Source organism: Kribbella sp. NPDC050820, from assembly GCF_040653975.1.
In the GTDB taxonomy this organism is placed as follows: Bacteria; Actinomycetota; Actinomycetes; order Propionibacteriales; family Kribbellaceae; genus Kribbella.
The window spans coordinates 1-57671 of record NZ_JBFAHB010000029.1 but is presented as its reverse complement, the minus strand read 5'-3'; the positions used below and the strand labels follow the sequence as shown (position 1 = coordinate 57671).

The window sequence follows — 57671 nt, the reverse complement described above, 5'->3', positions numbered from 1 at the left end:
GCGCGCTCGACGCCAGGCCCGCACCGACGCGCAGAGACTTGACGTCGATCTCAACCGTGCGTCTCAACGTCAGGTTCATCTGGTAGTCCCAGTCCGGCAGCTTGTCCGGTAGAGGTATCTGTTCCTCACCCAGGACGAGCAGCCACTCGCCCGCGCCCACCGTGTCTCGTGGCGGCAATCTGTACGGCAGTGCCTGTCTGGTCATTGCCCCGTGTCCGGCCGGCTGGTGATCAGTACTTCGGTCATCGTGTCGTGTGCCGGTCGAACCAACACTCGCCAGATCGCTCCGTCTCCGCCTGGCAGTCGCGGTGTGCGCTCAGCCACGAATTCTCCGTCTTCGGACAGCCAACCCAGTACGGCGGGCTGATCTGCGCCGACCGGTGGATCCGTCTCGCGTGCGCCGGTGCCTGCGAGCACCGCCACGTTCGCCGTGACGACGTGGGTGCCATCCGACACGCGGAAGTCCTGGACCACGACGGGCACCCCGTTGTACTGATCGAGACTGGGATCGCCGACGTACTCGATCGCCCCGGCGTGTGTCGGTCGGCCGCCGCCCTTCCTGTGTCGACCTCCTGCTCCTCCGTCTGTACTTCTGTCGCTGGACGACCCGAAGTCGGACGCTCCGCCGAGTCCGTCCGCTCCGCCCATCAACGAGGCGAAGTGGCTACTGGCAGCGCCCAGGGCCAGGGCAGCAGAACCTCCACGAGTGGTTCCACCGAGTTCCAGGAGACCGTCCAGGGTCTCCTGGATGCGACGGAATGTTGTCCGTACGTACGTGTTCTCCGGGTACGGCAGCGAATGCGGGTTCCACCCGTCGTGGGTCGGTGGCTCGGCTCGCGCATAGATGTCGTCCATCGCCTGATCCGCGCGAAAGACACCTGCATACGCGAGGAGTTCGCTCGGCGGCTTCGGGCCGCGGTGATATGTCACGACCAACTCAGCAGGTCGCATCAGACACACGTGATGGACCAGGTTCTCCACGCCGGCCGTCATCCCGGCTGCAGTCGGTGTCAAAGCAGGCGCCACTGTCTTGACCAGGCCCAGCCGCCCCAGGAGCTTCTTCGGACTTCGGCATTCGAGGGACCGCGCCCGCTGCCCCTGCAACTCGCGGTAGGCAGCCACGAAGAGATCCAGCGGCCGAGTCGATTCCGGGTCCGGCACGGGCACGTCTGCGCCGTTGCACCGGACAGCGAATCGCATAGCGGCCCCTCCGTTGGACGACTCAAGCATCTTCGGCCACAGGTGCCACGCGACGGTCTCAGCCAGATACTCTGCCGCCTCCCGGGAATCACGGTCCTCGAGTATCGGATCGATGACCACGACGTCCGTGCCGGTCTCGTCGTCCTGGAAAGGCTCCAAACCGAGCTTCCGGGCGACCGAGACCGCGGCGCTGCCGATGAGAGGCTCGGCGATTCCGCTGCTCACGTCACCCCACCAGTGACGTCCCGTGTATCGCCTCTCAGCGGTGTCCTCCTTCCCGACATAGCTCTTCCAGAGGGCGCATCCGATCAGTCGCGTCTGTAGCCGGCCGCTGCCGTCATCGCATCGGGTGTGGAGCAGCACCGCGCCGGCACTGGACAGCAGGTAGAAGATCCCCTTGCCGAAGCCGTACGTGCCGCCACCGAACTCCTTGTCCCTAGGCTCTCCGATGTTGCGAACGAACGAGACGAAGTCATGGTTGGTGTCATGGAGTGCATCCGCGCGTGTCGGGCCGCCGAGTCCCGTTGTTCCCCGGTCCGAGACCGTCAGCGTCCGGATGTCGGACCTCTGCAGCACCCGACGCAGCGGGAGATGCCGATCGAGCGGTGCATTACGCAGCAAGAGGTCGCGCCATGCCGACAGATTCGCAGCGCTGACTGTCCCGATGGAGAGCTGAAAAGCGACCCCGCCGGGTACGTCGTTCCGTCGCGCGTCCCATGAATTCTGAGCAGCCTCCCTGACGAGGATCGTCAGGAGGTCGAGCTCCGGACGCCCGAGCTGATTCCTGATTCCTTCTGCGGCGCTCGCGCCTTCGGGAGGGAACGTCTGCGACAACCAGGCAGTCGACATCAAGCCCCCTCTCGTAGCAGATCGACGACGAGAGACGCCGCCTCATCGACATCGATGGGGACGGGTGGCTCCGACGAGAGATCGATCGTGTAGTCGACATCAGTGACATTGATCGAGAGACCGGCCGCCTGCAGCTCGCTCGTGACAAGTCGTGGAAACCGATGGTCGACTGCGTAACAGCGTTCTTCGCGGACGAGGAAGCGGGTGTTCTCGTAATGTGCCGCGTCCACGAACCGGTAGCCCGCTGCGGACAGGGACGAACGGACCGCACTTTCGTCCTCGCAGATCTGCAGGATGCGCCTCGCCATGTCATTCAGGTTCTCGCCGCCGACACCAGTGACCTCGAGACGTAGGCAGTAGAGGTGCAATCCCCCGCTCGGACCGTCGAGTTGATCGAGCCCATGAATCCGTGCACGGCGGCCGTCGTTGGCCAGCGATGCCTTGACCTCGACAGCGTGCTGTGCAGAGGCGAAATCGTGTCGATGCCCCAGAGGACCGAGCCACAGCCGCTGCGCTCCTGGATCCCGCTCGAGCAGCCTGGTCAGGAACAGGAGTTCGCCGAACAAGCCCGCTTGCTGCTCGACACCCAGCACGTTGCTTCTCGTCTGGAAGAGTGCCCGCCACCTGTCGAGCTGGCGATAAAGGACCCGCAGAGCATCTGCCGGCTGCGCCTCGACGTTCTTCAGCACGTCTGCACAGAGACCTGTGAAAACGTCGTTCAGATCCAGGCGTGCGCAGCAGAGGTCCGCGAACGTCCTTCGCCCTGCTTCGTCCTCGAGCGGCCGCTTCGTCAGGATCAGCCCTGGCCCGTCAAGACCACCGCGCACCTTACGGTGCGGCTCGATCGGCACCAGAAGATGCCTACTTCCCCTGTGGTCGATTGCCGCGACAACCGAGCCGATCACTGTCGCGACGGGTAGGTCGGCAACTCGAAGAAGTCCTGTGGCGGTGGGGCTGTGATCCTCGAGTGCCTCCCAGTGCTGTGCAACGAGGTCTCGCAGACCGACGCTCACGCCGACTCCTCGGAGTTCAGCGCGGTGAAGTCTTCTTCCTCGATATCGATCCCGGACAGATCCGCGGAGACGTAGTCCCACTCGACGGGACTGTCGACACCCGGCTGCGGAAACACCAGTCCGACTCCGATGACATCCGTTTCGGCATTGAGTGGGGCACGAAGTTTCCGAGCCACGTCGGGTCTCGAGATACGGTCGATGGGATAGAGGACGAGCAGGCCGGTGTGTGGCAATTGCCGGAGGCGCTCGTCCTTGATCTCACGCTCCTGCAGCTTGGCAGTTTCGCCGGACAGATCCACCGCGGCGTCACGACGGCTCATCAGCGTCTTGATATCGGCAACGGCCTCGATGCTGGACGGCTCGAAGTCGGTGTCGTCGTCCGATCCAAGTCGTGCACGAACGATTCGACCGACCGCAACGTCCGGGGCGAAGTCGAAGTTTCCGAGCGCCGAGTCGACCGGATTTCCGACGATCGCGACGTTCCAACTCGCCAGCGACCCGGCCTGGTCCCTCCTCCGCTCTATGTACCGGATCAAGAGACCCGAGTCGCACTCCTGCGACTTCTCGTGGAACTGGTACGCCCGAAGGAAGTCGACGACGTGTTTGCTCGATACATCACGAAAAATGTGCCGGCCTTGCTCGGCCTGATCATCGTGTACAGCGGACGCCTTCGCCTGGGCAATCAGGTTCCGCGCGGCCTTCTGATTCGACGACAGCCAAGCGGAGTCTCGACGGAAGTATCTGGTCTGGACGCGCTGGCCGCCGTAGGCCGACCATGCCCGAACGGCATCTTTCATCTTCGCCGCGGCCGTAACGCGCAAGGCCGGATGGGTTCTCAACCGCACGGCGAAGGTCAGCGGGTCCTTGTCCTCGGTCATGTAGAGATCGATGTCCCGACGCATCTCGGTCTCGACTGTCGACAGGTGTCGGAACCAGTCCTTCAGTTCGTCCGTCATCCAGATCCGCGGGAGATCGGCGTACCCGTCGCGGTACCCGAACCATCGACCCATCTGCAGCAGCGTGTCGTAGGCCGAAACCGCACGAACGAAGTAGCTGACCGACAGCCCTTCGAGGGTCAGCCCTCTCGAGAGCGTGTTACCGCCGACGGCGATCGCCACGACCGGCCCGGATTCGTAGTCCAGGCGGTCCTCACTGCTCGAGTTGTCCATGATGACCTTGCAGTCGTCGATCACGGCCGGCAGCTCGACCAGCAGGTCGTCGAAGCTGATCGCCCGTTCTCCGAAATCAGCGGCGGACACGCGCGAGATCTCCGAGTCCCACAGCGATCTCAGTCGGTTCTGCAGGTCGACCGAATGCAGTTCCCTGCGCAACTCGTGGCGCAGGCCTTCGAGCGGCTCCCTGAAACGGTTGTGCACGACAGTGTTGACGCTGGTGTGGATCAGCATTGTGCTGTGTTTGACACCGGTGCCCCGCACCCGGCGGGCCGCAGTACTCAGCCAGAAGTACTCGACTGCCCTGCGCAGTGTCGGTGTCAGCTCGGGAACGAAGGTCTCGACGTCGACCCGCCGGAGCGGACGCACACACTCGATGTCCGCATCCGGGACAGTGCGAATCATGTCGTACCCGTCGTCGACGTCTTCCGGGTCCTCGCCGTCGAGTGCATACCGACCGAACACGACCTCTGTGCCGAAGTGTCCGACCGGCTTGGGGAGGTTGACGATGAAGTCCCGGGGATAGACGTCGTTCGCGCTCGGATCGATCAGGAGATTGGCGAAGGGCGACGCCGTATAGCCGACATAGGCCGACTTGGGCAGAATGCCGAGGATCTCCAGGATCAACGGATTGATCGTCTTGGTGGCGACGGTCGCCTGATCTGCCTCGTCGTCGATCACCAACGCCGGACAGTCCCCCAGATAGTCCGAGGCCGACCGCAACCAGTCTGCGAACTTCCGCAGAACCGTCGCGTTCTTCTTGATGACACACAGCACATGGGTGCGGTTGCTCCTACCGAAGTAGGACGCCGCGTTGGCAGTCGGGACGAAGTCTTTGTCGAGATCGGTCAGCTGGGCCCACCGAGTCGGATTCGGGGTTATGAGTTGCTGTACCAGTCGCGCCTGGGTCTGCCGTCTCAGACCGTTGTGGATACCTGCGAGCACGATGAACAGCTTGTACCCGCGATCTGCTGCCTTTGCCGTGACCGCCGTGAAGTTTGTCGTCTTGCCAGATTGTACGTAGCCGACGACGAGCCCTCGTGTCGAGAAGGCACGCTCCTTCGGATGGCTCAGCAGAGAGACGACCTTGGTCGACGCCGCATCCAGCGAGTCGATCGCCGGGTCCTTCGACCAGCCGGCCGCGGCGAGTTGGTCCACGATCGCCGGCCAGCACTTGTCACCTGCTCGGGGCCCGGCGTACCAGGTGTAGCGATTGCCCTGGTAGACAGCGCGAGGTTCCTCCATCTCGCGGATCTCGATGACCCGCTGTTCGTGACGTTCGATGATCCGCTGGATCACCTCGTCCTCGAGCCCAAGCACTTCGAGGGACTTGACAGCCTCTTCAGGAGTCTTCGACTCGAGCAGATCCCGGAACACCTCGTACTTCGCGCCGATCTCGTCAGTCACTAGTTCCCCCATGCTTGTGATGCTCCGGCTCTTACATCCAACTGTCCTGCGCGCAGTTCGAGGACACTCGTCCGGAGACCTCGCGGCGTCCGTTGCTCGAGGTCCCCTGCGGCTATATCGCGGCCAATGACCGAACGTTACGTACAGTCACCCGGATCGGTGACCGCCGTCAAGGCTCCGATCACACGAAGGGTCGCGGTCTCCGGGTCCTCGTGCTCCCAGACCCGCACGACGGTCCACCCCGTCCGACGTAGATAGGAATCCGTCTCTCGATCGCGTTCTACGTTCCTTCTCAGCTTCTCGGACCACCAAGCCCCGTTGTTCCGTGGGCTCGTCCCGTGCTCAGGACAGCCGTGCCAGAAGCAACCGTCCACGAAGACCGCCACTCGCTTCGCGGTGAACGTGACATCCGCTCGGCGCCGAGGCATACCGGGCAACGGACTGTTGACCCGGAAGCGGTATCCGAGGCGGTGCAGCCGCCGACGTAACTCGATCTCCGGCTTGGTGTCGCGTCGCGCCTGGCGAGACATCCTCGACGAGGTCTGCGCCGACGTCCTGAGCACGCTACGTGAACCGGAGCGCGTCGCTGGTGCGTCCGAGATCCTTGCATCATCGCGATCGATTCCCATGACACAACCAACCTCTCACGATGTGGGTCAGGTGTCTTCGAATCACCACACTGCGGTACGCCGCCATCGCGGCAGCACCATAGATCCGACGGACCGCCGTCAGGGGCCGCAGAGGCGCAGGCACGGACCTCGGCGTTGCGAATCGTCGGCCAGACCTGAGATCCCTATACTTGCGCGTCATGACCGGGGTTCAGAACGATCTGCCACCGAAGGTGCAGATGGTGGATCTGTTCGCCGGACCGGGTGGGCTCGATGTTGCTGCACGATGGCTGGGTGTCACCGCTGTCGGAGTCGAGTGGGACCCGAACGCCTGCGCCACTCGGCTCGAAGCAGACCTGGCGACTGACGTAGGCGACGTGCGGGACCGGAGACCGCAGCAGTTCCCCGGCGCGACCGTTCTGACGGGCGGACCGCCCTGCCAGACCTACACGGTCGCCGGAAACGGCGACGGTCGCCGCGCGTTGAACCTGGTCGTCAGAGCTGCGAGAGGCATGGCTGCGGGCGATGATGCCGAGAAAGTTCTGACCACTGTGGACGAGCGAACCAGGCTCGTCCTGGAGCCGCTCCGTTGGGTGCTCCAAGCGCATCGGTCGGGAGCGCCGTTCGAAGCTGTGGTCCTCGAGCAGGTTCCGGCCGTCCTGCCGGTCTGGCGCACGGTCCGAGAGGTGCTGAGGAGTATCGGCTACAGCTGTGAATGCGAGATCTTGCGGACGGAAGAGTTCGGCGTTCCGCAGACCCGGCGTCGAGCAATTCTCGTCGCGCGACGGAACGCACGCGCTGCCCTGCCGGCCCCTACGCACCGCCAGTTCCGACAGGGCGTGAGCCGGGACGACGGCGATCCGACTCTGCTGCCGTGGAGGACGATGGGGGAAGCGCTCGACCGGTCCGGGCCGTTCACGGTGATCTCCAACTACGGGACGGGCGGGGACCCCAAGAAACGCGGCCGGCGATCGTCGGATCAGCCCTCGGCGACGGTGACCGGAAAGGTCCGCCGTAACCGGGTCGAGATGGAGAACGGGAAGGGCGACCGGTTCACCTTCGCGGAAGCAGGTGTACTGCAGACATTCCCCAGCGACTACCCGTGGTCCGGCCGAGACATCGCCCAGCAGATCGGGAACGCGATCCCGCCCCGACTGGCGGTTCATGTGCTCGCGTCCGCTCTCGGGCGACGGATCGACGAGAAGTCGCTCGACGACGCGATGACGCGCACATGGGCCGATGCGAAGGCGGAGTCGCCTCTCGTGCGCTCGACGGCCTGCGACGTCGCCGTGGCATCCCTCTTCGACGAGTCGAGCCAGACCACGGGGCTCCGAGTCAGCTGACGACGGGCGCTCGCCCCACACGCTGAACCTCCGCCCGAGGGCGACGGACAGCGCAGGTTTCAGAAGTTCCGGTGATCACACCATGCGGATTCTTCTGTTGGAAGTTTCAGTGCGGCCGAGCAAGGCTAAGAACATGGACTTCACTTATCTTGGGCGTACAGGGCTGAACGTCAGTCGGATCGTGTTGGGGACCATGAACTTTGGGCCTCATACCGAGGTTGCGGATGCGCACGCGATCATGGATGCGGCGCATGAGAAGGGGATCAACTTCTTCGATACCGCCAACGGGTACGGGCGGGCGATCTACCCGGGGCGGACCGAGGAGATCATCGGGGAGTGGTTCGCGAAGGATCCCAAGAACCGTGAGAAGACGGTGCTCGCCACCAAGGTGTACGGCGACATGGGCGCGGACTGGCCGAACACGAGCAAGTTGTCGGCGCTCAACATCCGCAGGGCGCTCGACGCGAGCCTGAAGCGGCTGCAGACGGACTACGTGGATCTCTACCAGTTCCACCACATCGACCGGGCGACTCCGTGGGAGGAGATCTGGCAGGCGATCGAGGTCGCCGTACAGCAGGGGAAGATCCTGTACGCCGGGTCCAGCAACTTCGCGGGGTGGCACATCGCGCAGGCGCAGGCCGCGGCGGAGAAGCGCAACTTCACCGGCCTGGTGAGCGAGCAGTCGCTGTACAACCTGATCGTGCGCGACCTCGAGCGTGAGGTACTGCCGGCGGCTCAGCATTACGGGCTCGGCGTGATCCCGTGGTCGCCGCTGCACGGCGGCCTGCTCGGCGGCGTGATCCGGAAGGAGAACGAGGGCGTACGGCGGCTGGAGGGCCGGGCCAAGGAGACCCTCGAGAAGCTGCGTCCGCAGATCGAGCAGTACGAGGCGTTCGCCGACGAGCTCGGCCACGAGCCGGGCGAGCTCGCGCTGGCGTGGCTCCTCCACCAGCCGGGCGTGACCGGGCCGATCGTCGGGCCGCGGACGATGGAGCAGCTGGAATCCGCCGTACGCGCGGTCGACATCAAGCTCGACGACAAGGCCCTCGCCCGCCTCGACGAAATCTTCCCGGGCTACAAGACCGCCCCCGAGGACTACGCCTGGTAGTGGCTCACGGCCGTCGTACAGGTGACGAGCCGGTACGACGGCCGGCCGCCGGGTCAGGTCGTTCCGGGCCAGGTGCGCAGGGCCGCCCTGGCGAACGTCACGCCCTCCGGTGTGGCGATGTCGGACCTGCGGTGGCTGGGGTCGCCGACGAGAGCGCCGAGGCGACGCAGGACCGCTTTGGTGTCCCAGGCGGCGTCGTTCGCCATCCATCGTGTCATCGGCGTCCCATCCAGGCTCCCCCAACCGATCGCGGTGAGTAGCACTGCAACCGTCGTGTCCGCGTCCTCGGCCGACCCGGCGGCAATGGTGGTCAGGAAGATCAGTCCGGCCTGGGTTTCGCAGGCGTCCTTGGAGGCTGGTGGCATCTTCTCGGCCAGATGCCACCACAAGGCGAGCGGGTCATCGCGGACGGCACGTCCCCGGGGCGTGAGTACGAGCGTCCCGCGGTACTTGCGCAGCAGGCCCATGGCCTGCGCCGTTTCCCGCAGGTCCAGGACCGGCAAGGTCTGGATCTCGCGGTTGCCCTTGCCGATCCACTGATCACTCAACCCGAGTTCTGCCATGGCCGCTTCCACGTGGTGTGGCGGCAGATAGCCGGCACTGGTCAGCTTGATGCCGTCACTTCCGACACGGTCGAGCAGCCAGCTGTACGGCGAGACCATTCGCGCCGCGATATCCGCGTCTATCACCACAGTGGCGTCCAGCTTTGCGTCCTCGATCAGCTGCTCGAAGCGGTATCTCGCGGCGACCGAGCCTAGCAAGACAGCGAGCTCGCCGAGCGGTCCGGGAAGATCTGATTCACCTTGACCGGGCCGGGCCAGCGCGCGGTTGATCTCGTCGCGGTCGAACGGGATCGGCGCGTGGCCAGGCTCGACGACGTCGCCGTACGTCTGCGCATAGTCGACGACCGCCTCGGCATGCTCGGGATGAGCGGGATCGAGAGCAGCCGTGATCAGCTCGTAGCCGTACACCCCGCCGCAGTTTTCGCTCGGGCCAGAACGCCGGCCGTCGGTGCAGACAGCCCGAGGGGCGGAAGCATCCCGTGGGTGCACGGATTCGAGCCTGATGACGTGCATCCAGCCGTCGCCGAAGTCATACAGGTAGAACAGCTTGTCTCCAGGGTTCGCGAGTAGCTCGTCGAGGCGTACGTCGGCTTCGGGTACGCCGGGCTCGCCCTCGTCGGCCTGGAACGGGCAAAGGTAGTGCTCGGCCATGGCGTGGTAGAAATCCTTGCCCGAGGCGAACTCGTGCAAGTGGCTGTCAGTCCAGCCAAAGGCGGTCTGAATGACGTCGTGGAACTCGTTCAAGAAAATGTCTGAGGCGAGTTCCAGCCGGCGCCACAGCGGGGGCTTGGTCCCAGCGAGGTCGACGCGCACCCGGTAGGTGACCACGTCGTCGCGGCGTGGTCGTCGGCGAGACTGCACTGGTGTCTTGGTGAACGGATCGACGCCGGCTGCCGCCAGGACCTGCGGAAGCAGTCCGTGTAGGTCGTTGGAATCCAGGCCGCCGATGAGCTGCTTGAACTGCTCGAGGATCTCAGCCGGCACCTGGGGATCGGGTTTCCGCGCCATGAGAAGACGCTATCGAGCCATGTCTACTTTGCACGAGTCTCAGTCGATCGAGTCGGTGAAGAGGTGGATGATGTCTCGGCGATCGTTGCAGCGCCAGGCGATGGCCAGCTCGGCGGGTGGAAGGTCCGGGACCGGGCGGAACGCCAGGCCGGGGCGTTTGTAGAGGTGGGCGTTGCCTTCGGCTATGAGGGCTACGCCCACTCCTGCGTTGACCAGTTCGAGGACTTCGTCGGCGGCGGTGGCTTCGGCGGCGATTGTTGGTGGGGTGGTGCGGGCGTCCAGGCCTAGCCAGAAGTCGCGCAACGGACCGGCTGCTGCAGGGAGGGCGACGAAGGGCTCGTCCAGCAATTCGGCGAACGGGATGTCGTCGCGGTCGGCCAAGGGGTGCCCTGCGGGGAGGGCGACCCAGCGGGGTTCGCGGACCAGGACGCGGGTGGCGATGTCGTCGAGGCCGAGTGGGAGCCAGAGGAAGGCGACGTCGCTGGTGCCGTCGGCCAGGCCGGCGGTGGGGTCGTCCCAGCCGACGAGCCGCAGCGAGACCGTCCAGCCGGGTGCGCGTTCGCGGAAGCGGGCGACGGCCGGTCGTTGCAGGTCGCGGCCGACGGCTGTCTGCATTCCGACAATCAGTTGCTGAGGATGGCTGAGTGAGCGCGCCTCGGTGTATCCGCGGTCCCAGGTCTCGAGCATCGTGCGTACGACGGGAAGCAGCGCGCTCCCCTGGTCCGTCAGCGCGAGGCCGCGGGGCAGCCTGACGAAAAGGTCGAAGCCGAGGCGGCGTTCGAGTGCTCGCAGCTGCTTGGACAGCGCGGGTTGCGAGACGAACAGCCGGGCAGCCGCGGCTGTCACGGTCAGCTCCTCGGCCGTGGCGACGAAGTACCGGAGTTCCCGCAGGTGGGCGTCCATAACCAATGGTTATACCAACAGGTCTTGGACGGCGCCGCGGACCCGGACCAAAGCTGAAGCCATGACAACACTTCGCACTCTTGGCGAACTTCAGGTGCCGGCGATCGGATTCGGCGCGATGGTGCTCTCCCCCGGCATGTACGGCGAGATCGACGACGACCGCGGGGTCGCGGCGCTGCAGGCGGCGATCGACCACGGCGGGACGTTCATCGACACCAGTGACGCGTACGGCGGCGCCGGCCACAACGAGCGGTTGGTCGGGCGGGCGATCCGCGGCCGGCGTTCGGAGATCACGCTGGCGACCAAGTTCGGTCTCACGCTGGCTGATGGCGCGCAGGCCCATCCGCTCAAGGTCGGCTTCGCGTTCGAGGAACTGCTGGTGAACGCGGAGCCGAAGTACATCCGGACGTACGCCGAGGACAGCCTGCGCAACCTCGGGACCGACGTGATCGACCTGTACTACCTGCACTTCCCCGACCCACAGGTGCCGATCGAGGACTCTGTCGGTGCGATGGCCGAGCTTGTTGCTGACGGCAAGGTTCGGCAGCTCGGGGTGTCGAACGTGACACCGGACGAGCTGCGGCGGGCGTACGCCGTACATCCGATCGCTGCTGTGCAGACCGAGTGGTCGATGTGGCGGCCGGTGGATCCGGAGCTTCTTGAGGTCGCGCGGGAGCTGGGCGTGGGCGTCGTACCTTGGAGTCCGCTGGGGGCTGGGTTCTTGACCGGGACCGTGCAGAAGCTCAGCGCTGATGACTTCCGGAACAACGCGCCGCGGTTCGGTGCCGACAGTCTGCAGGCGAACAATCAGTCGTACGCCGCACTGCAAGCGCTGGCCGTGGATCTTGGCATCACGCGGAGTCAGTTGGCGTTGGCGTGGTTGCTTCACCAGGATCCGGCAGTCGTGCCGATTCCGGGCAGCCGTACGCCGGCGCACATCGTGGAGAACCTGGCCGCGGCCGAGATCACCTTGCATCCGGACACGCTGGCTCGCGTCGACGCCGTACTCGCGCGGATCGAGCCCGTCGGCGCGACCCTGCTCCAGGACGCCCGGCGAGGCCGCTCGTCGTCGGATTGTCGGCAATCCTCTTGTTGACCGCGTGCGGAGGCGGGGCATCGTCAGCCGACGATCCGATTGCCGACAATCCGACAGTCGCCCAGCCGACAATCCCCCAGCCGACAATCCCCCAGTCGACAACCTCAGCCCCAACTCCCGCAGGCCCAACCGCCTCGGGGACAGCCGGGAGGCCGGCAGTGATGCCGGCGGCTCAGGCGTACGTGGATGCGGTTGGGCGGGGTGATCTCGACGGGCTGGTGAATGCGTTCCACCCGGATGGGCGGATCGTCGACGTGTCGCGGACGATCGCCGGGCACGACGCGATTCGTATCTGGGCGCGCAACGAGGTCATCGGCGGCACGCTACGCGTGGTCGAGGTGGTCGAGCAGCGGGCCGACGGGCAGAAGTTGCTGGTGCACTGGGCACCCGAGGGTTCCGAGGGCTGGCGAGCGCACTACGACTTCACGGTGACGGACGGCCGGATCACGGTCGCTAACCTCCAGTACGCGTGACGCCGACCAAGCCGCGACGACTAAGAGGCTCAGCACCGCGAACCTGCAGCACGCGTGAGCACTGACCAAACCGCGACTGATTCAAGCCGCAGCATCGCGATCTACAGGACGCATGAGCGGCCTCAAAGCTGCGACGGCTTACAGCCTCAGGGTCGCCGACCTGCAGCACGCGTGAGCACTGACCAAACCGCGACTGATTCAAGCCGCAGCATCGCGACCTGCAGTACGAGAGCTCCCACTAAGCGGGGACGGCTTGGAGCCCCGCGTCGTGAACCTGCGTTGCGGGTGACTGCCTGCCAGGAGTCGTGCTACGCGTGGACGGCGGTAGTGGGGAGCATGCCGATAAGTGCGTCGGCGGCTAGGGAGGCGGCGGGGCTGGTAGGGACGGCTACTGAGACCTGCCAGTCGGCGGCGCTTCCGGGGACCAGCGGGACGGTGGCGTGGTCGCCGCGCTTGGCGGAGATGCGTTCGGGTACGAGGGCCACGCCGAGGTTGTGAGCGACCAGGGCCAGAAGGGTGTGTACGTCGTTCACCTCGATTGTGACGGGGTGGGCGACGCCGGCGGCGGCGAAGGCGCGATCGGAGATGGAACGGGCGCCCCAGGTCGGGTCGAAGTCGACGAAGGACTCGCCCGCGAGGTCGGTCAGGGAGACCGCGGTCGCCGTGGCGAGCCGGTGGTCGGGGGCGCAGACGAGGACCATCGACTCCTTGGACAGCGGGCGGAGGTCGAGGCCGTCGACCGGGTCTCCGGCGGTAGCGACGAAGGCGAGGTCGAGGCGGCCGGAGGCGAGTTCGTCGAGCATCGGGGTCGAGCCGCCCTGGCGTACCTCGATCTCCACGCCGGGGTAGGCGGAGCGGAACTTGGCGAGCAGCGCGGGTACGTCGACCACGCCCAGGCACTGCTCCAGCCCGACCGTGAGGTGACCGCGGAGCAGCCCCTGCACTGCAGCGACCGCGTCCTTGGCCGCTTCGGCAGCGGCGAGGGCACGGCGGCCCTCGCAGAGCAGGGCGCGACCGGCCTCGGTGAGCTCGACGCTGCGGGTGTTGCGTACGAAGAGCGAGGCGCGCAGCTCACGTTCGAGGGCGCGGATCGAGGCGGACAGGCCGGACTGCGAGATCGACATCGCCTCGGCGGCCCGGGTGAAGTGCTTCTGCTCGGCCACCGCGACGAAGTGCTCCAGATGCCTCAGCTCCATGACTAAGAACTGTAGTCGATCGAAAAACCTCCATTCTCCCCTCCCGCCTCTCGCACCCGGGCGCCCCGAGCGCGCTGCCGCACCCGACCAGCCGGGAGACGCAGGACGACCGGATAGGCGATATGCACCGCGACTCCCCACTCCGGATGGGTGGGGTGGCGACCGGGCGTGAACCGAGCGTGGACCGGGCGTGGCGACCGGGTTGGCGGCGACCGGGTTGGCGGCGACCGCGCGGGACGACCGGGCGCCGGGACGGCGGGGCGGGACGACCGGGCAGGACGGCGGGGTGGTGTGGTCGGTAGGGTGAGTGGCATGGCGGATGAGGAGTTTCGGGTTGAGGTCGAGCTCGGGAGCGATGAGCACGGGCTGTCGTTCTGGGAGCGGTTGCGGGCGCTGGATCTGGACGACGACGCGCGCAAGCGGCTCGGCCGCCAGGTGACCGTCACCCGGGACGGGAACCGGATGCTGCTCTACACGCACACCCTTGAGGACGCACAGGAGGCCGAGCGCACGGTCAAGGACCTCGTCGCCGAGGACAAACTCTCCGCCGAGTACACGATCACCCGGTGGAACGCGGCCGAGCAGGAGTGGGCCGACCCGGAGGTGCCGGTCGGCGAGCACGACGCCGCCAGCGACGCGGCGAAGAACGCCGGCATGGAGGTGCCGGACCCCCGGTACGTCGTCATGCAGGCCTACAAGCCCCAGTTCCTCCGCGACCTGGGCCTGTAGTCCGCCGTACCGCACCCCGCAGCCTCGGGCCGTGGTCCGGCATACCGCACCCCGCGACCTGCGGCTCTGGTCCACCGCACCGCACCCCCGCAACATGCGGCAGTAGCCCCGCGGACCCGCACTCCGCGGCCTGGAGCCATGGTCCGTTGTTCCGCACTCCCTGATCTGGGGCAGCAGTCCGCCGTGGCGCACTCCGCGACCTCCGGCAGTCGTCCGGCGCACCGCACCCCGCGGCCTGGGGCTGTGGTCCGCCGTAGCGCATTGGGTGATCTGGGGTTGTTGGACGGCGTAGCCGCTCTGCGGGGTTTAGGAGCGGTGGGCAACTAGATTGGTGGGGGCTGGCTGAGGTGCCTGGCGGGTGGGAAGGGGCGGGATGGGTACTGGTACAGGGGTGTTGCTTTTGGTGGGTGGTCGGCAACGGTTCGGTGACGGGGTGGGTAACGGCACGGCTGGGGAACCCCTTGGAGCACTAGTCTCGGCGTTTCGTTGCAGGCTCGAGCAGCGCGGTTCTGCGACTCTGACAATGCTGAGGGAGAGGGGAAATCGTGTCTCGTCGACGTGGTCTCGTTGCCGGTTCGGTCGTACTGTCGTTCGTTCTCGTCGGCTGTTCCGACGTGGCTGCGAGCGAGTCCAGTCCTTCGGACACCCCGTCGTCCTCCTCCAGCAGTACGCCGTCCAGCACGCCGAGCGCCACGCCGTCAGCCACTCCGTCGGCCACCCCGACCGCCAAGCCGACGACGGCTACGCCGAAGCCCAAGGTGAAGCAGAAGCCGCAGTACTACGCGCTGCGGGTGGAGCGGCAACTCGACAAGCTCGGGTACCCGGTGGGTGACGTCGACGGTGACATCACCGTCCGGGCGAAGCAGGCGCTGTGCGCGTGGCGCGAGACGCACGGGATGCCGGTGAGCCGCAAGGGCCTCACCTTGGCCGACGCGTACTCGGTGCTCAACGCCGCCCGGAGGCCGGTGCCGACGCGCGAGCCCGGGATCTACGTGAACAAGACGTGCCAGGTCGCGTACCAGATCGTTGGCAAGGCCTACAAGCGGATCGTCTGGGTCTCGACTGGTGCCCTGGGCTACGAAACCCCGAACCGCACCGGCAAGGTCTGGCGCAAGTGGGCCGGCGCGCACGAGAGCAGCCTCTACCCGGAGGCCTACATGTACGACTCGCTCTACTTCCTCCGCGACCGCCCCGGCATCGCCCTTCACGGCTCCCGCGTCAACTCCCTCGTCAGGCCCTACCCCGCCAGCCACAGCTGCGTCCGCGTAACCCGCCTGGAGATCACCCAGATCTTCAAAGAAACCCCCATCGGCACCAAGGTCCAGGTCTACGGGGACTACTGACAAGCCAACAAAGCAGGGGTAGTAGGGACGAGCACCAAGGTCCAGGTGTACGGCGACTACTAGGACAATCGACGGGGCACTGAACCAGCCGAGCGGGGGAAAGCATGCGACAGGTAGCGCTCGCTGTTGCCTGCCTAATTGCTCTGACCGGGTGCGACGGGGACCCACCGCCTCAGAGCGCGCCACCGGCAACTGTTGTGCCGCTGTCCGAAGCACAAGCCCTGAAAGCAGCGCTCACGGTGCGGGACATGCCGAAGGGCTGGGACGGTGGCACGGCAGTAGATCCACGCCCTGGTGATTCGGTACACGCTGGTGACTACGACCCACCGGCTTGCCTGGCCACGCGTCACGCAGTCACCGACCTGGGTAAACCGTCAACGGCCGTCAGGGGTCAGTTCTTCACCGATCCCAGAGGCAAGACCCTCTCCGAGGACGTCTGGTCCTGGCCGAAGGATCAACTGCCGCTGGTGAAGACAGTGACAGACGCCCTGGCTCAGTGCGACAGCTTCAAGATAACCCCGAAGTACCAGACGGATTCGGCAAGCGTCACGGCGAGGCAACTGCCGATGCCTGGCCTGGCCGACGGCGTCGCCATTCGGTTCGACCTGACCTTCGAGAACCAGACTCTCGCGCAGTACCGGGCGTACGTCGTCAGAGACAGCACCGTACTGCACCTCGACGCCGGCGGGATGTCCGACGCCGAGTTCCTCCGCTTCACGGCCAAGGCGGTCGCCAAGCTCGACGCCGTGGTCCGCTAGTCCTGGTGTTTGCCGGCTCGGCCTACGTGGAAGGTGGGCGTGGCCTCGTGGGGGGACTTGGGGAGGGTGGTGAGGAGGTCGGGGAGGTTGAAGGTTTCGAAGAGGGTCAGGTCGAAGAAGGCTATGGCGTGGATGATGCCGGTGGCGGTGAGGGTGAGGACCTGGAGCTGGAAGGCGCGGTGGACGTTGTCGGTGGGGTCGCGCATGTAGACGGCGAAGGCGGGTTGGCCGTTGGCTTTCAGGGGGACGAGGAGCTGGTCGCCGGGGCCTTTGGCGGGGCAGTGGGTGGAGATGAGCCGGCCGATGTTGCGGGCGCCGCGGAACCAGGAGGTGAACGGCGGCATCTCCCAGACCGTGTCGTCGGTGAAGAAGCCGGTGATGGCCGGTACGTCGTACTGCTCGAAGGCCTCGCGGTAGGCCGCCAGCAGGACGGGATCGGGCGGCGGGTGCGGTTGCGGGCTGAGGTGGACCCGGGAGACGGGGCCGAGGAGGTCGGTGATGCGGTTCGGGGACCAGCCTTCGAGCTCGTGCAGCAGTTGGGCGGCGCGTTCCCGGGCGGGCAGCCGCTGGAGGGCGGCGACGTACTCGATGCCGATCGGGCGGCCGTCGGTCAGGTCGTCCGGGATGGGTTCGAGCCACAGCACCTCGGGGAGTTGGTGCAGCTCGCCCTCGGGGTCGTCGCTGGCGGCGACCAGGTCGGTCGGCAACGGGCGCTCGCCGGCCTGGGACAGACACGCGATCGTGGCACCCGCCAGGTCGGAAGACCGCGCGGCGACCGCTTGGGCTTCGGTGATGGAGCCGAGCATGCGGTAGCAGTGCGAGATCAACCCGCGCTGTAGCTGGTCAGCGTGGGGTGTCGTCACCTCGTCGTAGCTGTCCATCGGACCCCGTCGGCCAGTCTCGCCGCTCGGCCTGCTGACTGTCCAGGTACGACGCCAGCGCAAGCGCAACCAGATCCTGATGATGCGGTACGGCGACCTGCGCCCCGATCGGAAGCCCCGACGCCGACCACCCGACGTTCACCGTGGTCGCCGGGTGCGCGGACATGTTGTACGGCACCGTGAACCCGATGTGCTCGAACGGCTTCGACGGATCGCCGGTCGGATACGCCAGTTCCGCCGCGAAGGCCGTGATCGGCGCGACCGGCGACAGGATCACGTCGTACGACCGGAACACCGTGGTCACGGCCGCCGCCATCGCCCCCATCTGGCTGTACCCGTGGAACACGTCGAACCCGGACAGGTCGCCCGCCGTCGACACCCAGGACCGGGTCTCCGGCAGCACCTTGGCCCGCCGGTCCTCGGGCAGCGCGGCGATGTCCGCCGCCGACCGCACCCGCCAGAAGCTGTCCAGCCCGTCGAGCATCTCGCGCGTGATGATCGGGTCGATCAGGTCGACGACGGCCCCGCCCTTCTCCAGTACGGCGGCCGCCGCCGAGACAGCCGCGGTCACGTCGGGGTCGACCGGCAGACCGACGCCGGCGTCGAGGAGCAACGCCACCCGCAGTCCGTCGACGGTGGCCTCGTAGCTGTCCGACGGGATCGGCAGTGAGGTGTGGTCACGTGGGTCGTAGCCGGTCATCACCGACAAGGCCAGCGCCGCGTCGGACGCAGTACGGGTGAGTGGTCCGATCGCGCGGCCGGGGTACGGGTTGCCGACTGCGATCCGGCCGTGGGTCGGTTTCAGCCCGACCAGACCACACCAGCCGGCTGGGAGCCGGACCGAGCCGCCGATGTCGGTGCCGATGTGCAGCGGACCGTATCCGGCTGCCGCAGCCGCAGCAGCCCCCGCACTCGAACCCCCGGCCGTCTTCGACAGGTCCCACGGATTACGCGTCAGGTGATGGAAGGTCGAGACACCGGACGACAGCATCCCGTACTCCGGCATGGTCGTCTTGCTGAAGATCACCGCACCGGCGTCGCGCAACCGGGCCGCGGCAGGCGCGTCCTCGGCGGCAGGCACCAACTCGGTCGCCGCCGTGCCCTGCGGCACCGGGATCCCTCGCGTCGCGATGTTCTCCTTCACCGTCGTCGGCACGCCGTCCAGCGCACCGACCGGATCGCCAGAAAGCCACCGCCGCTCCGACGCAAGAGCCGCCTCGCGGGCGCCGGCCGGATCGAGCGCGTAGAGCGCACAGATCTGTGGCTCGAGCTGCTCGACTCGCCCGAGCACATCCTCGATCACCTCGACGGGTGACAGCGAACGGTCGCGGTACTTCGACAGCAGCTCGGTCGCACTCAGGTCGGCAAGACTCATGCAAGCTCCTAGTTCGGTGGGTCGAAGCGGCCGTCGACCGCGGTCCAGCCGCCGTCGACCGCGAGCACGCTGCCGGTGACGAAACTGGCGGCGTCGGAGGCGAGGTAGACGACGGCGCCGGCGAGCTCGTCCGGGCGGGCCCAGCGGCCGAGCGCGCCCTTCTGCGCGTAGGCGTCGTACCAGGCCGGGTTCGCCTTGATCTGGGCCGTGAGCGGGGTCTCGACGACGCCGGGGGCGACCGCGTTCACGCGGACGCCGTTCGGGCCGAGCTCGGCGGCCGCGGTCCGCAGCATCTGGACCAGCCCGGCCTTGGTGGCCGCGTACACCGACTGGCCGGGCTCCACCGTCGTACCGCGAATCGAGCTGAACCCGATGATGCTGCCGCTCCCCCGCTCGGCCATCTGCTTGCCGAAGGCACGGATCAGCTGGAACGACGCCCGCAGGTTGAGCGACACCACCCGGTCGAACTCCTCGCCGGTGTAGTCGAGGATCCGTTTCCGCACGTTGGTCGCCGCGGTGAACACCAGTACGTCGACCGGCTCGAGCTCACCCGCCGCACGGATGATCGCCGGATCGTCCAGCACGTCCAGCGCGTACGGCGTCAACCCGTCACCAAGCCCCGCCGTCTCCTTGGCTCCCGCGAAGTCCCGATCCGCACAGGTCACGCGGGCGCCGTGCGCGGCCAGCGCCAACGCGCTCTCGCGACCGATGCCGCTGCCGGCGCCGATCACCAGCGCATGCTTGCCGTCGAGCCGGAACAGGTTCGTGTAGTCCATGTCAGGGCCTCGGGCGGATGATCGCCATCCGGGTCGTGGTCAGTTCCTCGATCGCGAACCGCGGTCCTTCCCGGCCGATGCCGGAGTCCTTGACACCGCCGTACGGCATCACGTCGGACCGGAAGCCGGGCACCTCGTTGACCACCACCCCGCCGACGTCGAGCCGGTCGATCGCGGTGAACGCGGTGTCCAGCGAGGACGTGAACACACTCGCGTGCAGTCCATACCGAGACGCGTTCACCGTGGCGAACGCGGTCTCCAGATCCGGCACCGACCGTACGGCGATCACCGGCCCGAAGATCTCCTCGTCCCACGCCAACTGACCATCCGGTACGTCGGTGAGCACAGTCGGACCCAGGTCCGCCGAGGCCGCGGCGGCATAGGCGACCTTGGCACCAGCAGCGACCGACTCGTCGACCCACGTACGAACCCGTGCCGTCGACTTCGGATCGATCAACGCCGACACCCGCGTCGCCGGGTCGCGCGGATCGCCGACCACGACCGACGGCAGTCGCTCGTCCAGCTTCTCCAGCAGCGCGGAGCGCACGCTCTCGACGGCCACCACCCGCTGCACCGAGATGCAGGCCTGCCCGGACGCGTAGTACCCGCCCCGGATGATCGCGTCCGCGGCCGCGTCGAGGTCGGCGTCCTCGGCAACGATCAGCGCCGAGTTCGACCCGAGCTCGAGCAGCACCTTCGTCGGCGCCGCGTCCCGGGCGATCCGGTGCCCGACGGCCGCGGATCCGGTGAACGACACCGCTCCGACCCGGCGATCCGTCGTCAGCGCAACACCGACATCGGCTCCCCCGGTCACCAGCTGTACGGCGGCCTCCGGCCCACCGGCCTCCAGCAGCGCCGACCGCATCAGGTGCACCAGCCACAGCGTCGCGAGCGGAGTCTGCGGCGCCGGCTTCACGATCACCGGGCACCCGGCCGCCAGCGCAGGCGCGATCTTGTGCGACGCCAGCAGCAACGGATAGTTGAACCCGGTGATGCCGATGACCACCCCGATCGGCTTCCGGACCCAGAACCCGACCAGACCGTCCCCGCTCGGCAACAGGTCCAACGGCACGGTCTCGCCGTGCAGCCGCGCGACCTCCTCGGCCGAGGTCTCCAGCGTCAACAGCGTGCGATCGACCTCGACCCGGCAGTCGACAAGCGGCTTCCCGGTCTCCAGCACCAGCAGGTCGACGAACGCGTCACGCTCGGCCGAGATGGCCGCATGCACGCTCTGCAAGGCGTTCCGCCGTACGTACGACGGAAGCCGGCCGACCTCCTCGCGTACGGCGAGGGCGTGGTCGAGCGCCTGCCGCGCCAGGTCCACGTCTCCGACGGGGGCATCCGTCACCGTCGAGCCGTCGTACGGGAAGATCACCGGCTCGGCGGCAGGCGCCTCGACCCAGGTCTGTCCGATCGGCAGGCCGGCTGGATACTTCATCCGGATGCTCCCTTCGCTGCGAGGAGGTCGGTGGTGGTGGCTCCGGCCAGCGCCCGGTGCAGAGTCGGGATCGCCGAGACGAGGCGCTGGGTGTAGGGATGCTGAGGCGCGGCGTAGACGTCGCCGGTGAAGCCGGTCTCGACGATCTGGCCGGCGTTCATCACGGCGACCCGGTCGCAGACGTGCTTGACCACGGACAGGTCGTGGGAGACGAACACCAGGGTCAGGTTCAGCTCGTCGACGAGGTCGGAGATCAGGTTGAGCACCTGCGCGCGGACCGAGACGTCGAGCGCGCTGACCGGCTCGTCCGCGATCAGGATCCGCGGGCGCGGGGCGAGCGCGCGGGCGATCGAGATGCGCTGGCGCTGGCCGCCGGAGAACTGGTGCGGGTACCGGTCGCCGGCGTCGGCCGACAGCCCGACCGCCTCGAGCAGCTCGCGGACCCGCTGCCCGGAGGCCGGATGCCCTTGCACGACAAGGGGTTCGGCGATGATGTCGCGGACCCGCATCCGCGGGTCGAGCGAGCTCATCGGGTCCTGGAAGACGAGTTGCAGGTTCTCACGGAGGAATCGCAGCCGGCGCTCCGGCAGTCGGGTGATGTCAGTGCCCTCGACGACGACGTGGCCGGAGGTGGCCTGGTCGAGGGCCGCGATGATCCGTAGCAGCGTCGACTTGCCGCAGCCGGACTCGCCGACGATGCCGAAGCGCTCGCCCGGCTTGACCTCGAGGTTCACTCCGCGCAGTGCGTGGACGACGGGGGCCGCGTGCAGCAGCGACGTCCGGGGACGCGTGTAGTTGCGCACGACGTCAATCAGCTGGATGGCCGGCTCGACCTCAGACATGCGCGACCTCCGCAGGGTGGTGGCAGGCGAATCCGGTCGACTCGGTGCCGCTCCAGTCCGGAGTGGTCGCGCAGACGTCGGTCGCATGGCGGCAGCGGGTCCGGAACACGCAGCCGGACGGGAACTGGCCGGCCGACGGCACGTTGCCCGGGATCGTGGTCAGCCGCCGATCCGTCGTCTCCAGGTCCGAGGCAGCGAGCAGTCCTTCGGTGTACCGGTGCCGCGGCCGGGTGAACACCTCACCGACCGGGCCGGACTCGACGACGCGGCCGCCGTACATCACCAGGACGCGTTCGCAGACGGTCGCGACGACGGCGAGGTCGTGGGTGATGAACAGGAGAGCCGCCTCACGGGCGACCACGCCCTTGACGATCAGGTCCAGGACGAGCGCCTGCACGGTGACGTCCAGCGCGGTCGTCGGCTCGTCGCAGATCAGCAAGGCGGGATCGTTGGCGAGGGCAAGTGCCAGCACGACTCGCTGCCGTTGGCCGCCGGACAGCTGGTGCGGGTACGCGCGCAGCGTGTCGGTCGGCAGCTGGACACGGTCGAGCAGCTCGGCCGCGGCTTCCCGGGCTGTCCCCCGGCCCGAACGCGTCCGGTGGATGAGCATCCCTTCCGCGATCTGGTCGCCGATCCGCATCGTCGGGTTGAGCGCGGTCATCGGCTCCTGGAAGACCATCGCCAGCTGCCGGCCCCGGACCCGCGACATCCGCCGTTCGTCCGCGCCGATCAGGTCGTGGTCGACTCCGGTCACCCGGACCGACCCGGCGGCGGTCACGTCCTCGGGCAGCAGCCCGAGCACGCTCAACGCGGTCAGCGACTTCCCCGACCCGGACTCGCCGATCAGCCCGACCCGCTCCCCCGGCCCGACGGTCAGGTCAACATCCGAGACCAGCGTCTTGTCCCGCACGGTGACAGTGAGCCCGCGAACACTGAGTACGTCGTTCATCGCCGGTCCTCCAGCTTCGGGTCGAACCGGTCCCGCAGCCCGTCGCCGAGCAGGTTGAAGCCCAGCACGGCGATCGCGATCGCCACGCCCGGGAAGATCGCCAGCCGCGGTGCGGTGAACAGGAACTCCTGGCTCTCCTGCAGCATCCGGCCCCACGACGGCGTCGGCGGCGGCGTCCCGTAGCCGAGGAACGACAGGGCCGCCTCGGCCAGCACCGCGATCGCGAACGACACCGATGCCTGCACAGTGATCAGGCTGGACACGTTCGGCAGCACGTGCCGGGTGGCGATCGGGAACGGCTGCCGTCCGGCCGCGCGGGCCGCCAGCACGTACTCGGTCCGCATCACCTGCAACGCCCCGCTCCGGATCACCCGGGCGAAACTCGGCACCGACGCGATGCCGATCGCGATCATCGCCGTCAGCGTGCTGGACCCGAACACCGCGCCGAACATGATCGCCAGCAGCAGCGCCGGGAACGCGAGCAGCAGGTCGTTGGTGCGCATGATGACCTCGCTCGACCACCGCTTCGACATCGCCGCCAGGATCCCCAGCGGCACACCGATCACCGCCGCCACCCCGACCGCGACCACCCCGACGAACAGAGTGGTCCGCGAGCCGACCATGATCTGGCTGAACACGTCCCGGCCGAACTTGTCGGTCCCGAACCAGTGCTCCCACGACGGCTCGGCCAGCCGGACCGCGGGGTCGACGAGGGTGGCGTCGTACGGCGTCCAGACGAACGACACCAGCGCCATCAGCACGATCAGGCCGACGATCGCGCCGCCGGCGATCAGGCTCGGGTTCAGCCGCCTCATCGCGATCCCACCCGCAGTCTCGGGTCCAGGGCGACGTACAGCAGATCGACCAGGAAGTTCACCACGAGTACGGCGATCACGAGCACCATCACGACGTCCTGCACCACGAGCAGATCGCGGTTCGACACCCCGTCCAGCAGCAGGCTGCCGAGCCCGGGGATGACGAAGACCCGCTCCACCACGACGGCTCCGATCAGCAGCGTCGCGAGCTGAAGACCGAGCACGGTCACCACCGGGACCGCCGCGTTGCGGAGCCCGTGCCGCCACAACGCCGGGAACGGTCGCAGCCCCTTGGCACGGGCGGTCCGCAGATAGTCCTCACGCAGTACGTCGAGCACCGCGCTCCGCACGTACCGAGTCAGCACGGCGCCTTGCACCAGGCCGAGCGACAACGCCGGCAGGATGAGTTGCTGCAGGAACATGCCCGGATCCTGCGCCGGTGGTGTCCAGCCGTTCGCGGGCAGCCAGCCGAGCTTCACGGCGAACACCATGATCAGCATGATTCCGGCCAGGAACGCCGGTACGGCGACGCCCACCTGCGACAGCGCGGACAGCGCCAGCCCGGAGACGTTGCGGTGCCGCGCGGCCATGATCGTGCCGGCGGGCACCGCGACGAGCAGCGCGATGAGCATCCCGGCCAGCACCAGCCACAGCGTCACCTGGAACCGGTCGATGATCTGCGGCCCGATCTCGGCCTTCGACACGTACGACGTCCCGAAGTCCCCGCGGAACAGCCCGCCGATCCAGTCGAAGTACTGGGTCGGCAGCGGCCGGTCCAGGCCGAACTGGCGGCGCAGCTCCGTGACCGCCTCGTCGGTCGCGTTCACACCGAGTGCGACCCGCGCCGGATCCCCGGGCAGCACGGCCATGAACGCGAACACCAGGACCGAGCTGATCGCGAGACTGACCACGAGCACCGCGGTCCGTTCGATCAGGCGCAGGATCATCGGCCGGTCCTCAGCGGGCGAGCTTGGTCAGGTCGAAGTTCTCGGTGATGGCGTTCTGCGGCAGGCCCTTCACGTTCTTGTCCGCGACCATCAGGTTCGGCAGCAGGAAGAGCCAGTCGGCCGCGGCCTGCTCGGAGATCCGCCGGGCCGCCTTCTTCATGTTGTCGACCTGCGCCGCCTCGTCCCCGGCGTCGGCCGCGGCCAGGTACTGCTGCAGCGTCGGGTCGTCGTACCGGGTGTAGTACTTGGCGTTGAAGACAGAGCCCAGGTCCCGCGGCTCGACATGCGCGATGATCGACATGTCGTAGTCGGCGTTCTTCAGCACCGTGGTCAGCCACGCCGCCGGGAACTCCTGCTGGTCGATCGCGACCTTCAGCCCGGCCTGCTCCAGCTGGCTCTTCACCACCTGGCCGCAGGAGATCGCGTACGGAAGCGTGGGCAGCCGCAGCCGCAGCGTCTTACCCGCCGCGCCGGATGCCTGCAGCAGGGACTTCGCCTTGGCCTGGTCGTACGGCGCGACGTTCGTCAGGTCCTCGTACCACGGGTCGGTCGGCGGGACCATGCTGCCGATCAGCTTCCCGCGACCGGCCCAGCAGGTGTCGAGCAAGGCCTTGTGGTCGATCGCCATCCGGATCGCCTGCCGGGTCCGGACGTCCTTGAAGATCGGCTCGGAGTTGTTGAACGACAGCAGCACCTCGCCGTTCGTCGTCCCCTCGATCACCTGGTACTTGTCGTTGCTGGTGAACTGGCTGAGCGCCTCCGGCGCCTGCACGGTGCCGATCACGTTGATCGTCCCGGTCAGCAGCGCGTTGTTCAGCGCCGTCGCGTCCTTGAAGTACTTCAGCGTGATCTGGTTGAAGAACGGCTTCGTGCCCCAGTAGTCGTCGTTGCGCAGCAGCACGATCGAGTCGCCGCGGTTCCACTTGGAGAACTTGAACGCCCCGGTGCCGATCGGCGCGGTCGCCAGCGCGCTCACCCCGGTCTCGGAGAACATCGCGCCGATCCGGGTCGTCATCCGGAACAGCCAGCCGTTGCTCGGCTTCGACAGCGTCACCTGCAACTGCGTCGGCGACAGCGCCTTGGCCTCCTGTACGACGTCCATCGCCGCCGCCAGCGAGGTCGTCCAGGCGGTCTTCACCCGGTTGATGCTGAACACCGCGTCGGCCGCGGTGAACGGCTTGCCGTTGGTGAACTTGGCGTTGTCGACCAGGTCGAACGTGTAGGTCTTGCGGTCCGGCGAGAGCGTCCAGGACTTCGCGAGCTCCGGCACGATCTTGCCGGAGTCGTCCTGCTTGACCAGGCGCTCGTACACGTTGCCGAGCAGCGCCTGCGGGATCGCGGCGCCGTCGGTGGTGGTGAAGTCGAGGCTGGCCGGCTCCGCGACCAGGCCGATCGACAGCGACTGGTCGCCACCCGGCGAGCTGCCGGGCGTCGCGGTGGATCCGGCCGAACAGGCGGTCAGGACCAGGAGAGCTGCGGAGGCGACCAGCGCCACCGCCCGTTTCCGATACGACGACTTCACGCGAACTCCTCCAGGGCTGCCGGCTGTGTGCTCGCCGCATTCTGGCGATCTGTGCGGAGTCCGCTGAACGGGGCCACGCCACTCCGGCGAGTTCGCCGTACAGCTGTGACTGGTCCGACCAGTGGACTAGGTGTCAGTGGTCCACTAGGTTTGTCGCTACGCAGGGGTCTGTCAAGCGATTGGGGTGCTCCGGAATGACCAAGAGTCCGCGATTCGAGCCGGTGCAGCCTGTCCGCGCGTACCAGCGGATCGTCGAGCAGGTCGAGGAGGCGCTGATCCGCGGTGACCTCGCTCCCGGCCAGCGGCTGCCGAGCGAGCGTGAGCTGGTCGCGCAGTTCGAGGTCAGCCGGTCGACGGTGCGCGAGGCGCTGCGGGTGCTGGAGAGCAACGGCGTCGTCCGGTCCCGCCCGGGCGACCCGAACGGGCCGGAGATCCTGCCGTTCTCGCAGGCCGCGCTGCGCAAGCAACTGGTCCGGCTGGCCCGCGTCGACGAGCTGACCCTGAGCGAGCTGATCGGCTTCCGGATGATCATGGACGGCGCCGCGATCCAGGTCGCGTCCCGGCTCCGCACCCCCGAGCAGCTGACCGAGATGGAGGAGACGCTGGTGGCCATGCGGGCCGCGATCGACGTCGACTTCGCCGCCTTCGGCGAGGCCGACCTGGCCTTCCACGACGTGATCGCGCAGATCAGCCGCAACTCACTGATCCAGACCTGCAACGAGGTCGTCCGCGGTGTCGTGCTCAGCCTGATCTCGGACAAGATCGCGCACGCCGGCAACAGCCGCGCCCTGATGCTCGAGTCGCTCCAGCACCACGCCGAGGTGGTGGACGCGATCCGCGCCGGCAACGGTCACGCGGCGGCCCGGATCGCCCGGCAGAACATGTACGACTACTACGCGAGCTACGTCCCCGACGAGGACCGCGAAACCCTTCGCGCACTGATCGACGACTAGGCAGTAGCGTGTCATGCTGGCGTGATCGGTTCACTGCTGTGGGGGGCACCGGGTGACCAAGCCAGCGATTCTCACCGTCGACGACGACCCGATGGTCTCGGCGGCCATCTCCCGTGATCTGCGCCGGCGGTACGGCGACGACTACCTGGTCGTGAAGGCGACCTCGGGCGCGCAAGCCCTGGCAGCGTTGACGAAACTCGCGTTGCGTAACCAGCCGATCGCAATGATCGCGACCGACCAGCGGATGCCCGGCATGACCGGCATCGAACTGCTCGAACGCGCCCGCGAACAAGCACCCACCGCGAAGTACTTGTTGCTCACCGCATACGCCGACACCGACGTGGCCATCAAGGCGATCAACGACATCGGTCTGGACTACTACCTGCTCAAGCCGTGGGATCCGCCGGAGGACCAGCTGTTCCCGATCGTCGACGACCTGCTGGGCGACTGGCAGCAGGCCAACCCCGAGCACACCTCCGACGTACGGGTGGTCGGCAACCGGTGGTCCGACCGGGCCCACGAGATCAAGACGTTCCTGGCCCGCAACCACGTGCCGTACCGCTGGTACGACGTGGAGCGCGACGCCGAGGGGAAGCGGCTCCGCGACCTGGCCGATGCCTCCGACAACGACCTGCCACTGGTCCTGGTCCCCGACGGCGACACCCTCCGCGCGCCGTCCACGATCGACCTCGCCTCCGCCCTCGGCCTGCGAACCCGCGCCGAGCAGCCGCTGTACGACGTCTGCATCGTCGGCGGTGGACCCGCCGGACTGGCCGCTGCCGTCTACGCGGCCTCGGAAGGCCTGAGCACGGTCATCGTCGAGCGCGAGGCCCCCGGCGGACAGGCCGGACTGAGCGCCGCGATCGAGAACTACCTCGGTTTCCCGCGCGGGCTGACGGGCTCCGACCTCGCCGCCCGGGCCGTCGCACAGGCCTCCCGGTTCGGTGCCGAGATGGTGCTCGCACGCAGTGTCGTCGGACTCGAGTCCCGCGGTCCGGTGCACGCCGTACTGCTCGAGGAGTCCGGCGAGATCGAGGCCCGTTCGGTGATCGTCGCGACCGGCGTCTCGTACCGCAGCCTGGACGTCGACGGCCTCAGCGCCTTCACCGGCCGCGGCGTGTACTACGGCGCGACGGCCAGCGAGGCGACTCAGTGCCAGGGCGACGAGGTGTACATCGTCGGCGCCGCGAACTCAGCCGGTCAGGCAGCGCTGAACCTCGCCCGCTACGCCAAGCGAGTCGTGCTCCTGGTCCGCGGCGAAACGCTGACCACCTCGATGTCGCGCTACCTGGTCGACAAGATCTCCGCCGCCCCGAACATCGAGATCCGCTGCCGGACCGAGGTGATCGGCTGCGGCGGCGACGGTCACCTGGAGTCGCTGGTTCTCGTCGAGCGCTCCGCGGGACGGGTCGAGGAGGTGCAGTCGAGCTGGTTGTTCGTGTTCGCCGGGGCGTCGCCGCGCACCGACTGGCTGGGTGACTCGCTGGTCCGGGACGGCAAGGGATTCGTCGTCACCGGCCCGGAGCTGGTCGCGATGGACCGCTGGCAGCTGCCGCGCCCGCCGTACGCGCTGGAGACGAGCCGGCCGGGAGTCTTCGCGGCCGGCGACGTCCGGCTCGACTCGATGAAACGCGTCGCGTCCGCCGTCGGCGAGGGCGCGATGTCGGTCTACCTCGTCCACCGCTACCTTGCGACCGTCTGATGGACACCGGGGACTTGCGCGGGATCCCGCTCTTCGCCGGCGTGACCGACGAGCAGCTGGGCGAGCTCATCGCGGGCAGCACCGAGGTCCCGGTCGAGCCCGGCGTGACCTTGTTCCACGAGGGCGAGCCGGCCGACTTCTGGTGGGTGCTCGTGGAGGGTGCGATCGCGCTGCACCGCCAGATCGGGCGCGAGGACACCGTGATGGGCAAGATCGACGTACCGGGTCGGTGGGCCGGTGGGTTCCGGGCCTGGGATGAGCACGGCGTCTACCTCGCGAGCGGTCGCGGAATCGCCGAAGGACGGGTGCTCCGGGTGCCGGCCGCCGTACTGCGGGACCGGATCGACGACTGGTTCCCGCTCGCCGGGCACCTGATCAAGGGCGTGTACGGGACCGCGCGCGCGATCGAGTCGACCGCGCGGCAGCGGGACGCGCTGATCACGCTGGGTACGCTGGCGGCCGGGTTGGCGCACGAGATCAACAACCCCGCCGCGGCGGCTTCGCGATCCGTCAGTGCCCTCGACACCGCTGCCGCCTCGTTGTTGTCCGCCCTCCAAGGCCTCGCGGAAGGCGAGATCACGGCTACTCAGTTCAGCGAGCTCGACGAGCTGCGGCTCGCGCTGACCTCCTCTGGTACGGCGGTGCCGGATCCCGTCGACCTGGCCGACGCCGAGAACACGATCTCGGAATGGCTCGATCGGCAGGAAATCGAGAAGGACTGGCTGATCGCGCCGCCGCTGGCCGCGGCCGGCGCCTCGGTCGCGTGGTGTGAGCGTGCGGCCGAGGTGCTCGGCGAGGCCTTGCAGCCTGGGCTCGAGTGGGTGGCGAGCACGCTCGCCGTGTCGACGTTGCTCGGCGAGGTGAAGGAGTCGACCCGGCGGATCACCGAGCTCGTCGCGGCCGTCCGCTCGTACTCGCAGATGGACCGCAGTTCACTGCAGACGATCGACGTCACCGAAGGCATCGAGAGCACACTCGTCATGCTCGGCCACAAGCTCCGCGACGGGATCGAGGTGATCCGCGCGTACGGCGCCGACGTCCCCCGGATCGAGGCGTACGCCGGTGAGCTCAACCAGGTGTGGACGAACCTGATCGACAACGCGGTCGACGCGATGGAGGGCACCGGCACGCTGCGGATCAGCACGCGCACCGACGGCGACCGGATCGTCGTCGAGTTCACCGACACCGGACCCGGCATGCCGCCGCAGGTGATCGCGCGTGCCTTCGAGCCCTTCTACACGACCAAGGAGGTCGGCAAGGGCACCGGACTAGGCCTCGACATCGCCCAACGCATCGTCGCCGAACACCACGGCGGCACGATCACCATCACGTCCCACCCAGGCGAGACGACCTTGTCGGTCCGGCTGCCGCATCAGCCGGCCCGATGATCCGCTCGTCCGCCGCAGCTGGCGGGTTGTTTGACCGATGGCGTGCTACAGCGCGCTAGTGGTGACATAACCAAGTACCGACGACCGGCGCGAGCGGTTGATGGCCCTGCTGAGGCGGGTCTGGAGTGCGGTGGGGCGGGCAAGGTCGGAGTAGGTGACGCGGACGACCTCGTAGCCGAGGTCGCGGAGGCGGTCCTCGCGGACCTTCTCGGCGATGAGGGCGGCCGGAGAACCATCGCCGTACTTCACGGCGCCATCGAACTCGACCACCACGCCCCAGTCGTCCAGGAGGAAGTCGACTCGGGCCACCAAGTGGCCACCGGGGTCACGGATCTCGGCCTGCGGGACAGGGGCCGAGAACCCGAGGTTCGCCAGCAGCACCCGAAGCCTCGACTCCCCGACCGACTCCGCCCGGCCATCGCCGAACTCCACGGCCCGCGTGGCCGTCCGGATGCCGGCCCGGCCGGCGAACAGGTCGAGAGCCTCGGTCAACTGCTCCGTCGTCACCACTCGCAGTCGCAGCGCCAGATCCACCACGGACACTCCGACCGGATAGGCCGCCGCCCGAACCGCCTCAACAACCGCCCGCGCGGGTGTCGTTGTCCGTACGTCCCCGGCTTCGACCCACTCGCGGACCGGTGGGCTTGCCGCGTGCTGGCACACTGTCTCACCGGACCGACCGCATCCCCTCAGCCTGGTCAACTGCACCCGCGCCAAGTCGAGTTCCGACACCGCGATGCCGTGCAACAGCAGTGCCGACTGATGGCTCACGACGGCGCGTCCGCGCAGCCGACGGTAGACAGCCTTGGCCGTACGAACGTGCCGCCAGACCTCCCGGTCCCATGGCGCCAGCGACTTGACCTCGGGGCTCGGCTCGGCGTAGGCACCCCGGGTCAGGCGAACCCACTGCCCGGCAGCCACCCGGCTCCGAATCTCGGCATCGGAGTACCCCGCCGCTAGTACGTCGTCCCGGTCGAACCATCCGCCGCGCGCAGCGGCAATCACTGCAAGCTTCCCGTTCACACCCGACAACATGCCGCACCCACGGACACCTGGCGCACGCGAGTTCAATTCTGTGGATGACGCAGCGACAGGTTGTTCGACCGCTGGCGGGTTACAGCGCGTCAGTGGTCAAAGACCCCGCCAGCAGGCTCAGGTGTCGTGCTCGAGGATTCGGACGCGGGGGACCTTGAGGGCCTTGCGGGCCTTGGTGGTCCAGTCGGAGCAGAGGAACCTGGCTGCGGTCTCCGGCCAGGCCACCACGACGACCTCGTGGCTGTTGGTGCTCTTGACCAGGGTCTGGAGCGCCAGCAGGACCTCGCCGTGCGTGATCGCCACGTTGACCGGGTAGCCGCTGGCCTGCCGCAGGTAGCGCGAACTGTGTTCGATCACCGAGGCCAGGTCGACATCGGGGTCGGCCAGCGTGGCTGTCGGCGTTCGGCTCGGCGCGGGCGGCGGGCTGACCCGGGCCGACGGCGCGGTGGCGGAACCGACCACGGCCGCGGAGCCGGTCATCCCGGCCACGTCAGCGAACGTCGACCCCAGCAACGCCATCGGACCACCGAGCGCGCTCTCCGGATGACTGGAGACGAGCAGGTGGTAGTCGACTGGCTCTTCGTACCTTGCGTGCAGGGCGGCAACGCGGCGCGCGTCGCCCTCGCTCATCTCCCGCTCGATGAGCACCACCACGTCATACGTCATTCGTGGCTCCCTTCGCGGTCAATTCCGTTGTACCCCCGCAGCGCGGCCAGCCAAAGCATCCGGCACCGCAGCGTCACAGAATTGTCAAAGTCCTCTCAGCCGATCCTCAGCTCGGCAGGGCCGCGGGAGCGTGGGCCCGGGTGTCGGGAGCCAGCGCGCTCAGCAGCTGCGGCGCGTCGATGAGCGTGTGGGTCGCCGGGTCCAGCAGCTGCGGATGCAGCGCGAAGACCTGCGCACCGACGCGCGGCGTGATGTCGGCAGTGAGTACGGCGGCGAAGTCGGCGCGATCCGCCGCGTCCTGGTCCCAGACGCGGTCGGGCTGCAGGCGGGCGGTCAGCCGGCGGGCGAAAACCGAGAGATCCTCAGCCGGATCCCGCAGGTAGCCGACCACCGAGCCGTCCGCACAGCGGACAACGACCTCGTCGGTCCGCGCGGCCGCGTGCCAGCAGCCGATCTCCCACAGGCTGACCCGGTCGCCGGAGCCGTGCACGTCCTCCATCGTTGCCGCCATCAGCGCCAGGTGACCGCCGTACCGCGCGATGTTGTGGCCGTAGCCGGCCGCGCTGAGGTTGACGTCGTACCAGCGCAGGTCCTTGGTCTGCAGGTCGACGCCGAACGGGAGCAGGATCTTGGCCGGACCGGCCAGGTCGAATCGCTCGTCGACCGCGGCCGGGTCGAACAGCCCGGTCGGCTGCCGCATCACGCCGACGAACCCGCGCTCGAGCTCGTCGAACGGGACGTTGTTGTAGCTGAACACCACCGGCAGCACGTACCGCCCGCCGACCCGCCGCACCGCCCGCAGGTCCAGGTCGACGAACTCGGTCGACCCGTGCGGCCCCGGCGCCGAGGTCAGGTCACCCGAGTGCACCAGCGCGTCCTGGTCGAACCGCAGCCGGGTGTAGTCGCATAGCCCGACGAAGCCCCACTCCTGGTCGAACACCGCGACCGACAGGTTGAGATCCACCCGCCGCCCGGTCGGCTCGACCCAGTGCAGGAACAACCGCAGCAGCTCGTCCTGCGGGATCGGGACCGCGCTCCCCCGCGTCATCCGCAGCAGCGTCGACGACGCGCTCCGCTCCGAACCGGGCGCGGCGAGCCGGGCCAGCTCCTCGTCCAGGAACACCCGCCGCAACCGCGGCAGATCCGTTGCCCGCCGCAACATTTCGCCGACCAGCACGTCGGACAGCGCGGAGGCCAGCTCGGCCGGCAGCGGCTCGCGGTCGTCGACCTTCGTCCAGATCCGCGCGGTCCCACCTCGCGGGAAGAACAGCCGCAGATCGCCCGGCGGCGTACGGACCTGACCGAGCGCCGCCGTCAGCACCACCGGCGATACATCCGAGACCACGGTCGTCAGCGCGTCGACCAGCGCACCGTGCTGATCGGCCGGCAACACGCGCGCCAGGTGGACCAGGCGCCGTACCAGGTCTCCGGGCCGCTGCCGCAGCAGGTCGAGCGCATGCGCTGGGCGGGACTCCAACGCGGCCTCGACCCTGGACGCGAAGGTGCTGGTCGTCAGCCGCCCTCCCTCCAGACGCACAAAGGGATGCCGCGCGGCCTCCTCCGCGACGGCACGCCCGGCCGCGGTGCTCAGGTCCACGTCGGTACGGCGGAGCACCGCAAACGCGAGCGCGGCGAGCGGATGACGGTTCGCGAACTCGAACGGGTGCAGGTTCTCCGCGATCCGCTTCCAGGCCCGCTCGTGTCGGCGCAGGTCCTCGATCAGCGTCTCCGCCGGCAGCCGGTCGAGCCGGGCCAGCACGAGTCGCCGTGTTGCCCGCGGCAACGACTTCCGCCGGAGCGGTGGCGTCCGCAGCCCCGGGTCGGCGTCCATCAGCGCGTACAGCAGGCGCAGCACGTCGGTGGCCGTCCCGGTGCGGTCGATCAGCTCGGGGTGGTCGGCGAGGAAACGAGCCAGTACGAGCGCACGCGTCTCCCGGACCGGGATCTCGTCGGGCAGCCAGGACGGGTCGGCGTCGGCGAGCAGCACCAGCAGGTCGGCGCGATCGGCTGCGGACAGCGGCGAGCGCCGTACCAGCAGAGCAGTGACTGTCGACTGCAGCGCATCTGCCGGAGCGAGGGTCAGCAACCGCAGGCGGTCCGACCGCACGTGCGCGGCCTGCACATCGTCGAACGACGGCTTCAGGAACGGGTCGTTAGGGTTGATCCGGCGCAGGCACAGCGGGCACGCACTGAAGTCGGCCCCGTCCCAGCACGTCCGGCAGACCAGGTGGGCGCAGGGTGAGACCGCGCGGACCGACTTGGCGTCGCCGCAGAGCACGCAGGGCTGCTCGGGCTCCTGCAGCAACCGCGCGAAGATCCTGTTGATGTAGAAGGCCTCGGTGTTGCCCGGCACGCTCTCCGGGAAACCGCGGAACAACGGCACGTGCTGCTGGTCGTGGCCGGACTCTGCGTCGAGCAGGTCGAGCAACGCCCGACCGAAGCCGGCGAGCGCGGGCGCAGACAGGCCGGAACAGTGCCGGTACAGCCCGACCGACAGCAGGAAGCCGCGCTGGACCAGGTCAGCCTGCAGCGCGGACAGCCCCGACTGGATGGTCAGCGGACGACGCAGCCACTGCCACGCAGAACGCCGCACTGGAGGAGTCAGGCCGGCCGGGTCGACCATGCGGCGGCGGCGCAGCAGTACGGCGGCGTGCGCGTGTTCGTCCGGCATGACGGCTCCTCCCGGCAGGGCTCGTGGATGAACGCGCCAGGGGCGGAGAGCGGACGCGCTACTTGGCCTGGTGAAGGAGAAGGAAGCACGTCCAGGAGCCGCCCCTGGCAAGAAGAACGCTACCGGGCGCCACCGACAGTTTTCGGTCGCCGCAGGGGCCGGACATAAAGAGCTCCGGTACCAGGGTCGGGGCCGCCCCGCCCAGACCCCGGTACCGGAGATCTCCAGAGTAGAACGTTCATCCAAACGGGGCGCCACCGGGTTCACGATCTGGCACTGATCCGCCGCGAACAAACCTTTGAACCAGCCGGAATCCCGCGGAGGGAAACCCTTTCAGTTACAGGCGGGAGGTGTCAGGACACGGATTGTGGTTAAGGTCTTGGTATGGAGGGTGGGGTGATCGAGCGTGCCCGCTGGCGCGATGTCTTCGGCCATGCGGAGTTCCGTGCGCTGTTCCTGGCCGGTGTGTTGTCCGTCGCGGGCGACCAGCTGGCCCGGGTCGCGCTGTCCGTGCTGGTCTTCGACCGCACCAACTCCGCCGGCCTCACCGCACTGACCTATGCGCTGACCTACGTGCCCGACCTGCTGTTCGGGCCGTTGCTGGCCGGGTTCGCCGACCGCTACCCCCGCCGCGCTGTGATGATCGTCACCGACCTGGCGCGGGCAGTTCTCGTTGCAGCCATGGCGATTCAGGCGCTGCCGCTGCTGGTCGTCATCGTTCTCCTGCTCGGACTGCAGGCGTTCGGGTCGCCCTTCAATGCCGCACGGGCCGCGACGCTCCCCGCCGTACTGCCTGGCGACCACTACGTGCTGGGCAAGGCTGCGAACGACATGGTCGTCCAGTTCAGCCAGGTGCTGGGCTTCGGGACCGGCGGCGTGATCGTGGTCGCAGTGGGCACGTCCGGCGGCCTCCTGCTGGACTCCGCGACCTTCCTGCTGTCCGCAGCTCTCATCGCCTTTGGCGTAAAGAGCCGCCCGGTGCCAGCTCGTGGCACAAATGCGCCACAGAGCAGCTACTTCAAGGACCTCACCGCCGGCTTCACCCTGGTCGTCCGTACGCCGAAGCTGCGTGCGCTGATCGTGCTGGCGACGATCGCCGGGTTCTACGTGACCGTAGAGGGCTTGGCCGTCCCCTACGCGCATGAGATCGGTGGAGGGCCGGAGGCTGCGGGTCTGCTGCTGGCAGCAAGCCCAGCCGGGGCTGTGGCCGGCATGTGGCTGATCACGTTGTGGCCGCCGGAGAAACGGATGGGATTCCTCGGCCCGCTGGCCGTGCTGGCCTGTGCGCCGCTGATCGCGTCGTTCTTCGCGCCAGGGCTGCTGCCGACGGTGGCACTGTGGGCCCTGTCCGGCATGGCGTCGGCTTACCACCTACCGACCAGCGCAGCCTTCGTGCAGGCAGTGCCGGACGGACAGCGCGGGCAGGCCTTCGGAGTCGCCAGCATGGCACTGAAGGGCAGTCAGGGCCTCGGCATCCTGCTGGCCGGACTGATCGCGGACCAGTACTCGCCGTCGTTCGCGCTGGGTGTCATGGGCGCCGTCGGCGCGCTGGCGGCCCTGGCGGCGGGCATCGCCTGGACACGGGCCCGCCGGCCCGGGACCGGCGCCGCCACATTGGCGCCGGACGAGCTGTCCGGAGATTCAGGGAATATCCCCGGACGGGCTTCGTAAAATGTCGGTAAAGAAATTTCGGCAATGAGCGTCAGATCACCACTCGTTACCGGTGGTGAACCACTCGTTACCGGATCGACCCGACTGCCGCAGCCACTCGTTGCCACTCTGCGTGAACCACTCGTTCCCGCCGTGGAACCACTCGTTCCCACCGTGGAACCACTCGTTGCCGGGGCCGGTGAACCACTCGTTGCCGCCGTTGAACCACTCGTTGCCGGTGCTGATCTTCGACATGGTGCTGGATCCTTCCGTCGCCATCGTCAGATGGATTTCCGCGGGCCTGGGGATGACCTCGCGTGAACAGGCAGTTACTATTACGGAATAACCGTTCAGGTCGATCCGTGTGAGGCCACCATGATTCTGATCGGTCGGAGCAATTGGGTGCCACCCCGCCGATGGAAGCTCTGGTCGTTGCCCCGTCCTGCGCTGAGCTATGTGCTCGGCGTGGACGCGATTGCAGTCACGATCACCGCCTTGGCTCTGGCCTCGACGATCTCCGGCGCCCGAACCGGCGTCAGGCCGACCGAGTGGGTCGCCTTCGCCGTGCTGGCGGCCGCCTCGGTGCTACACCTGGAGTCTGCCCGCGGAATCGAGCGCCGACGCGAGATGGCGGCGAACACTTCGCCGTACACCAACCTGAAGAGCCTGTGGGTCTTCGCGGGCCTGCTGCTGCTCCCGCTCAGCCTGGTGGTCGCGCTGATCGTCGTGTCCTACGGCTACTCCTGGATCCGGGTCTACGGGCGGACCATCGCGCACCGCAAGGTGTTCTCGGCGAGCACGTTCATCCTGGCCAGCGCTGCCGCCGCCGGTGTGCTGCGCGGAGGCGGTCTGCTGACCGAGCCGCGGGTGCCGACCGGGCCGTGGACGCTGTTGGTCGTGATCGGTGCGGCCGCGACCTGGTGGCTGGTGAACTTCGCGCTGGTGATCGGCGCGATCCTGCTGTCCTCCCCCGACGCCACCGCCCGTGGCGCGCTGGGCGACCTCGCCGACCAGCTCGTCGTGGTGGCCGGTCTTGGACTCGGTGTGGCGGTTGCCGCGCTGCAGGCGTCGTACCCGTGGGTGGTGCCGATCCTGATGGTGACGGTGCTGGCGCTGCACCGCGACCTGCTGCTGCCGCAGTTCCAGCGGGCCGCCGGCACGGACGTGAAGACCGGTCTGGCGACTCCGGCGTACTGGGCCAGCGCCGTACCGGCTGAGCTGGCGCGTGCGGAGACGCTGCGCAGCTCGGTGGGCCTGCTGATGCTCGACTTGGACAAGTTCAAGGAGATCAACGACACCTACGGCCACCCGGCTGGGGACCAGGCGCTGCGTGCGGTCGGTGAGAGCGTGCGTGCCGAAGTCCGGCAGGGCGACCTGGTCGCACGGGTCGGCGGAGACGAGCTGGCGGTGCTGCTGCCGGGTGCCTCGGAGACTGAGGTGCTCGAGGTCGCCGAGCGAATCCGCGACCGGCTCAGCACGCTGAGCGTGTCAGTGGACACGGTCACGGCTTCTACTGCGGTGATCACCGGCGTACCGGCGTCGTTCGGCGCCGCGGTCTACCCGGATGTCGCGGACACCATGGACCAGCTGGTGCTGGCGGCGGACAACGCACTGCTCAGTGCGAAGCGGGACGGGCGCAACCGCATCGTCGCAGCCCGCCCGACCCCGCCTGCTGTCACCGACCACTCCGACCAGCCGGTCGGCGACTAGCTCCTGACCCTGATCAGGGCCTTGCCGAGTAGCGTGCGCTGCTCCAGGGCCCTGTGGGCGTCAGCCACGTGGTCCAGGTCGTAGACCTTGTCCACCACGGGCTTGAGGTCGCCGGCCACGGCTCTGGCGATCACGTCGGCGGCTGTGATCGTCGTCGTGGTCGTGTCGGCTCTGAGGTCGTTGATGCCCTTCACCGTGACGCTGCGCCGTACTGCCTCGTCGGGGTCGTAGGCGGCGAAGCCTCCGCTCGGGGCGCCGTGCGCGGAGAACCAGCCGCCGTCCTTGACCACAGTGAACGCGGTCGCGCCGAGCTGACCGCCGGCGCCTTCGAAGACGATGTCCGCGCCCTGGTTGTCCGTTGCCTCTAGCACCAGCTTCTCCCAGCCGGGCTTGGAGTAGTCGATCACGACGTCGGCGCCCTGGGCCTTGCTGAGGTCGAGTTTGGCCTGGCCGCGCGCGGCGGCGATGACGTGTGCGCCGGCCCGGTGTGCGAGCTGGATCAGGAGCAGGCCCATGCCGCCGGCGGAGGCGGTGACGAGCACCTCCTTGCCCTGCATCGGCGGCGCGAGGTCCTCCAGCATGAGTGCGGTCTGGCCGTCGCCTGCGACCGCGATCGCGGTCTCCAGGTTGAGCTCTGGTGGCACCTCGATCAAGCCGGTGGCCACTGCAAGCTCGGCGTGGGCGCCGAAGCCGGAGGCACGGCCCAGGACGGTCTTGCCGACCCAGCTCTCCGGTACGTCCGGTCCGACGTCACGAACGGTGCCGGCGAGCGAACTGCCTGGCACGTAGGGCGTTTTCACGTCGAAGTACTGGCTGTGGTGGCCCTGGCGGATGGCGGTCTCGACGAAGATGACGTCGGCGACCGCGACCTCGACAAGTGCCTCGCCGGGGCCTGGGACGGGGTCCGGCCAGTCCTGGGTCTCGATGACGTCCGCGCTGCCGAACTCGGTGACTGTCGCTGCTCGCATGGTTTCTCCCTTTGCTGTGGATCTCCGAGGCTGCAACCTGAACTTGTGTTGAGGTCAAGTCCGGGGTTGTCCACAGGGGCGGGTGACGGGCGGGAATCTGTCGGTGGTCCGGCGTACTGTGCAGGGCATGTTCGACGCCGTTTTCGTCCCCGCCGACCCGCCGCGCGCGGGCCGGCTGGCGTTGTACGGCGATCTCGCGGCGGTGGGTGAGGTCGCGGACGGGACGGTCTCGCTGGTGCTGCCGAAGGGGTCGCAGGTGCGGCGGACGACGGTGCCGGCGCGACTGCTGACCATCGAGCAGGTGCTTGACCGGGTGCGGGACGGCTCGGACCGCGGCTCACCGAGCTGGTCCGACCGCGGCTCGGCGAACTGGTCCGACGGCGGATCGGCGAGCTGGGAGGTCTGGCGGACTGCGGCGTTGGCGGGGCTGGGGTTGATCGCGCGGGGACGACTGGTGCCGGACCGCAGCCCGAGTGGGTACGGCGCTTGGCGAGTGGCGCCCCTGGATCCGCTGGACCGCGGCTGGTTGAAGAATCTGGGCGCATCGATGCCGCCGTACGCGCATGCGCTGCCGATAGACGGGACGCGACCGGTGCGGCTGGTCGATCCGGAGCAACTGGTGCGGGCGTTCTGGGACGCTCTCGCGGACACCTTGGTGCGAACGTCGGCGGCTGCGGTCGCCGTACGGCCCGGTGCGGCTGCCTTCGCGTCGGTTGATCCGGTCGAGGTGACCGGGCCGACTGGTTGGCTCGAGGAGACGGCACAGAGCGAGGAGGCCGGCTCGCGGTTGGTGCTGCGGATCGAGCCGCCGGAGGACGACACCGACTTCCGGGCTGTGTTGCAGCTCCGGAGCGGTGTGGATCCGAGCCTGCTGGTGGACGTCGAGGACGTGTGGAACGCGCCCGCCGCCGTGCTGTCCGCGCTGGGTGAGCGGGCGGAAACCGATCTGCTGCTCGCCTTGCGGCGTGGGGCTCGGGTCTGGCCGCCGCTGGGTGCGGCGTTGCGTGATGCGGCGCCGTCGGAGGTCGAGGTCGACGACGAGGCGCTCGAGGAGCTGGCCGAGGGCAGCACGGCGTTGGAGGGCGCCGGGATCGAGGTGCTGTGGCCGACCGAGTTGTTCGCGGGCGAGCTGGCTGTGCGTGGCACGGTCGCGACGCCGACCCCGGGCGCGGTGACCGGGCCGGACTTCAACCTCAACGAGCTGGTGGCGTTCCGTTGGCGGCCGACGCTGGACGGACAGGAGCTGACCGAGCAGGAGGTCGCCGCGCTCGCGGAGGCGAAGCGTCCGATGATCCGGATGCGCGGGCGTTGGGTGCGGATCGATCACGACCTGGTGCGGAAGCTGCGGCGGGGTGGCACGCGGAAGCTGACCGGCGCGGAGGCGCTCGGTGCCGCGCTGACCGGGACCATCGAGGTCGATGGCGAGCTGGTCGCGTTCGATCCGAACGGGTCGCTGGCGTCGATGCTCGCACGGCTGCGGGCTTCCGAGGAGCCTGCGCCGTTCGCGCAGCCGACCGGGCTGAACGCGACCTTGCGCGACTACCAGCGGCGTGGTGTCGCATGGATGGCTCAGCTCGCGGACTTGGGACTCGGTGGTTGTCTCGCCGACGACATGGGTCTTGGCAAGACGATCCAGGTGATCGCGCTGCACTTGGCGTTGCTCGGCCGCGGCCCCACGTTGGTGGTCTGCCCGTCGACCCTGCTCGGGACGTGGGAGCGGGAGTTCGCGCGGTTCGCGCCCGGCGTCCCGACCCGGCGGTACCACGGCGCCGGCCGCACGCTGAGCGACCTCGCGCCGGACGAGGTGGTGCTGACCACGTACGGCGTCGTGCGGCAGGACCATCGCGTGATCGGCGAGGTGTTCTGGGGGCTCGCGGTCGCGGACGAGGCCCAGCATGCGAAGAACCCGCTGTCCCGGACGGCGCGCGCGCTGCGGACGTTGCCGTCGGCAACCAGGATCGCGCTGACCGGGACGCCGGTGGAGAACCGGTTGTCCGAGCTGTGGTCGATCCTGGACTGGGCGGCGCCGGGGTTGCTCGGCACCCTCGACCGGTTCCGGCACGATGTCGCCGTACCGGTCGAGCGGTACCACGACGAGGAGGCGACGGCTCGGCTCGCGCGGGTGACGCGGCCGTTCCTGCTGCGGCGGCGGAAGAGCGATCCCGGGATCGCGCCGGAGCTTCCGCAGAAGACCGAGCACGACGTCGTCGTACCGCTCACGGTGGAGCAGGCCACGCTGTACCAGGCCGTTGCGAAGGAGACGCTGGCCAAGATCGAGTCGGCGGAGGGGATCGCGCGGCGCGGGCTGGTGCTGAGTCTGCTGACGCAGTTGAAGCAGGTGTGCAACCACCCGGCGCAGTTCCTGCACGAGCCGGGTCCACTGGAGCGCCGCTCCGGGAAGCTGGCTGCGCTCGACGAGCTGCTCGACGTGATCCTGGCCGAGGGCGAGTCGGTCCTGATCTTCAGCCAGTACGTCGAGATGTGCCGGCTGATCGAGGCGCACCTGGCGGCGCGGCAGATCAAGTCGTTGTTCCTGCACGGCGGGATCGGGGTGCGGAAGCGCGAGCAACTGGTGGCGGAGTTCCAGTCCGGCGAGGCGCAGGTCTTCCTGCTGTCGCTGAAGGCGGGTGGGGTCGGCCTGACGCTCACCCAGGCCACGCACGTGGTCCACTACGACCGGTGGTGGAACCCGGCAGTCGAGGACCAGGCAACTGACCGTGCCTACCGCATCGGCCAGGACCGGCCGGTCCAGGTGCACCGCCTGGTCACCGAGAACACCCTCGAAGACCGCATCTCCACCGTCATCGCCGCCAAACGCAACCTCGCCGACGCGGTCGTCGGCTCCGGCGAGGCCTGGCTGAGCGAACTGTCGGACGCCGAGCTGACCGAGCTCGTAGAACTCTCGACAACCCCAGCAAAGTCCGGCTCCGCCAGCGCCTACAACCCATCCGCAATAGGCAAATCACCTCCCCCAGCGGGTTCTGTGGTGGTTGGTGATGATGATGAATGAGCGGGTGCCGTGGCAGGGGTGGCGGCGGAAGGGTGAGGATGCGGGGTTGCCGGCGGCCAAGGGGCCGGGGAGCCGGCGGCCGTTCGGGGCGACGTGGTGGGGGCGCGCGTGGTTGGAGGCATTGGAGCAGCGGGCCCGACTCGATCCGAACCGGCTATCCCGTGGCCGCTCGTACGCGCGCCGCGGCAGTGTGCTCGAGCTGACGGTCTCACCCGGTGAGGTCGAGGCCGTGGTGCAGGGCAGCCGCGTCACGCCGTACCAGGTGACGGTCCGGATCCGCGCCTTCACGGCCGCCGAGTGGGACGCCGTACTCGACGTCGTCTCGTCCCAGATCGGCCGAGTAGCAGCACTCCTCGACGGCGAGCTACCGCCCGAGGTCGTCGACGACGTCCACGCCGCCGGCCTCGACCTCCTCCCCGGCGCCGGCGAGGTCCACACGAACTGCAGCTGCCCCGACTTCGCCGTCCCCTGCAAACACTCAGCCGCCGTCTGCTACCTCATCGCCGACGCCCTGGACGACGACCCCTTCGCCCTGCTCCTCCTCCGAGGCCGCCCCAGGGACGACCTCCTCACCACCCTCCGCACCCGCCGCTCCACAACAACCTCAACGACCCCCGTCCGCCAACCCCCACCACCAGGCCTCCCCGCCAAGCAAGCCTTCGCCCCCAAACATCCCACCGCCACCCCACCTGCCGTTCCGCGGCCGATGGGGGCGGCGGGGGTGCCGGCGGCGGTGCAGGCTCTGGATCCGCCTCGGGCGGCGGGTGTGGATGTGCGGGATCTGGTGGTGCTGGCGACTGATGCGGCGCGGCGGGCCTGGGAGTTTGCGTCGGGGGACGGTGATGGCGGGCTTGGGCTGAGCTCCGACCAGGATCTCGCCCGCCGGGCCGCCGGTCTCCTCGGCACCCCGGAGCTGGCCGACCTCGCGCATCGAGGCGGCGTGTCCGCGCGCCAACTCACCAGTTGGGCGGTCGCGTGGCGCGAAGGTGGACCTGGCGGGCTCGCGGCGACCGTCGACGTGCCGGTCGACCTCGACCCGCAGGCCCTCGCCGAAGGAGTCGACGCGCTGGGCGGCACCGTCGAGGGCAATCGCGTCACCGCCGGGCGCATCCAGCTCCGCCTGGGTCCCGACGGCCTCTGGTACCGCTTCGACCAACAGTTCAGCGACTGGACCCTGGCTCGCCCACCCTCCCCCGACCCGCAGGAGCTCCTCCGCTGACTACTGCGCCCGCGCCGCGACGAAGGCCTCAGTCAAGCGAGCGATGACGTCGTACGGGATCGGCTCCTTCAGCGGGAACTTGAGCGTCCCCTTCCCCGAGCGGTACGGCGCGATCCGCGCGGCGAGCTCGTCGTCGACCGGCGGGATCGGGTACACGGACACGTGCTCCTTCCAGCCGCCGAAGTACATCAGCGCCTTCCCGTCCACCGTGACCGTCGGCATCTGGTAGCTGATCTTCTCCCCCGCGTCCGGGACGACCGAGCGGATGGTACGTCGTACCTCCTCCAGCACCTCCTGGACGTCGCGGGGGAATGACGCGATGTACTCGTCCACGTTCGCGAACTTGTTCTCCGCCATACCCGCCATCGTGCGGAGCGCGGTTCCGGCGTGCAAGCCCCTCAGGAGCGGCGGCGCAGCGAGGTGTGAGTCTCGAGAGCGGCGACGAGGTGCTCGGCGATCTTCGCGTGTCCGGCGACGGACGGGTGGACACCGTCGGTCGTGTCGGCGTCGGTGATCCAGCCGGTCGAGTCGACCAGCACCACGTTGGCGTCGTCGAGCGACTTGACCGCGGCCTGGATCAGGTCAGCGTGCTTGCCGTTGAACGGGGTCACCGACACGATCGTCGTCTCCGGGTACGCCGTCCGCACCCGCCGTACGAAGCCGGCGTACTCATCCGCCTCCAACGTCTCGTCGTTCACACCGAGGTTGACCACGACCACGTCGGACGGCTCCACCCGTTCGGCCGGCGAGCCCGCGAAGTTCCAGCCGAACGACTCCACTCCGGGCGGCACATCGCCGTTGCCCGGCCGGAGGATCCCCTGCCGCCCGAAGCCAACCTGGTACGACGTGGCGCCGAAGGCCCGCGCGGTCAGATAGGCGTACGACGCCGTACCGTCGGCTCCCTCCGACTCCGGATGAGTGCTCAGCGCGAGCACGCCCTGCGTGATCGAGTCGCCGTAGAACTCCAGCCGCGGACCGCCCGGACGACCGCTCAGCCGCAGCCGCGCGTTCACGTCGAGCACCAGCCCGGCGAACACGACCGCGCACTCGAACGGCGGGTTCCACCGGTTGACGTGCTCGTTGACGTCCTTGACCACGATCTCGACCTGATGCCGGCCGTCCGGCGCGGACAGTTCGATCACCGGGCCGTCCACGACGTGCAGCTCCGGCTCACCGTCGTCGACCGTGATCCACAGGTGCGGCGCGACGGTAAGGCCGGCGGTGTCGAAGAGCAGCTGCAGCCGCTCGCCGGCGAAGGAGAACGAGATCCGCGAGCCGGAGTTGACGGTGATCGCCAGCCCCGGCTGGTGTCCCCACTGGCCTTCTAGGACGATGCGGGGGTCTCCCGGGGCGACGACCTCTCCATGCTCGAACGGCACGTCTGACTCCTCAGTCTCCGGATGGCGGGTGGCGGTGCAATTCTGCCTGGCCGGTCACCACCCGTCCTTCCGAGCCCGCGCTTCGAACAGCAGGATGCCGGCGGACAGCGCGACGTTCAGCGAGTCCGCCTGACCGAGCATCGGGATCGACACCGCCTCGCAGCCCTGCTCGTGCCAGGCCCTCGACAGGCCGTTGCCTTCCGAGCCGACGACGAACGCGGTCGGGCCGTCGTACGCGCCGACGCGGTAGCTGCCGGTCGCCGCCGGGTCGGCCAGGTGGATGCGGAAGCCGTGGCCGCGCAGCCAGTCGGCCGCTTGGGCGATGTCGTCGAACTCGAGGACCGGGGTCGACAGGATGGTCCCGCGGCTGGCCGAGTACACCGCGGGGTGGCTCGGCCGCGCCCGGCGGCTGGTGAGGACGAGGCAGTCGGCGTTGGCTGCGTCGACGGTACGGATCAGGGTGCCGAGATTGCCGGCGTACTCGACGCCGTCGGCGACCAGGACGAGCGAGGAGCCGGTGAACTCGAACGTCTCCGGTCGCCAGGCGGGCAGCCGGACGATCGAGATCAGGCCGTCGGAGCGGGTCTTGCGGGACAGCCGGGTGAGCAGCTTCTCCGAGATGCGGTAGACCTCGGTCGCGCGTTCGGCGATCCGCTCGGCGGCGGACGTCGTACCGGTCTCGGGGCACCAAAAGAAGGTGTCGATCGGGGTCTTCGTGGTCAGCAGGCGGTCGTGTTCCCAGGTGCCTTCGATCATGATCCGGCCGGGTACGCCGTCCTTGCGCACGGCGAGCAGGTCGCGGACTCGGGGGTGATGCGCGCCGATGGGGCGCGCCGCGGGGACAATGCGGTGCACAGTCATGTGCCAGCTCCGTGAGGAGAGAATCAGCAAGCGCGCCGGGGACCCTGTCGCGGGTCCGCACCGGCGTGGCGAACGCCCGAAGGCGCCGTGGTCTGAGCGCGGTCTACCTGGACCGCTCAGCCAAGGATTCTCTTCACGCTCGGATGGTAGGCATCCTCCTCACACCCAGTCACCCGCTTTTCCACAGCCCACCTTGTCCACAACCCCCGCCCAACCCGGTTTTGGTCTGTCCCCGGCGGTGGTTAGAGTCCTTCTCCTGTTGCCGATTCGCTCGTGCGGGGGCCACACACACGGGAGGAGTGCTGATGGACGCGACCTTGCTGGACGCCGAGGCCGAGGCGGCTGTACTGCGCGTCTACCGTCAGGTCTTCGCCGTACTCGCCCGCGAAGCCGGCGCGATGATCGTCGACCCCGACCTCCTCGACGTCGACCAGGCCATCCTCGACGCCTTCGCCGAAGCCGGCAGCGACGGCCTCACCGTCGAGCAGGCCACCCTCGCTTGCCGCTCCTACCCGCACGACGTGATCGTCCGCCGCTTCGACGTCTTGAGGCAGTACGGCGCCATCACCAAACTCGTCGACCGTCCGAACGAGCTCCGGCACCGCGCCGCGTTCGCGCCGTACGTGATGCTGATGTTCCTGCGCCGGATGTCCGTGCAGGGCGGCCAGGCGGAGCTGCACCAGCTGCTCACCCTGGAGGCGCACAGCGTCAGCGACCCCAGCGCGACCGAGGACGACGGGCAGGCATCCATCGAGCGCCTGACGAAGGTGTTCCGCCTGCTGGGCAACGAGCTCGCGATCCTCGTGTCGACCAGCACCACCGCCCAGCTGCGGGAGAACGCACAGCTCGCCTGGGGCAACGAGCGCCTGATCGAGCAGGCCGAGAAGGTCCACCGGATCGTCCTGGAGCGCTGGCCCGCCCTCCACCGCGCCTGTACGTCGCTCCGGATGGCGCTGGCCGCGTACGCCGACGCAGTACAACTCGCCGCCGGCCGCCTGGTCGAGCGAGCCGGTACGACGCGTGCACTCGGACTACTGCCGATCGAGACGTGGCTCACGTTCACGCGCACCAGCGAGCCTGACGTACTGGCGAGTGTCCTCGACGGACTGCTGTTCGACGCGGCCGCGCCGGACTTCTCGCCGCAGACCATGGTGGAGGCCGTCGAGACCGGCCGCCGTACCGGGTCCGCCCGGATGGCGCCGCCGCGGCCGACCGAGGACACGGTCGCCCCGGAGTCAGCGGCGGCCACGGATCGCGAGGAGCTGCGGGCCGAGGCCGAGCGCGTGCTCGCCGGGCGCCCGTCCGTCGATATCGTCGAGGTGGTCGACCAGGCCGGCGACTGGATCACGGCTCGCCGCGTGCTGGCCGAGCTGACGGCGGCGCACCTGCACGACGAACTCGAGTACGAGCTTGTGTGGTCCGACGGCATGCGGATCGACCCGAGCGCGGGGACGCCGTGGGCGACCGAGGGCGTGTTCCGGCGGATGACGCGATGAGCACGCCGTCTTCGGAGGCCGTGGAGCGCCGGCTCTTCAACGCATTGTGGTGGGCCAAGGTGCAGTCGGCAGGCCCGCTGGAGGTTGAACCGGACACACCCGCGGTCGCGGGGCTGACCCGCGCCGCGTCGCCGGACGGCTCCACGGTGTGGCTCGTGCCGACGCTGCCGTCGGGAGCCGGTCACACGGTGCTGGAGGAGTTGGGCACGCCCCCGGTCGCCGTCGAGCAACCGAACGAGACGGCTCGTGTCCTGTCCATCTGCGTCGCCTGCTGCTGGACGGACCGCAGCGGTACCGCCTGGCCGGGCTCCGTCGGCACGCTCGCGCAGGTGAGGTCCGTCTACGCCGGAATGCGCGGCCGCCCGGAACAGTCCAGCGACCTCACCCTCATCATCGGCAGCCTCCGCCGCCTGCACGCCACCCACTGGCTGCTCTGGAACGAGAAGGCCGCCGAGGTCCGTCTCGGTCCCCGCACCATCACTTGGACCGCCACCGACCTCTCCACCCTCCGAGACCTCTGCCGCCACCTCCCCGACCCGCCACCTGCAGTCCTCACCGACGCACCACCTCCCGAGCCGGAACGCGACCCACTGCCGGCGACCGAGTCGGAGGCTGCTGATGAGTGAGCAGCATGTGTTGTTCGATCCGTTGCTGCAGGACCTGAGCGACCGAGCCCGCGATGAGGTGCTGGCTGCCTTCAGCGCAGTGCAGTACGCCGCCCACCCGGTGGCCGAGGTGCAACTGCCCGGCCTGCGCGACGTGACACTACGTCGACATGTCGCACGCATGCTCAAGCTCATCGGCCGGACGCTGGTCCACGTCGACGGCACCCACTGGACCTCCGGCTACGCCGACGACATCGCGGCGACGCTGACCGCACAAGGCTGGCAACCCCTGTCCGTCGTCGACCGCGCAGTACTGATCCTCGTGCTGATCCACTCCGTCGCGATCCCCCGCAGCGAAGGGATCCTGACCGGCGACAGCTGGAGATCGGCCCGCCCGACCACCGTCGACGAACTGCGCACCACCAGGATCAGCAGCGAGGAACGCCGCCTCGCCCTTCAACGCCTCCGCGCAGCCGGGCTGATCCAACTGTCCGGCGACCACTCAGGCGGGCCCAGCTACATTCCCGGCCCACAACTCCAGCGCCTGACACCAGCAGCCCGCCGCCGTCTCCAGGACCAACTCATCCTGGCCGCGGCCCCAGCCAGCCCTATCGCCGAAGCCATCCGGGCACGCAACGGCACTTGGACGAAGCCGGCCGACGTAGCAACCAGCAGCACGACACCGACTGAGCATGCGGCTGACGGCCGTACCGGGGAAGGGATGGCATGAGCACTCCGGTGGAGGACGGCCCGTTCGACATTCTCGGGTCGAAGGTGTTGCTCGGCGTACAGGTGGTCGACCTGTCGCGCCTGTCGACGCACCCGATTCCCATGGTCGGCCAAGGGCTCGTCACAGTGGCCGGCCAAGGCCCGACCGACTCGAACGGCGCGGGCAAGTCGTCCTGGATCGCGGCGCTCAGCCTGCTGCACGCGGACGACCAATGGCGCCTGACCAGCGGTGCGCCCGGTGCGGCTGAGCTGCTGTTCACAGCCGAGGCGGCAGGTCAGGAGGGCAATTGGTCGAACGTCGACCGCGGCTACATCGTCGGCGTGTTCTCCGAGCCCGACCTCACCGACCTCGCCGATATCGAGGCCGCCGCGATCACCGTGTGGATCCGGATCAACCGCAAGGCGTCGTACATCGACCTGCGCTGGAAGAACGGCCTGCACGTGCCGTACGGCGCCACCGAGGCCGAGCGGGCCGCCGGCGCCGACGCGCTCTGGGCCGCCCTGCCGCACTCGAACGGCCGCACCGACTTCCACGCCAACAAGCTGTCCACAGTTCTGTACGGCGGCCAGGTCCGCTGCGTGTCGTTCCTGTCCACGTCGGTCCGTTCGAGCCCGACGGCCAACCTGTTGGCCGAGCCGCTGAACGAGCTCGGCCCGGCCCGCATCTTCAACGCGATCGCGACCCTGACCGGCCTCGACCACGAGCTCGAGCAGGAGCAGGCACACCGCTCCGCCGAGCACACTCAACGCGAAGCGACCAAGCAGGCGACGGCCGATCTGCAGCGGTGGGAGCAGGAGATGGCCGCGGTCGAGGCCGGCATCCTGCAGCGTGCCGCGGCCCGGGACGCGCTGGCTGCGGCGAAGGAGTCCTGGCAGGCTCGCTGCGCCCGGCACCTGATCGACGGCGACGCGCGGAACAGGGAGATCCTGCAGGAGCTCGCCGTACTGGACGAACGGGTCGCAGAGCAGGAAGCGCGCCGGGAGGCGGTCGACGCCGAGATCGATGCCTTTGGCAACGAGGAGGTGCTACTGCGGGACGTCCAGCTGACCCGTCAGGAGCGAGACAAACTGGACGCGCGGGACCGTGAGCTCGACCTGGCCCAGCGTTCGGTGCGCGAGCAGCTCGAGCGGCTGGGACAGGAGCACCGTCGTCTCCTCGATGCGGGGCGTTCGGCGGACGGGCGCGATCTCGCTGCCGCCGGCGAGGAGCAGGACGAGGCCCGCGCCGTACTCGAGGAGCACATCGGGCGGGACCACGCGGCTCGGTCTGCCGTCGACTTCGCGACCGCTGAGCTGCGGGAGGCCGAGAGCGGTCAGACCGTATCGGCCCCGCAGCAGCAGGTGCTGGAGAACGCAGGCCTCGAGTGTGGTGCGCTCACCGACATCACGGAGCTGTCGACGGCCGAGCGTGCCGAGTGGGAGCCGCGGCTCGCGCCGTACCGGGAGGCCGTCGTCATCGACTTCGGCGATGCCGCAGTCGCGTCCGCCGCGTTGGCGGACGCCGGGTACGCCGGATTCCTGCTGGTGCTCGCGAATCGGCCCGGCACGGTCCGCAAGGGCAAGGGTGGGCCGAAGTCGGCCGACAAGCGGTTCAACCTGGACGGGTTCTTCGCGGCGATCGGTGAGCGCGCGACCAAGGAGAACATCGACGACGTCGCCGGCGTCGTGGCCGTCGGCCAGTTCGACGAGCCGCTGACCGGCCGCACGGCGCGGATCGAGGCTGCCCGCCGCCGCGTCGAAGCCGCAGACGAAGCCCGTGCAGTCGCCGCCGCAGCCCTTGAACAGGCGCGTGCCCGAGTCGAGCAGGCAGAGCGCCGTACGGCGGCCGCCCGCGCACTCGCCGACGCCGAGTCGGTGCAAGAGCAGATCCTCGCGCTGCGCGAGTCGATCGACCGGCACGAGACCGAGCGCGACTCGCTCGCGCCGCAACTGCAGGCCGCGAAGGAGTCCGCCGAGGCGGCAGCCGGGCAGCAACTCGTCCGCGACGAACGGCTCAAGAACCTCGAGGCCACCCGTCGCGACCACGAGCGCCTGCTCGACGACCTGACCGCCAGGCGGCTCACGCTCCTCGAAGAGCAGACGTCCCTCGACCTCGCGACCCGCACCACCGCGTGGGGATCCACGCCGGCAGAGGCCGAGGAGTTCATCCTCGGCCTGGCCGACGACGCGCAACGCCGTACGACGGCCGACTGGAACCACCAGGCCTGCACGCAGATCGACGACGTCATCCGACGCTGCTTCCCGAACGCCCGCTCGCGCGAGGAGATCCCGACCGAGCTGTGGGAGATCCTGAACGGCCCGGACGGCTGGACGAACGGCACGCTCGGGGTCCGCGTCGGCCTGGTCCCGGCGCTGCACCGGACGCTGAGCAGCCATCTCGCGCAGCACGAGACGTTCGACAGCCTGCAGCAACAGCAGATCGCCAGCCAGCGCGCCGAACGCAATGCCGCCCTCGAGCGCGCCCGCGAAGGACTCGGCGAGGCCGAGAGCACCGCCCGTGCGCATCGCGCATCCCTTGCCGACGGCATCAAAGCGCGACTTCGCCTGGTGTCGCAGGAGTTCGACCGCCTCGACCAGCAGTACGGCGGGTACGGCGCAAAGCTGGAGTTCCCTGAGCCCGACCCGCCGGCCGAGCCCGACAAGCCGTGGCGCTGGACGGTCACACCGAAGTGGCGGCGATCGGAAGGCGGCCCGTTCTCCGCGTTCAACGTGAAGGGCAACACCGCCCAGATGGACGAGAAGGCGGTCAAGCTGGTGTGCGCCGCGGCGCTCGCCGGCGGCTCGGACCGTCCGCTGCTGCTGATCCTCGACGAGCTCGGCCGGAACCTTGGGTCCCAGCACCGCCGCGAGGCCGTCGCCCTGTTCGAGCAGATCGGCCGCGACCGCAACATCACGGTCATCGGCGCTCTGCAGGACGACATGGAACGCTACGCGCTCTCGTCGTCCCGGCTCTACGTCAAGCTCCGGCGCAGCTCGGACACCATGCCGTACAACCAGGCGCCGGTAGTCAAGGGCAACGAGGAGTACGCCGCCCGCGTCGAGCTGCTCCGCAGTTGGCTGGAGTCCTACCGCGGGACGACTCCCACCCTGGAGCTGGCGGCGCCGACGCTGACGCCTTAGATCGCTGACTCCACGGGCGAGTCCTCCGGCACCTCGTTGCGCACGCGGTGCCGGTAACGCAGCGGGGATTCGCCGACTTCGCGCTTGAACGCCGTACTGAACGCACTCTCCGACGCATATCCCAGATCGGACGCGAGCGAGCCGACGCGCACGTCGTCGTCCCGCAGCGCCCGCTGAGCCAGCAACATCCGCCAGCGGTTGAGATAGGTCAGCGGCGGTACGCCGGCCACGGTCCGGAACCGTTCGGCGAACGACGTCCGCGACATCGCCGCGGCGCGTGCCAGTTCCTCAAGGCCCCATGACTTCCCGGGCTCGTCATGCATGAGGCTGAGCGCCGGCCGAAGTCGTACGTCGGTGAGCACCCGGAGCCCGCCTGGCGGCAGGTCGGCCTGGTCGAGGTAGGCCCGTAGTACCTCGAGCAGCACGAGTTGGCTGTGTTGCCGGATCGCGAAGGCGGAACCCAGTCGGTTCGACGTCACTTCGTCGTACAGGCGGTACAGGCTCCCGCGCAGGTTGGCCGTCGAGGAGGCGGATCCGCGCACGTGCCCCACCGGCGGCAGTGCCTGCGAGAGCAACGCCTGACCGGCCGGGTTGAGCTCGATGCGGCCGCCGATGACGATGTCGTCGATCTCGCTGTCGGCGCCGATCAGGTGCGGCGAGGGAAAGCCAGGTTCGGGCTCGATCTCGCGGCGCGGTCCGTCGCCGGCGCCGCCTTCGAGCTCCAGCCAGGACCGGCTGTTCAGGATGGCGACGTCACCCGGCTCGAGCTCGATCGGTTCGATGCCGTCGGAGCTGAGGCGGGCTCGGCCGGACACGATCGCGATGAACTTGAACGGCTCGCTGAACAGGCCGCGCGTCACCCAGGAACCGCGCATCGCGAAGCCACCCGACATCAGGCCGCGCACCTCGACGAGGTCGAACACCTCGGACAGCTGATCCGTCGCCACCTCCGTACTCTCGCGCAAAAAATCCGAACTGACAACTATTCAGAGTCCGGACCGCGCCGAGCAGACTGGCGGCATGACCCAGAAACAACACCCCCTCGGCTCGGGGTTCACCGCCGCGTCCACGGCTGACGAAGTCGTCCGCGGCAGAGACCTGTCCGGCACGAATGTCGTCGTCACCGGCGGCCACGCCGGGATCGGACTGGAGACCACGCGCGCACTCAGCAAAGCCGGCGCGGCAGTCACCGTCGGAGCGGGTCCGCTGGTGCGCGGCGCGCGCGGGTACGAGTCGCAGTTCGCGACCAACCACCTCGGCAACTTCCAGCTCACCCTGGCGCTCCTTCCTGCGCTGCGGGCCGCGCACGGTGCGCGAGTCGTCAACGTGACGTCCGGGGGTCACCGGCTCTCCGACATCCGCTGGGACGACCCGCAGTTCACCACCGGCTACGACCCGCTGCTCGCGTACGGCCAACGTGCTGTTCGCCGTCGAGTTGGACCGCCGCTGGACCGACGAGTCGATTCGCGGGTACGCCGTACATCCGGGCGTCGTCGTGAGTACGAACTTGGGTCGCTCGATGCCCGAGGACGAGAAGCGGGCCATGTACCTGGCCATGGAGCTGATCGACGAGTCCAGCCGGCCGATCATCGACCCGGCTCCCCCTAAACCCATTGCCTTCGGCGCCGAACCGGTCGTCGAGTCCACCGTCGTACCGCACGCTCTCGACCCGGCCTCGGCGCACCGGCTGTGGGAGCTGAGCGAGCAACTGATCAAGGCGAACTGAGGAGAATCCCCATGCGATACCGCACTCTTGGACGAACCGGCATCAAGGTCAGCCCGTACGCGCTCGGCGCGATGATGTTCGGGGCCGTCGGCAACCCGGACCACGACGACTCGATCCGGATAATCCACCGGGCCCTGGATGCCGGGATCAACTTCATCGACACCGCCGACATGTACTCCCGGGGCGAGTCGGAGGAGATCGTCGGCAAGGCGCTCAAGGGCCGGCGCGACGACGTCGTACTCGCGACCAAAGCGCGCTTCCCGGTGGACTTCGACCCCAGCGGGGCGACGCCGGCCGTGCCCAACCGGTCGGGGGCGTCTCGCCGGTGGCTGATGCGTGCGCTCGACGACTCGCTGCGCCGGCTCGACACCGACTACGTCGACCTGTTCCAGATCCATCAGCCGGATCCCGAGACCGATCTCGAGGAGACGCTGTCGGCGCTGACGGACCTGGTGCGTGCAGGCAAGGTCCGGGCGGTCGGCACGTCCTCGCTGCCGGCCTCCGACATCGTCCGGTCGCACTGGATCGCCGAGCGGCGCGGACTGACCCGGTTCCGCACCGAGCAGCCGCCGTACTCGATCCTGAATCGCGGCATCGAGCGCGAGGTGCTGCCGGTGGTCGAGGAGTTCGGCATGGGCGCGCTGGTCTGGAGTCCGCTCGCGGGCGGTCTGCTCACCGGCCGCTACCGCAAGGATCGGCAGAACACCACCCACCGGTCCCAGTTCGGCTTCCGGCACCTGACCGACGAGCGCCGCCTGGACGCTGTCGAGGAACTCATTTCAGTCGCCGACGGCGCCGGGATGCCGCTCACCCACCTCGCGATGGCCTTCGCGATCGCCCACCCGGGCGTCACGTCCGCCATCATCGGCCCGCGCACCATGGACCACCTGAACGACCTCCTGGCCGGCGTCGACGTCACCCTGACCGACGAGGTCCTCGACCAGATCGACAAGATCGCCCCTCCGGGGACCGACACCGGCACCCTCGACATGGCCTACAACCCGCCTGCCATCCACCACGCCCACCTCCGCCGGCGCCCGTTGTCCGACCGCCCCGCCGCCTGACCGCTCCATAGGCCTACCGCGGCACCCTGCCGCGGTAGGCCCCCAGCGATGCACCCATGACTTCAGTCATGTATTTGCCAAAACCGGGCCCCGGTGGTTACCCCGGACCCGATGGTGCTTCAGACTGGACCGGTGGAAGCCCCAGAGAACCGCTCCGACTGTTTACGCCGGGTAGGCGGAACTCTGGTCAACCGTCCGACTACCGGCGTACCGTCTGCTGCGCAGGTCCGGCCGGCTCGCGATCGGAGGGCGTGAATGGCATCGTGGCTCCTCCGCGCCCAGTGGACCCACCGTGACGAGTCGGTCGAGCACCGCGCTCTCCGCGTCGGCCGCACTCTGACCGCGGTCGCCGTGGCGTTCCCCGACGTACACAACTGGACTCAGGACGAGCGCTGGGGCTACCACGTCCTCGAGGCCGACGGCTCGACCCCGCTCCAGGAGATGGTCGAGGCCACCACCAAGGTCCTCGCCAACGGCTCGAGCACCACTCGGCTGCATCTGCAGAGCACAGGCGACCTGCCCTGGCTGTTCGACCTGTCCATGGGCGGCACCCTCACGACCGTGTCCGACCAGCTCACGCTGCACTGGAGCGACGAGGACGCCCTCGTCCAGTCCGAGCGCTTCGCCCAGGTCCTGCGTGCGGTCGTCTCGATCTGGGAACCCGAGTGGGCCAGCATCGCCGACACCGAGCTCGCCGCCGCAGCCGGCGTGTTCCGGCGCGGAATCCCGATGATGGGCTGGCTGACGTACGTCCGCGGCCTGGTGGCCGGTGCCCACGGCATCGACATCGACCTGACCCCGTTCGAACGCGGCACCCTCCTGCAGGCCCCGGTCGCTCCGGCCGACCTCACCCCGGTCCACATCTGCGCAGCCGCCGCGCTCGTCGGCATCGCCCCCGAGAGCTAATCGGCCGGTACGCCGGTCACCACGACCTGCTGATCCCATCGCGCCAACTCAGCGGCGTCCGGCGCATGAAACTTGGAGTTGTAGTCCTCCAGCTCCTCGCGGGTGATGTGGAACGTCCCCTCCGGCAACGCCGCATTCCGAGCCGCCAACCGCTCCCACAACACCTCGAACGGCGGATTCAGTACGACGATCTCCGTGAGCGCACCGAGTTCGTGCGCGCGGTTGCGGAACAGGTCCCGCTCGGTCTCGGACCAGCACCCGTAGTCCAGAATCACGTTCACGCCCAACGACAACGCGCGGGCGGCGACACCCCAGAACAGCTGTGACTCGAGCACCCACCGGCGCCCGTCGTCGTCGTTCACCCCCAGCAATGGCGCCATCCACTCATCCGGCGTGAACCTCAGTGCCCCTCGCTCCTCCTCCCACTGCCGAGCCAGCGTCGTCTTCCCCGCTCCGGGCAACCCGACGATCAACACCATCACCGCACGCTGCATACGCGAACCCTACGAACTCCGCGTCCGCGCCTCGACAGCGCGAGGTCGGCGGAGCTGTGAGCTGGTCGGCAAGCCAACCGAGCAGAGCCAGCAGCAGTACCGCGACGGGATACACAACGACCTGTACAAGCATGAGCACGCACATCATCGTCGCGAGGCTCGCTCCTGCTCGACAGCGGCAAGAATGCCCTCCTCCGATAGATTATGGCCAAGCACCGTGTTGCCGTCGTCGCCGCCGATCGCGTGAAGAGCCTCGAGCTCGCGATTCCGGGCCAGGTATTCGGCACCGCACACTCAGTCGACAAGGCCGACGGGGCAGTCTTCGGCACTCCGCTGTACGACGTGGTCATGTGCGGCCAGCGACCTGACCTGGTTGTGTGCGGTCGCGGTGGGGTGGAGCTGTACCGGCTGACCGCCCCACACGACCTGAACGCGGCCCTGAGCGCCGACACAGTCGTCGTACCGGGCATCCGTACGGACATCACACCGGCGGTCGAGGTGATCGAAGTCCTTCGAGAGGCGCACGCTCGAGGCGCGCGGATCGCTTCGGTCTGCTGTGGCGCCTACATTCTGGCCGCCGCCGGACTGCTGGACGGACGACGAGCGACAACGCACTGGACCTCCGCCAGGGACTTCGCCCAGCGGTTTCCCCGGGTCGAGGTCGACCCGAACGTGTTGTTCGTCGACGAAGGCGATGTGCTCACCTCGGCCGGCGCCGCAACCGGACTCGACTTGTGTATCCACATGGTGCGCAACGACTTCGGCGCGGCGGTCGCAGCCGAGGCCGCCCGCCACATCGTGATCCCACCCCAGCGGGACGGCGACCAGGCGCAGTTCATCGTGCACCGGGAACCCACCGCCGACAGCGGTTCGCTCGAACCGACGATGCGGTGGCTGCGCGAACACCTTGGAGAACCGTTGACTCTGTCCGACATCGCCCGGCATGCGGCCATGAGTCCACGCTCCCTGAACCGCCGCTTCCGCGAGCAAACCGGAACGACACCACTCCAATGGCTCCTCAACCAACGTGTCCGCCACGCCCAGGAGCTCCTCGAAACCACGGCCCTGTCCATCGAGGAAATCGCCACCCACTGCGGCTTCGGCACAGCAATCAACCTCCGCCAACACTTCACCCGCCGAATCCACCTCTCCCCCACCACCTACCGCCGAGCCTTCCAACCCCGCTAACCCACCCGACTCACGACCATCCGACCGGCATGTAGCGCGGTTGACGCCGGCCGGAGCCCCAGCGGTCGGGCACCTGAGCCAGACTTCCGAGGTCAGGCACAGCTGTCTTGCGACAGCTTCCGAAGTCAGGCCTTGGGATAGGTCTGTAACCCCATGTTCTGTCGCCGCGAGGGTTGCACTGTCGGGGCTTGCGCCACCCGGCGATCCCAAGTTGGCCGGGCACGCGGCGCCTAGGCAGGTGCCGCCCGGGCGGCTGCTGACCTCGGCGGCCGAGGGCTCAGCAACCGCACGCGAAGTTCGCCAGCAGATGTCCCCACAGGCACGCCAGCAGCCACCGGCCGGCGCCCTCACACTGCCGGCACCCTCACACTGCCGGCACCCTCACACTGCCGGCACCCTCACACTGCCGGCGCCCCGCACTGCCAGCGTCGTCGCGCTGGCCGGCACCCCGTACGCCGCCCTGGCCAGGTGCTGCGTGGGCGGTGAAAGCACCACCCCAGGCCGATTGCTGGCCGGCCTCCGCCGGCCGGTGCCCTCGCACTGCCAGTTTCCGCGTACTGGCCGGCGCCTTCGCAGGCACCTGCCACGGGATCGGGGGCGCGAGTGTGCCGCCCTCTTCCGCCTGTGGCTGGATGGTGCCCAGTCCGCCGGCGCCCGGCCCCGAGGCACGGGTGCGCGGGGCCGCAAGAAACAGCCATACAAATGTTAAGGGCCACCCCAGTCGGGGTGGCCCTTAACAGTGTGAATGTCCGGCGGCGTCCTACTCTCCCACGACCTCCCGGTCGCAGTACCATCGGCGCTGTCGGGCTTAACTTCC

The 57671-nt window shown here is 68.6% G+C and carries 49 protein-coding genes (1 of these 49 running past the window's edge); 22 read left to right on the top strand and 27 right to left on the bottom strand.

Annotated elements, in window-relative coordinates; translation table 11 throughout:
* The 5 genes from AB0H36_RS24070 to AB0H36_RS24050 form a co-directional block, all read right to left on the bottom strand.
* Positions 1 to 160: the 5' portion of a hypothetical protein gene (locus AB0H36_RS24070; RefSeq protein ID WP_360527418.1), read on the bottom strand. Its footprint begins 695 nt before the window's first position; only the first 160 of its 855 coding nucleotides appear in the window; the start codon lies at positions 158 to 160; the stop codon falls past the left edge of the window.
* A 41-nt stretch (positions 161 to 201) separates the two neighbouring features.
* Positions 202 to 1776: a hypothetical protein gene (locus AB0H36_RS24065; RefSeq protein ID WP_360527415.1), complete on the bottom strand. Its 1575-nt coding sequence runs from the start codon at positions 1774 to 1776 to the stop codon at positions 202 to 204.
* 272 nt (positions 1777 to 2048) lie between these two features.
* Positions 2049 to 3062 (bottom strand): PD-(D/E)XK motif protein, encoded by a 1014-nt coding sequence (locus AB0H36_RS24060; RefSeq protein ID WP_360527412.1) that lies wholly within the window; start codon positions 3060 to 3062, stop codon positions 2049 to 2051.
* The gene (locus tag AB0H36_RS24055) at positions 3059 to 5653 is read right to left on the bottom strand and encodes a Z1 domain-containing protein (RefSeq protein WP_360527409.1); all 2595 of its coding nucleotides are present in this window, start codon (positions 5651 to 5653) and stop codon (positions 3059 to 3061) included. The genes AB0H36_RS24060 and AB0H36_RS24055 overlap by 4 nt, the downstream gene beginning before the upstream one ends.
* Positions 5654 to 5778: 125 nt before the next feature.
* Positions 5779 to 6270 (bottom strand): very short patch repair endonuclease, encoded by a 492-nt coding sequence (locus AB0H36_RS24050; RefSeq protein WP_360527406.1) that lies wholly within the window; start codon positions 6268 to 6270, stop codon positions 5779 to 5781.
* 179 nt (positions 6271 to 6449) lie between these two features.
* On the opposite strand from AB0H36_RS24050, the gene AB0H36_RS24045 reads away from it, so the two are divergent.
* Together AB0H36_RS24045 and AB0H36_RS24040 are read left to right on the top strand one after the other, a co-directional pair.
* On the top strand, positions 6450 to 7592 hold the full coding sequence (locus AB0H36_RS24045; protein WP_360527403.1) for a DNA cytosine methyltransferase: 1143 nt from the start codon (positions 6450 to 6452) through the stop codon (positions 7590 to 7592).
* An 82-nt stretch (positions 7593 to 7674) separates the two neighbouring features.
* Positions 7675 to 8700, top strand: coding sequence for an aldo/keto reductase (locus AB0H36_RS24040; RefSeq protein WP_360527400.1), 1026 nt, complete (start codon positions 7675 to 7677; stop codon positions 8698 to 8700).
* A gap of 53 nt (positions 8701 to 8753) precedes the next feature.
* Here the strand turns inward: AB0H36_RS24040 and AB0H36_RS24035 are convergent, their stop codons facing one another.
* Together AB0H36_RS24035 and AB0H36_RS24030 are read right to left on the bottom strand one after the other, a co-directional pair.
* The gene (locus tag AB0H36_RS24035) at positions 8754 to 10271 is read right to left on the bottom strand and encodes a plasmid pRiA4b ORF-3 family protein (RefSeq protein ID WP_360527397.1); all 1518 of its coding nucleotides are present in this window, start codon (positions 10269 to 10271) and stop codon (positions 8754 to 8756) included.
* Between the two features lie 39 nt (positions 10272 to 10310).
* Positions 10311 to 11174: a LysR family transcriptional regulator gene (locus tag AB0H36_RS24030; RefSeq protein ID WP_360527394.1), complete on the bottom strand. Its 864-nt coding sequence runs from the start codon at positions 11172 to 11174 to the stop codon at positions 10311 to 10313.
* 61 nt (positions 11175 to 11235) lie between these two features.
* Here AB0H36_RS24030 and AB0H36_RS24025 point away from each other — a divergent pair, with 61 nt between their 5' ends.
* Together AB0H36_RS24025 and AB0H36_RS24020 are read left to right on the top strand one after the other, a co-directional pair.
* Positions 11236 to 12270, top strand: a complete 1035-nt coding sequence (locus AB0H36_RS24025) for an aldo/keto reductase (RefSeq protein WP_360527391.1) — start codon at positions 11236 to 11238, stop codon at positions 12268 to 12270.
* Positions 12271 to 12431: 161 nt separating this feature from the next.
* Positions 12432 to 12743 carry a nuclear transport factor 2 family protein gene (locus AB0H36_RS24020; protein ID WP_360527388.1) on the top strand — a complete coding sequence of 104 codons (312 nt, stop codon included), beginning with the start codon at positions 12432 to 12434 and terminating at the stop codon, positions 12741 to 12743.
* Between the two features lie 308 nt (positions 12744 to 13051).
* Here AB0H36_RS24020 and AB0H36_RS24015 read toward each other — a convergent pair whose 3' ends face one another.
* On the bottom strand, positions 13052 to 13939 hold the full coding sequence (locus tag AB0H36_RS24015; protein WP_360527385.1) for a LysR family transcriptional regulator: 888 nt from the start codon (positions 13937 to 13939) through the stop codon (positions 13052 to 13054).
* A gap of 312 nt (positions 13940 to 14251) precedes the next feature.
* Between AB0H36_RS24015 and AB0H36_RS24010 the strand changes: the two genes are divergently transcribed.
* The 3 genes from AB0H36_RS24010 to AB0H36_RS24000 all read left to right on the top strand — a co-directional run bounded on the left by AB0H36_RS24010 (position 14252) and on the right by AB0H36_RS24000 (position 16769).
* Positions 14252 to 14668, top strand: coding sequence for a hypothetical protein (locus AB0H36_RS24010; RefSeq protein WP_360527382.1), 417 nt, complete (start codon positions 14252 to 14254; stop codon positions 14666 to 14668).
* 545 nt (positions 14669 to 15213) lie between these two features.
* Entirely contained in the window at positions 15214 to 16011 is a 798-nt protein-coding gene (locus AB0H36_RS24005; protein ID WP_360527379.1) for a L,D-transpeptidase, read from the top strand.
* A gap of 467 nt (positions 16012 to 16478) precedes the next feature.
* Complete coding sequence (locus AB0H36_RS24000) at positions 16479 to 16769, top strand: hypothetical protein (protein ID WP_360527376.1); 291 nt, start codon at positions 16479 to 16481, stop codon at positions 16767 to 16769.
* On the opposite strand, the gene AB0H36_RS23995 is transcribed toward AB0H36_RS24000, so the two are convergent.
* The 9 genes from AB0H36_RS23995 to AB0H36_RS23955 are packed head-to-tail and all read right to left on the bottom strand — an operon-like array spanning position 16766 to position 26314.
* The gene (locus AB0H36_RS23995) at positions 16766 to 17650 is read right to left on the bottom strand and encodes a hypothetical protein (RefSeq protein ID WP_360527373.1); all 885 of its coding nucleotides are present in this window, start codon (positions 17648 to 17650) and stop codon (positions 16766 to 16768) included. The genes AB0H36_RS24000 and AB0H36_RS23995 overlap by 4 nt on opposite strands.
* Complete coding sequence (locus tag AB0H36_RS23990) at positions 17613 to 19025, bottom strand: amidase (RefSeq protein WP_360527370.1); 1413 nt, start codon at positions 19023 to 19025, stop codon at positions 17613 to 17615. Before AB0H36_RS23990 ends, AB0H36_RS23995 begins: the two co-directional genes overlap by 38 nt.
* A gap of 8 nt (positions 19026 to 19033) precedes the next feature.
* Entirely contained in the window at positions 19034 to 19801 is a 768-nt protein-coding gene (locus AB0H36_RS23985; protein WP_360527367.1) for an SDR family oxidoreductase, read from the bottom strand.
* Between the two features lies 1 nt (position 19802).
* Entirely contained in the window at positions 19803 to 21239 is a 1437-nt protein-coding gene (locus AB0H36_RS23980) for an aldehyde dehydrogenase family protein (RefSeq protein WP_360527364.1), read from the bottom strand.
* Complete coding sequence (locus tag AB0H36_RS23975) at positions 21236 to 22081, bottom strand: ATP-binding cassette domain-containing protein (RefSeq protein ID WP_360527361.1); 846 nt, start codon at positions 22079 to 22081, stop codon at positions 21236 to 21238. Before AB0H36_RS23975 ends, AB0H36_RS23980 begins: the two co-directional genes overlap by 4 nt.
* Complete coding sequence (locus AB0H36_RS23970; RefSeq protein ID WP_360527358.1) at positions 22074 to 23030, bottom strand: ABC transporter ATP-binding protein; 957 nt, start codon at positions 23028 to 23030, stop codon at positions 22074 to 22076. Before AB0H36_RS23970 ends, AB0H36_RS23975 begins: the two co-directional genes overlap by 8 nt.
* Entirely contained in the window at positions 23027 to 23845 is an 819-nt protein-coding gene (locus tag AB0H36_RS23965) for an ABC transporter permease (protein ID WP_360527355.1), read from the bottom strand. Before AB0H36_RS23965 ends, AB0H36_RS23970 begins: the two co-directional genes overlap by 4 nt.
* Positions 23842 to 24792 (bottom strand): ABC transporter permease, encoded by a 951-nt coding sequence (locus AB0H36_RS23960; protein ID WP_360527352.1) that lies wholly within the window; start codon positions 24790 to 24792, stop codon positions 23842 to 23844. The genes AB0H36_RS23965 and AB0H36_RS23960 overlap by 4 nt, the downstream gene beginning before the upstream one ends.
* A 10-nt stretch (positions 24793 to 24802) precedes the next feature.
* Positions 24803 to 26314, bottom strand: coding sequence for an ABC transporter substrate-binding protein (locus tag AB0H36_RS23955; protein ID WP_360527349.1), 1512 nt, complete (start codon positions 26312 to 26314; stop codon positions 24803 to 24805).
* A gap of 194 nt (positions 26315 to 26508) precedes the next feature.
* On the opposite strand from AB0H36_RS23955, the gene AB0H36_RS23950 reads away from it, so the two are divergent.
* From AB0H36_RS23950 to AB0H36_RS23940, 3 genes are read left to right on the top strand one after another with little or no spacing between them, the layout of a single operon-like run.
* On the top strand, positions 26509 to 27267 hold the full coding sequence (locus tag AB0H36_RS23950; RefSeq protein WP_360527346.1) for a FadR/GntR family transcriptional regulator: 759 nt from the start codon (positions 26509 to 26511) through the stop codon (positions 27265 to 27267).
* Positions 27268 to 27319: 52 nt separating this feature from the next.
* Entirely contained in the window at positions 27320 to 28969 is a 1650-nt protein-coding gene (locus tag AB0H36_RS23945) for an FAD-dependent oxidoreductase (protein WP_360527343.1), read from the top strand.
* Positions 28969 to 30357, top strand: coding sequence for an ATP-binding protein (locus tag AB0H36_RS23940; protein WP_360527340.1), 1389 nt, complete (start codon positions 28969 to 28971; stop codon positions 30355 to 30357). Before AB0H36_RS23945 ends, AB0H36_RS23940 begins: the two co-directional genes overlap by 1 nt.
* Before the next feature lie 45 nt (positions 30358 to 30402).
* On the opposite strand, the gene AB0H36_RS23935 is transcribed toward AB0H36_RS23940, so the two are convergent.
* From AB0H36_RS23935 to AB0H36_RS23925, 3 genes are all read right to left on the bottom strand, one after another.
* The gene (locus AB0H36_RS23935; RefSeq protein WP_360527337.1) at positions 30403 to 31380 is read right to left on the bottom strand and encodes a type IV toxin-antitoxin system AbiEi family antitoxin domain-containing protein; all 978 of its coding nucleotides are present in this window, start codon (positions 31378 to 31380) and stop codon (positions 30403 to 30405) included.
* Positions 31381 to 31509: 129 nt separating this feature from the next.
* On the bottom strand, positions 31510 to 32058 hold the full coding sequence (locus tag AB0H36_RS23930) for a hypothetical protein (RefSeq protein WP_360527334.1): 549 nt from the start codon (positions 32056 to 32058) through the stop codon (positions 31510 to 31512).
* Positions 32059 to 32164: 106 nt separating this feature from the next.
* Positions 32165 to 34729, bottom strand: a complete 2565-nt coding sequence (locus AB0H36_RS23925; RefSeq protein ID WP_360527331.1) for an MXAN_6230/SCO0854 family RING domain-containing protein — start codon at positions 34727 to 34729, stop codon at positions 32165 to 32167.
* A 384-nt stretch (positions 34730 to 35113) separates the two neighbouring features.
* Between AB0H36_RS23925 and AB0H36_RS23920 the strand changes: the two genes are divergently transcribed.
* A complete protein-coding gene (locus AB0H36_RS23920) occupies positions 35114 to 36400 on the top strand; it encodes an MFS transporter (protein ID WP_360527328.1) in 1287 nt (428 codons plus the stop codon).
* Between the two features lie 36 nt (positions 36401 to 36436).
* Here AB0H36_RS23920 and AB0H36_RS23915 read toward each other — a convergent pair whose 3' ends face one another.
* On the bottom strand, positions 36437 to 36634 hold the full coding sequence (locus tag AB0H36_RS23915) for a DEAD/DEAH box helicase (protein ID WP_360527325.1): 198 nt from the start codon (positions 36632 to 36634) through the stop codon (positions 36437 to 36439).
* A gap of 177 nt (positions 36635 to 36811) precedes the next feature.
* Between AB0H36_RS23915 and AB0H36_RS23910 the strand changes: the two genes are divergently transcribed.
* A complete protein-coding gene (locus AB0H36_RS23910; RefSeq protein WP_360527322.1) occupies positions 36812 to 38089 on the top strand; it encodes a GGDEF domain-containing protein in 1278 nt (425 codons plus the stop codon).
* Here AB0H36_RS23910 and AB0H36_RS23905 read toward each other — a convergent pair.
* Positions 38086 to 39057 carry a zinc-binding dehydrogenase gene (locus tag AB0H36_RS23905; protein WP_360527319.1) on the bottom strand — a complete coding sequence of 324 codons (972 nt, stop codon included), beginning with the start codon at positions 39055 to 39057 and terminating at the stop codon, positions 38086 to 38088. The genes AB0H36_RS23910 and AB0H36_RS23905 overlap by 4 nt on opposite strands.
* Positions 39058 to 39184: 127 nt before the next feature.
* Here AB0H36_RS23905 and AB0H36_RS23900 point away from each other — a divergent pair, with 127 nt between their 5' ends.
* Both AB0H36_RS23900 and AB0H36_RS23895 read left to right on the top strand, forming a co-directional pair.
* Positions 39185 to 42067: a DEAD/DEAH box helicase gene (locus AB0H36_RS23900; RefSeq protein ID WP_360527316.1), complete on the top strand. Its 2883-nt coding sequence runs from the start codon at positions 39185 to 39187 to the stop codon at positions 42065 to 42067.
* Entirely contained in the window at positions 42060 to 43286 is a 1227-nt protein-coding gene (locus AB0H36_RS23895) for an SWIM zinc finger family protein (RefSeq protein WP_360527313.1), read from the top strand. Before AB0H36_RS23900 ends, AB0H36_RS23895 begins: the two co-directional genes overlap by 8 nt.
* Here the strand turns inward: AB0H36_RS23895 and AB0H36_RS23890 are convergent, their stop codons facing one another.
* From AB0H36_RS23890 to AB0H36_RS23880, 3 genes are read right to left on the bottom strand one after another with little or no spacing between them, the layout of a single operon-like run.
* Complete coding sequence (locus tag AB0H36_RS23890; RefSeq protein WP_360527310.1) at positions 43287 to 43643, bottom strand: DUF1801 domain-containing protein; 357 nt, start codon at positions 43641 to 43643, stop codon at positions 43287 to 43289. It lies immediately after the preceding gene.
* A 41-nt stretch (positions 43644 to 43684) separates the two neighbouring features.
* The gene (locus AB0H36_RS23885; RefSeq protein ID WP_360527307.1) at positions 43685 to 44665 is read right to left on the bottom strand and encodes an SGNH/GDSL hydrolase family protein; all 981 of its coding nucleotides are present in this window, start codon (positions 44663 to 44665) and stop codon (positions 43685 to 43687) included.
* 54 nt (positions 44666 to 44719) lie between these two features.
* Entirely contained in the window at positions 44720 to 45526 is an 807-nt protein-coding gene (locus tag AB0H36_RS23880; RefSeq protein WP_360527304.1) for a TrmH family RNA methyltransferase, read from the bottom strand.
* 305 nt (positions 45527 to 45831) lie between these two features.
* Between AB0H36_RS23880 and AB0H36_RS23875 the strand changes: the two genes are divergently transcribed.
* The 4 genes from AB0H36_RS23875 to AB0H36_RS23860 are packed head-to-tail and all read left to right on the top strand — an operon-like array spanning position 45832 to position 51476.
* Positions 45832 to 47022, top strand: coding sequence for a hypothetical protein (locus AB0H36_RS23875; RefSeq protein WP_360527301.1), 1191 nt, complete (start codon positions 45832 to 45834; stop codon positions 47020 to 47022).
* Entirely contained in the window at positions 47019 to 47648 is a 630-nt protein-coding gene (locus tag AB0H36_RS23870; protein WP_360527298.1) for a hypothetical protein, read from the top strand. Before AB0H36_RS23875 ends, AB0H36_RS23870 begins: the two co-directional genes overlap by 4 nt.
* Positions 47641 to 48357, top strand: coding sequence for a hypothetical protein (locus AB0H36_RS23865; RefSeq protein WP_360527295.1), 717 nt, complete (start codon positions 47641 to 47643; stop codon positions 48355 to 48357). Before AB0H36_RS23870 ends, AB0H36_RS23865 begins: the two co-directional genes overlap by 8 nt.
* Positions 48354 to 51476, top strand: a complete 3123-nt coding sequence (locus AB0H36_RS23860; protein ID WP_360527292.1) for a chromosome segregation ATPase — start codon at positions 48354 to 48356, stop codon at positions 51474 to 51476. Before AB0H36_RS23865 ends, AB0H36_RS23860 begins: the two co-directional genes overlap by 4 nt.
* Here the strand turns inward: AB0H36_RS23860 and AB0H36_RS23855 are convergent.
* Positions 51473 to 52423 (bottom strand): AraC family transcriptional regulator, encoded by a 951-nt coding sequence (locus tag AB0H36_RS23855; protein ID WP_360527289.1) that lies wholly within the window; start codon positions 52421 to 52423, stop codon positions 51473 to 51475. The two genes, AB0H36_RS23860 and AB0H36_RS23855, sit on opposite strands and share 4 nt — an antisense overlap.
* 470 nt (positions 52424 to 52893) lie before the next feature.
* Between AB0H36_RS23855 and AB0H36_RS23850 the strand changes: the two genes are divergently transcribed.
* The 3 genes from AB0H36_RS23850 to AB0H36_RS23840 all read left to right on the top strand — a co-directional run bounded on the left by AB0H36_RS23850 (position 52894) and on the right by AB0H36_RS23840 (position 55172).
* Positions 52894 to 53202, top strand: coding sequence for a hypothetical protein (locus tag AB0H36_RS23850; protein WP_360527286.1), 309 nt, complete (start codon positions 52894 to 52896; stop codon positions 53200 to 53202).
* An 11-nt stretch (positions 53203 to 53213) separates the two neighbouring features.
* Complete coding sequence (locus AB0H36_RS23845) at positions 53214 to 54266, top strand: aldo/keto reductase (RefSeq protein WP_360527283.1); 1053 nt, start codon at positions 53214 to 53216, stop codon at positions 54264 to 54266.
* 255 nt (positions 54267 to 54521) lie between these two features.
* Positions 54522 to 55172, top strand: a complete 651-nt coding sequence (locus AB0H36_RS23840) for a hypothetical protein (RefSeq protein WP_360527280.1) — start codon at positions 54522 to 54524, stop codon at positions 55170 to 55172.
* Here the strand turns inward: AB0H36_RS23840 and AB0H36_RS23835 are convergent.
* Positions 55169 to 55666 (bottom strand): AAA family ATPase, encoded by a 498-nt coding sequence (locus tag AB0H36_RS23835; protein ID WP_360527277.1) that lies wholly within the window; start codon positions 55664 to 55666, stop codon positions 55169 to 55171. The genes AB0H36_RS23840 and AB0H36_RS23835 overlap by 4 nt on opposite strands.
* Before the next feature lie 204 nt (positions 55667 to 55870).
* Between AB0H36_RS23835 and AB0H36_RS23830 the strand changes: the two genes are divergently transcribed.
* Entirely contained in the window at positions 55871 to 56854 is a 984-nt protein-coding gene (locus tag AB0H36_RS23830; RefSeq protein WP_360527274.1) for a helix-turn-helix domain-containing protein, read from the top strand.
* Positions 56855 to 57671 lie beyond the last annotated feature (817 nt).

Coding starts and splice junctions, on each gene's coding strand:
- AB0H36_RS23865 (WP_360527295.1), top strand. CDS start 47,641: ATGAGTGAGCAGCATGTGTTGTTCGATCCGTTGCTGCAGGACCTGAGC.
- AB0H36_RS23870 (WP_360527298.1), top strand. CDS start 47,019: ATGAGCACGCCGTCTTCGGAGGCCGTGGAGCGCCGGCTCTTCAACGCA.
- AB0H36_RS24050 (WP_360527406.1), bottom strand. CDS start 6,270: ATGGGAATCGATCGCGATGATGCAAGGATCTCGGACGCACCAGCGACG.
- AB0H36_RS24020 (WP_360527388.1), top strand. CDS start 12,432: ATGCCGGCGGCTCAGGCGTACGTGGATGCGGTTGGGCGGGGTGATCTC.
- AB0H36_RS23840 (WP_360527280.1), top strand. CDS start 54,522: ATGGCATCGTGGCTCCTCCGCGCCCAGTGGACCCACCGTGACGAGTCG.
- AB0H36_RS23875 (WP_360527301.1), top strand. CDS start 45,832: ATGGACGCGACCTTGCTGGACGCCGAGGCCGAGGCGGCTGTACTGCGC.
- AB0H36_RS23900 (WP_360527316.1), top strand. CDS start 39,185: ATGTTCGACGCCGTTTTCGTCCCCGCCGACCCGCCGCGCGCGGGCCGG.
- AB0H36_RS23930 (WP_360527334.1), bottom strand. CDS start 32,058: ATGACGTATGACGTGGTGGTGCTCATCGAGCGGGAGATGAGCGAGGGC.
- AB0H36_RS23960 (WP_360527352.1), bottom strand. CDS start 24,792: ATGATCCTGCGCCTGATCGAACGGACCGCGGTGCTCGTGGTCAGTCTC.
- AB0H36_RS23915 (WP_360527325.1), bottom strand. CDS start 36,634: ATGTCGAAGATCAGCACCGGCAACGAGTGGTTCAACGGCGGCAACGAG.
- AB0H36_RS23980 (WP_360527364.1), bottom strand. CDS start 21,239: ATGAAGTATCCAGCCGGCCTGCCGATCGGACAGACCTGGGTCGAGGCG.
- AB0H36_RS24030 (WP_360527394.1), bottom strand. CDS start 11,174: ATGGACGCCCACCTGCGGGAACTCCGGTACTTCGTCGCCACGGCCGAG.
- AB0H36_RS23845 (WP_360527283.1), top strand. CDS start 53,214: ATGCGATACCGCACTCTTGGACGAACCGGCATCAAGGTCAGCCCGTAC.
- AB0H36_RS23995 (WP_360527373.1), bottom strand. CDS start 17,650: ATGGACAGCTACGACGAGGTGACGACACCCCACGCTGACCAGCTACAG.
- AB0H36_RS23890 (WP_360527310.1), bottom strand. CDS start 43,643: ATGGCGGAGAACAAGTTCGCGAACGTGGACGAGTACATCGCGTCATTC.
- AB0H36_RS24045 (WP_360527403.1), top strand. CDS start 6,450: ATGACCGGGGTTCAGAACGATCTGCCACCGAAGGTGCAGATGGTGGAT.
- AB0H36_RS24015 (WP_360527385.1), bottom strand. CDS start 13,939: ATGGAGCTGAGGCATCTGGAGCACTTCGTCGCGGTGGCCGAGCAGAAG.
- AB0H36_RS24025 (WP_360527391.1), top strand. CDS start 11,236: ATGACAACACTTCGCACTCTTGGCGAACTTCAGGTGCCGGCGATCGGA.
- AB0H36_RS23940 (WP_360527340.1), top strand. CDS start 28,969: ATGGACACCGGGGACTTGCGCGGGATCCCGCTCTTCGCCGGCGTGACC.
- AB0H36_RS23925 (WP_360527331.1), bottom strand. CDS start 34,729: ATGCCGGACGAACACGCGCACGCCGCCGTACTGCTGCGCCGCCGCCGC.
- AB0H36_RS23905 (WP_360527319.1), bottom strand. CDS start 39,057: ATGCGAGCAGCGACAGTCACCGAGTTCGGCAGCGCGGACGTCATCGAG.
- AB0H36_RS24035 (WP_360527397.1), bottom strand. CDS start 10,271: ATGGCGCGGAAACCCGATCCCCAGGTGCCGGCTGAGATCCTCGAGCAG.
- AB0H36_RS23950 (WP_360527346.1), top strand. CDS start 26,509: ATGACCAAGAGTCCGCGATTCGAGCCGGTGCAGCCTGTCCGCGCGTAC.
- AB0H36_RS23985 (WP_360527367.1), bottom strand. CDS start 19,801: ATGGACTACACGAACCTGTTCCGGCTCGACGGCAAGCATGCGCTGGTG.
- AB0H36_RS23920 (WP_360527328.1), top strand. CDS start 35,114: ATGGAGGGTGGGGTGATCGAGCGTGCCCGCTGGCGCGATGTCTTCGGC.
- AB0H36_RS24010 (WP_360527382.1), top strand. CDS start 14,252: ATGGCGGATGAGGAGTTTCGGGTTGAGGTCGAGCTCGGGAGCGATGAG.
- AB0H36_RS23830 (WP_360527274.1), top strand. CDS start 55,871: ATGGCCAAGCACCGTGTTGCCGTCGTCGCCGCCGATCGCGTGAAGAGC.
- AB0H36_RS23895 (WP_360527313.1), top strand. CDS start 42,060: ATGAATGAGCGGGTGCCGTGGCAGGGGTGGCGGCGGAAGGGTGAGGAT.
- AB0H36_RS23970 (WP_360527358.1), bottom strand. CDS start 23,030: ATGAACGACGTACTCAGTGTTCGCGGGCTCACTGTCACCGTGCGGGAC.
- AB0H36_RS23990 (WP_360527370.1), bottom strand. CDS start 19,025: ATGAGTCTTGCCGACCTGAGTGCGACCGAGCTGCTGTCGAAGTACCGC.
- AB0H36_RS23965 (WP_360527355.1), bottom strand. CDS start 23,845: ATGAGGCGGCTGAACCCGAGCCTGATCGCCGGCGGCGCGATCGTCGGC.
- AB0H36_RS23975 (WP_360527361.1), bottom strand. CDS start 22,081: ATGTCTGAGGTCGAGCCGGCCATCCAGCTGATTGACGTCGTGCGCAAC.
- AB0H36_RS24055 (WP_360527409.1), bottom strand. CDS start 5,653: ATGGGGGAACTAGTGACTGACGAGATCGGCGCGAAGTACGAGGTGTTC.
- AB0H36_RS23835 (WP_360527277.1), bottom strand. CDS start 55,666: ATGCAGCGTGCGGTGATGGTGTTGATCGTCGGGTTGCCCGGAGCGGGG.
- AB0H36_RS24040 (WP_360527400.1), top strand. CDS start 7,675: ATGCGGATTCTTCTGTTGGAAGTTTCAGTGCGGCCGAGCAAGGCTAAG.
- AB0H36_RS23860 (WP_360527292.1), top strand. CDS start 48,354: ATGAGCACTCCGGTGGAGGACGGCCCGTTCGACATTCTCGGGTCGAAG.
- AB0H36_RS23880 (WP_360527304.1), bottom strand. CDS start 45,526: ATGACTGTGCACCGCATTGTCCCCGCGGCGCGCCCCATCGGCGCGCAT.